The organism is Vibrio penaeicida, from assembly GCF_030689305.1.
Classification (GTDB): Bacteria; Pseudomonadota; Gammaproteobacteria; order Enterobacterales; family Vibrionaceae; genus Vibrio; species Vibrio penaeicida_B.
Genome location: NZ_JAUYVM010000005.1, coordinates 115,343 through 173,013 on the forward strand (window position 1 = coordinate 115,343; position 57,671 = coordinate 173,013).

Here is a 57,671-nt window from a genome sequence, read left to right on the forward strand (position 1 = left end):
TAACTCTACCGCTTTCGCAAATTTTTCGAAAATAGAAAAGCTCGTTTGATCCAAGCGAATATGAATGAAAACTTGGACATCTAGCCCTAATCGTTCAGGACATAGCTCCGCGTGATACCCTTTTATGTACCCCTCTTTTTCCAGTCTTTTTACTCGGTCTGAACATGGGGAGGTTGTAAGGTGCACTTGTTTAGCAAGCTCCACCATGGAGATACGCCCCTTAAGATGAAGGATACGCAGTATTTCGAGATCAATTTTATCCAATGACGAGTGAGGCATAACAACTTCCTAGCAATAATTACAATCCATTAACAGTAAGTATCACTGAGTTTTTAGCCATATCCAAGTGGAATTCACTTTATGACACCAAAATCACCATACGGTATCACTTTTTGACGTTTTTATTACTAAGGTTGGATTTATAGAGAAAAGGATAAAAAAAAGCCAACCGCAAAACTGTGCGATTGGCTGATAGATAGTGTGAACAAATAATATTCACTAACAACGTCAGTTGGCTAGGTGACCCTCGGCTTTAAAAGGGTCACGGTTAATAGAGCAAAACTGATGCCAACTTTTTTCAGTATAAAATCGAGTGATTTTGGATAAAAAACTATCGTTTTTGATTTTTTCAATGAAATTGATTTGCAAATTGCGAAATATCGATTGCATAGTGAGAATGAAACGTCTCTAATAACGGTAGATTAACAGCGTAAAACCAGCCTTTAAGCGTATTTTTCCAGAAAACATTTAACGTATTGAATCCTCTAAAGAATTGAAATTCACTTAAACGTTTTATAAATCTCACATACTCTACTCGCAAGTGTGACTACCTTCTCAAAGTTTGATCTGTATTTAAGGAATCGCTGAATTTAACGGGCAGAGTTGCATAGTCACTATGGTTCGTATTGTCACAACCGATTACAATCAGCTAACTTTTGAATTAAGATCACAATACCTTCCTTAATGAGCCGTACTACGTATCATTTTTTCGCTTACCTTACCGCTGTGGTGTGCTCACTCAGCTCAACGGAAATAGCCGCCTCACCGCAAACCATTAACGTGGGTTTACGTTGGGTTCACCAATTTCAGTTTGCTGGGTATTACGCAGCAATCGATCAGGGCTACTACGCAGAAAAAGGGCTTCACATTAATTTGGTTGAAGGCTCACCTACATTGAATGTCACTGAAGAAGTACTTTCCGGTACATTGGATTTTGGTGTAGGGAATGGTGAACTTGTTCTTCAGCGTTTGAAAGGAAAGCCGCTGGTTGCTATTGCCGCGACTTTTCAATATTCGCCATCTGTATTACTGACTCTTGAGTCTTCGGGTATAAGAACCCCCAAAGACTTGGAAGGCAAACGAATCATGACCTTAAATGGTCAAATGTACCCTTCCTATCTATCAATGTTAACGTCTGAAGGTACGGATGTTTCTACCATAAGGATTCAAAAATCCTCGTTTGACGTACAAGACCTCATTGACGGTAAAGTCGATGCCTTTAACGCCTATTTACCCAATGAACCCTATCTGCTTAAAAAACAAAACATTCGCTTCAATATTCTCAACCCTAGAGCTTATGGCGTCGATTTTTATAGTGACTTTATTTTTACACGCGACTCACTCATCCAGCAAAATCCACAATTGGTAGACCAATTTCGGGAAGCAACACTTCGAGGGTGGCGATACGCTCTCGATAACCCCGAAGAAATCATTCAGATAATTCAAAGCAAATACAACAACGAAAAGACACTCGACGAATTACGCTACGAAGCACTCGCCATTTCCAATCTCGTGCGTTCCGATCTGGTGGATATTGGCTACATCAATGAAAGCCGAATTGAAAAAATGGCCGCTATATTGATTCAAGAGAATTTGATAGATGATCTCTACCACTTAGATGGATTGGTGTATCACGCTGAAAAGGAACAAATTGCTGACGCCCAGAAAAAGGTGTTCTGGTTATCACTGGTACTCATTTCACTTACTGGTGTATGTACCATCCTGATGCTTCTAATGCGACGCTTAAAGCAAGAAATGGCCAGCAGAAAAAAAGTCGAAGAGCAGCTCCGCCACCTCGCTTCGGTAGATCCTCTCACTAGCCTATACAATCGAAGGATGTTTGCGAACTTGATGGAAAAAGCCACAAACATCGCTCGTAGAACACAAATACCTTATAGCTTGGTGATTCTCGATATTGACCTATTCAAAGCAATCAATGATCAACACGGTCATAACACAGGTGATAAAGTGATCGTGGGTGTTGCCGATACGATAAAAAACGTGGCGAGGAGCTGTGACGTATGTGCCCGCTTCGGTGGCGAAGAGTTTATTATCCTGTTGCCTGACACCGATTTGCGTGGCGCGACCTCTTTTGCTTCAAGATTACGAGAAAGAGTCAATCATCAGCCCTTTTATTCTGAAGAAGATCATACCTTTAAAGTTACGTGCTCGTTTGGTGTCGTAGAGTGGAACCTTACGATGAGCCTTGATGAACTTATATCAAGAGCTGACGACGCCCTCTACGATGCGAAAAGAAGTGGAAGAGATAAAATTTGTACCTTTCGCGATAATACCGAGAAAACGCTAGAGCCCATTGAAGCCTAGCTTGTTCATTTCATAACTTAAACAAGCAGGCGACAATGAAAACCCAGCAAATCTAAGCAATGCTGGTTTCTTTTATTTCCGTATTTACCGGACTGCAATATTCTTGATTGCATACTCGGCAGTAAAGCCTTTGTTCCATTTTATGGTCGTTATCACCATTAAAAATTTGGAACATCATTTGATTAGCCTTTTCCAACAGCGTTGTACATTGCGGTGTGGTTTTGCACATAATGGCTTTATGGTGGGTCTTCTTCTCACACGCTTCACAATATACCTTAGGCATTACTGGATTCCTTTTAGCACTTTTGAACTAAGTAGACCTAATTAGAACAAACATGTTCGCTATTATTAATTCTGAAACTAATATTTGTGGTGGACATAACATATTTGCCGAACTTAACACTCAACGAACACTATTATTGTGCTTAGTGTCATAATAAAAATGTTTTGTTTCAGGAAAATACGATATCTAGTACTTTATTTATAGCTAATTAAGACAACGACAATTAAAAGCTCAAAAGTTCTTGTCCAATCACTGAAACTCAATAAAAAAACGCCCTCGGATGAACGAGAGCGTTTTGTTCTTTAAGCATTTGCGATTGATAAGAAAAAGCTTGTTCCTAAGAACTATCGGTCTTAGTCAAGTTCCTGCAATTGCTTTTCAAACTTGGCATGTTGCGCTTTCACTTCATCAGAAGGCTCTCCTGTTGCAATACTGACCGCAACAATAGAGATAGTCGACAATATGATCCCAGGTACAATTTCGTACACGTCGAACCAACCACCTGAAAGCTGTTTCCATACCACAATTGTGATACCACCGACCAAAATACCCGCAAGAGCACCGTTACGATTCATACCTACCCAGAAAAGGCTCAATACGATTGCAGGTCCAAACGCGGCACCAAAGCCAGCCCACGCGTAAGAAACTAGCCCAAGAACAGAACTGTCTGGGTTCATCGCGAGGAACAGAGCAACAAGTGATAGCAAGACAACCGCAATTCGACCAACGGTGACAACTTGCTCAGGTGATGCTTCGTTATTAAATACCTGCTTGTAGAAGTCTTCAGCTAAAGCTGATGAAGATACAAGTAACTGCGAATCCGCTGTACTCATGATCGCCGCTAGAATGGCAGCCAAAAGAATGCCTGCAATCACAGGATGGAAAATAGCATTAACAAGCAGCATGAAGATTTTCTCACCATCTGCTAAATCATTGCCTTGCCCATTTAGGTAAACTAAACCAACCAAGCCCACTAACATGGCACCAACCATTGATAATGCCGACCAAATAACCGCGATACGACGAGCTGTGTCGAGATCTTTGTTGCTTCTTGATGCTTTGAAACGAGCCAAAATATGCGGCTGACCAAAGTAACCCAAACCCCAAGCGGCCAAGGAAATGATCGCAATGGCAGTCAGTGGTTCACCTTTAGAGTCATTCCACAAAGTCAAAAGCTCAGGGTTGATGTTTTTCAGATCTTCAGTCAGTTGACCAAGCCCTCCATCCATTGCGGCAATCGGCACAATCAGAAGCGCAGCTGCCATTAGCAAACCCTGAACTAAGTCCGTCCAAGAAACCGCTAAGAATCCGCCAAACAATGTATAAGACACCACACAAACAGTGCCAATGATCACCGCTGTGGTGTAATCCAATCCGAATACCGTTTCAAACAACTTACCTCCCGCAACCAAGCCTGAGCTGGTATAAAAAAGGAAGAACAAAAGGATAAAGAAAGCAGAGATTGTCTGAATCAATTTCGAATTATCTTGGAATCGACGCGATAAGAATTCAGGTAACGTTAACGCATCGGTCGTAATGCTGTAAGTACGCAGACGCTTGGCGTTAATAAGCCAGTTAGCCCAGGTTCCTAGTAGCAGACCACCAGCAAGCCAAAATGCTTCAATACCTGCAGCATAGGCATAACCTGGTAGACCAAGAAGCAACCATCCACTCATATCTGACGCACCTGCAGAAAGTGCAGCTGGCCAAGGGCCTAGTGAACGACCACCCAAAAAGTAATCACTTGAATTTGAAGTACGCTTATAAGCAATAACACCGATTGCAAGCATCAAAATAAGATACGCAATAAAGGTACCGGTAATAGCAAAGCTATTCTCGATCATATAAAACTCCTCGTTTTATTATTTTTATTCCATGTAGCTTCCCCCTAATTGAATACACAATTAAGGGAGAAGCGGGCATGAACTGGCTAGTGGCCGTCGCTCCCAAGCTCAAGCAAGGTCGCGTTTCCACCGACTGCCGTTATATTGATGGTGCGCGTTCGCTCAGTCACGAAGCGCAAAGCAAGGAATGGATCTAATGCTGTCGGAAGACCGACAAGATCCGTTTCACTAATAAACGAAACGATGGCACCGCTTCGATTGGATAAACTTCGGTTAAGAAGAATTTCTTGTTCTGGAGAACCAACAAAACCTAAAGCGCGAACATCGCACTCTAGAATTTCCTGAGCGGATTCTCGCGGAATAATCTGTAAAACATGAGCGGGTAATGAAGTATTCGATATTGCTTGTGCAATAGCCTGCGTGAATACAGAATCATCCGAGCTCAAAATAACGGTATTACCCGCTAATAAAGCACAGATTAACTGCGCCGTAACAGCCTGTCGCCCGGTGTCGGACGATTCATCTTGAAGCAACAAACAAACGCCTCTGCCAGCAGTGTAAAGCTCGTTTGTTTCACCTGTAGGCCCTGGCATCAAATGGGTTTTAGCCACTAATGCTTCGCTTTTCTCTAGGTGATACGAACTTACCGCACTGGTCGCAGATTCCTTTTGACTAAGTGCCTTAGTGAAAGAGGTAATTGCGGCGCTACGCTGTTCGTAGCCAGTTAGGTTCCAATTTTCCCATGCTGAGTATGCATCTGAAAAACAAGTGACTTGATGTGCCATAACGGTTCTCCTTATGCGTAAACGGCTTGAGTGAATCGGATAAGATAATGTGGACCACCTGCTTTAGGGCCTGTGCCCGACAGCCCTTGACCACCAAATGGCTGAACGCCAACGACCGCGCCAACTTGGTCACGATTGATGTAACAGTTGCCGACTCGAATGTGTTTCTCAATCCAGCGGTAGGTGGTTTCATTCCTACTGTGGACACCCATGGTCAAGCCAAAACCTGTGTTGTTAATTTGTTTAACCACATCAGCAATTTGGTTCGCTTTAAAGCGCACAATGTGAAGAATCGGACCAAAATGCTCTTTTTCTAACACAGAAATATCGTCAATTTCGAATGCCGAAGGGGTGACGTAATCACCATTTGCACAGGCGTGAGAGAGCTCTGCCTGCGCGACCAGTTTTTGCGTACTCGACATTCTTTCAATGTGAGCAAGCAAATTGGTTTTAGCAGTCTGGTCAATTACCGGACCTACGTCGGTTTTATGTAAGTAAGGTAAACCCACATCCAATTGAGCCATTGCGCCCTGAATGAGTGACGTAATTCGATCGGCAATATCTTCTTGAACAAACAAAACGCGAAGAGCGGAGCAGCGTTGTCCAGCAGAGGCAAAAGCCGAACGCATAACATCACGAACAACTTGCTCGGGTAAGGCGGTACTGTCGACGATCATGGCATTCTGACCACCTGTTTCCGCAATAAACGGAACGGGAGCAGCTTCGCGGCTTGCCAACGTTGCGTTGATTCGCTGAGCTGTTTCCGTCGATCCGGTAAACGCAACACCCGCGATGGCTGGATGAGAGGCTAACGCGCTACCGATTTCACGGCCAATACCTGGAAGCAACTGAATAACACCCGCTGGCACGCCGGCTTCTAGCATCAATTCAATCGCTTTAACTGCAATAAGGCTGGTTTGCTCTGCGGGTTTTGCCACAACGGTGTTACCTGCGACTAATGCCGCTGTAACTTGACCAAGGAAAATAGCTAATGGGAAGTTCCATGGGCTAATACAAACAAACACGCCACGCCCTTCACGCGTCACCTGCTTAGTTGAACCATCAAATGCGGTGATGTGCTGCGCTTTCAAGAGATTTGCCTGGTTTGCGTAGAAGCGACAGAAATCGACCGCTTCACGTACCTCGTCGATACAGTCGTGAATCGTTTTTCCTGCCTCGTGATGACACAAAGCCACCAACTCAGCCAAATCACGCTCCATAAAATCGGCAAGCGTATTGAGATATGCGCCGCGAGACTCGGTGGTCTGACTGCGCCATTCATCCACATTGGCAGCAGCGCTGTTCAAAGCTTCGGAAACATGATCAAGGTTTGCAAAGGCCAAATTACCGACGTGTTTATTTCGATCATAAGGAGCGGTAACCGCAGTTGGTTGTACTCTATCCTTGATCATGCTTTCGAAAAGGTTCACACCATTAATGATTGGCGCACCTTTCCATTGACGCTCATTAAAGGCATGAACAGCCTTCTCAAACTCTTCGGCTTCGCTGTCAATATCCACATTGACGCCGATCGAGTTTTTGCGATCATCAAAAATATCACCTGGCAGAGGTATCTTAGTGTTATTCAGCGTATCAAATGCCAATAGCGAATCGACAGGGTGATGAGTCAGCGTGTCGACAGGGCAACGAGCATCAACCAGACGATGGACAAACGAACTGTTTGCACCATTCTCAAGGAGTCGACGAACGAGGTATGGAAGCAAATCTTTATGGCTTCCAACTGGCGCGTAGATACGAACAGATTGCCCAAAAGCGGACATTGCATGCTCGTATAACGCATCACCCATGCCATGCAATCGCTGGAATTCGTAGTCGCCGTGATCTGCCATCACTGCGATTGCGGTAACGGTATGCGCATTATGGCTTGCGAATTGTGGGAAAATGTTGCCGCGTACCTCTGCACTCAATAAAAAGCGTGCACACGCAAGGTAAGCAACATCTGTCGCTTCTTTACGGGTATAAACCGGGTAATTATCGTATCCACCTTGCTGCGACCACTTAATTTCGCTATCCCAGTACGCGCCTTTCACTAAGCGTAATGGAATTAAGTCACCTTGTTCTTTTGCCAGACCATTTAACCAAACCAGTACAGGCAACGCGCGTTTCGAGTAGGCTTGAACGACCAGTCCAAATTTACCCCACCCCTTAACGCTTTCGCTTTGGTAAAGCTTTTCAAAGAGCTTAAGTGAGAGCTCTAAACGATCCGCTTCTTCCGCATCAATCGTTATCGCGACATCTAGCTCACGGGCTTTTTCAAGTAATTTAAGAACGGTGGAATACATCTCATCCATCACACGTTCGTAATTCGCAACTTCGTAGCGTGGATGCAATGCAGATAGCTTAATGGAAACAGACGGTGCAGGGCTCGTGTCTAATCCATACCCGTCACGTCCGACGGCTTCAATAGCCATGATGTAGTCTTTAAAATATTTGCCTGCATCTGTGTCTGTCAGCGCTGCTTCACCCAACATATCAAAAGAGTAGGTATAACCTTTATCGCGCATCTTTTTGCCGTTCTTTTGTGCCTCAGAAATCGAGCGTCCAAGAACGAATTGATGACCCATGATCTTCATCGCCTGATGCATCGCCTTGCGAATAACGGGCTCAGAGAGCTTATTCACTAAGCTGTTAACAGCTTGAGATGGGGATTTGGATTCCGTTTCTTTAAGTCCAACCACTTTACCCGTCAGCATTAAGCCCCAAGTGGATGCGTTAACAAAAACCGAATCTGAACTTTTAAGGTGGGACTTCCAATCAGCAACACTTAACTTGTCACGAATCAGCGCGTCTGCCGTTGCAGAGTCTGGAATACGCATTAATGCTTCAGCCAAACACATCAAAAGGATACCTTCTTGAGTGTCTAAACTGTATTCCAATAGAAGTGCATCGATCATCTGCACAGCATTTTTGTCGGCACGGATAGCATTAATCAGTGCTGTGGTTTTTTCCTTTGTAGCACGCTTTTCATTATCAGAAGGCTTAGCTAATGGAATTAGTTGTTCTAACCATTGGGTCTCTTCGACCATATACAATGGCGAGATCAGTGACCAAAGTTGATCAAGCGGTTGCTCAACAAACTGTTTCGTCAACACATCTGTTGCTGTAAACATGCGTTTTCCTCAATCTCAGTACCGAATAAAATATCGGGTTCATCCACAATGGGTAGCAGTGTATTTTGAGCTTGAGCGAGATACTTGTCAAAAACTCCGGCTTTTTTGGCAAAAAGTCGGATTTTTAACAAAGTAAAAACATGATCACAGGAATTTCGCGACAGTTTATGCAATATAGTGCAAACAAATTCGCGCAGATTTAACGTATTAGAGTTCTATTTTTTCCGCAGTTTGAATAGGGAAGGCATGGAGTTAGTGTTTGTTCAAAAGACGCTTCTTATAGACAGATGGGGAGATTCCCTGAAGGCGTGAAAAAGTATGGGTAAATGTACTTTGCCCAGAAAACCCAGTCAGCTCAGCGATATGACCTAAACTTAGATTTCCTTGTTCAATGAGTTTTTTTGCCATGTCGACACGTCGTCCAAGTACATATTGATGTGGTGTAACACCGGTTTGCTCTTTGAAAAGCATGTGAAACTGGCTTTCTCCCAAGAAGACACTACCAGCAAGCTGGATAACGGTAATTCTATGGCTCAGGTGCTGCTCGATATAGCGATCCACAGCATCCATATCTAGTCGACCGTCTTTCTGTAAAGCTTGGAAGGACTTCAGGTGTCGTTGCAAGAGAGCAACCACTGTATCATTACATGCTCGGCTCAATAATTCATCAGCAGGGCTATTGCGCATTTCACTTACAAGCATTGCAATCAATTGCTGTATCTGGTTATCGAGCTGAAAATAGATATCTTTCTTTCCTAGCTCATTCAATTTTTGCAATACCAGAGGATCGTACTCACTCATCATAGGCATATTGAGCACCAGAATGTCCGACTTACCGATTCCTCCAAAAGCATGTTGTGAAGAAGCCGTTACCACACAACCTTGACCAGGACCGATAAAATTCCCAACCCCAGCAACGTCAAATTCTGCCTGCCCATTCAACCCAATCACGATCTGAGTATATTCATGATCATGGTTGTTCATTTCACTGGGAAGCGTCATCACTTGAGCAGGCATAAGCCCAATAAGACCGTTATTATTTTTCATGGCAACACCGGAAATTCATAGGCTTGTGTGCACTATGACGACTAAAAATATGAAGCAAGATCACAAAGGTTGAAATAGTATCATCGAGCAGTGTACCTGCGGGCTTCAACTTGAGTCAAAAAAGGTTACATTTCACGGAACAATGATCAAGTGCACATAAATTACGGTCAATGCTTACTCAATCCACTTTAATCGCATTTTTTTATATCAAAACTAAGAAAATTGTGAAATTCTCAAAGACAGAGTAGACTTTTTAGAGTTCAATAAGTTGGGCGACTTGATTCTTTACTCATTAGCTCAAAAAACTAAGAGATTGAATGTGCTTAATTTCATACTTAATTTAAGTTCAATTCAGTCAAAATTATGACCTTATCAGAGCAGTAAGGTTACTTACGAAATGAATATCATGCAGGGAATTATGATCAAACGTCGACTCCCAGCGCTTTTGCTTGCGCTTACCCCAGTTTGGCTACCTTCCTCTTTACAGGCTGAAGAGATACAAAGCGTTGATTTAGTGGCAGCTATCGATGAAAAAATCACTCAAAATCAAGAGAAAATTGATTCTGTCGATGATGAACACTTCGAAGAAGCCAAAACGCACTCTCAACTCAAGCAACAATCAGAGCAACTGCAACGCGAGTATGCTGAATTAGTTGCTAAACGGAATCGAGCAAAAAGTGCTCTGGATAAGCAATTCACCCGTTTGGTAGAAGAGCCTGATATCGACCTCTCCAGCTTCCAAAAGCAGTACCAAGAGTCTTGGGTCGCGGTTAAAGGAAATCAAAAAGAGCAACTCAGCCAACAACACCTTGTCAGTGAAAGCGAGATGCGCCTTTCTCAGCTTAAGCAGCAGCAAGCTCACTTGAACGCAGCGCAACAAAATCTGCAAGAATCCCGTGTCGAAGCGCGAGTAAAGAGGCTCGCAGCCGAATTACGTGAGAGTGCCGTTCTTGAAACCAGTTACAAGACAACGTGTTCAGCAAGCATGACTCTGCGTGACTGTGCGAACCGAGGCAAGCATTTAACCAAACAAAAAGCCGTCAATACATTTAAGTCTCGATTGATAGGTCAGCTAACTGAAGCGAACGTGGCAAAGCAACACTTACAAGATGTACAACTTAATATTCACGTTCAAGATAGCCAAATCATTAAAAGTGGCTTTTCTGGTGACAACAGTTACGCAACAAAAATGCAAGCTCAACTGCAAGCCAAACCTGAATCGCTTGCTGCATGTAAACTGCTAGGGGTTGCAAACCGCTATTGTTACACCGAATCGAATGTTGTTACTACATCCAAAATCGATAAGGCATGGGTAAACATTACGGTACGCTCCGATCAATACGAAGATGACGTTACCGTCAACGGAGTGAGATATGGAAGCACTCCTGTTGAGTTAGTGCTTCCAGCGGGTCGTCACCAGATTACTGTTTCCAAAGAAGGTTTTGAAACATACAGCCGACAGATTACTATTAACGGTAATGACACTATTTGGGTTAAACTGAGACCTGAAAAGCATGGGTAGAGCCCAAGTTCGGCACGAAATATCGCCGATTTACACGTAATTTCTTATCGCCATTTTGTTTATATCAATCTTCATTGATCGTGACAAAATGGCGCTTTAGTTAAGCAAACAACACGAATTAGAACTGAACATGAGACAAGGATTACCAGCGCTTTTGTTGGCTCTTTCACCGAGCCTGATATCAGTAACAGCATATGCTGAGGCTTTGGATATCACGAATGTTTCAAAAGCTATGAGTTCGAAGGAGGCTGAAATCCAGTCTGTCGGTACTCAGGAAACGGACATTCAGGCAGCCATTCGAAAGCTCCAAGCAGAGTTGCTGCAGGTGGAACAAGATGAAAACCGCCTTGATAACAAAAGGCTGAAAGCCAAACAAGCACTGGAAAGACAGTATGCTCGAATGCTGGATGACCCTGAGCTAGACCTTGCCTCGAGCCAAAAAGCTTATCAGGATGCGTGGGCAAAACTGAAGCAAAATCAACAGCAGCAACTTGATGTCGAGCACCAAATTCAAGAGCAGAAAATTTCCTTATCAAGTTCAAAAGCCAAAAGTGCACAACTCAACGCTGAACTTCAAGAATTAGAAGAGAGCCACTTTCGCTTGCGTGCAGATCTACTGCAAAACGAGTTAACGGTTCAAACTTCCCAAACGGTCTCTTACCTCCATAACTGTGCTCAGGATGCTACTCTGGCGCAATGTAAGGAACAAACCACAGGGTTAGCGCTTCAAAAAGCCGTTAATCAATTCCAGTCTGCATTAGTTAATAACACAACGGAAAGTGATGTAGTTAAACAGCACCTTCAGCAAACCGCATTAAATATTCATGTTGTAAGCCATCAACCGGTCAAAACAGGTTTTGTAAACGGTGGTCAGTACCAAGCAAAAATTGATGTTGCCATCGAATCGCGTCCTTCGTTAAACGCAGCCTGTCGATTACTTAATATTGATTCAGCTTACTGCTTTGACCCGAGCGAAAAGCTCGAAAAATCAAGTACGCAGAAAGAAGTAAGATGGGTAACGTTAACGGTTCGTTCGAATCAATACGACGATAGTGTGTTGATTAATGAGGTGAGCTACGGTTCAACGCCTGTCGATATAATGCTACCAACAGGTGCTCACACTGTGAGCGTCAAAAAAGAGGGCTTCAGTTCATTTAGCCGTGAAATGACGCTCAAGCAAGACGGTAACCTACGAGCGGTATTAGTTGAGAATGCTAACCTTCCCCGTTCTGGGAAAGCCTTTGCAGACCAAGTTGGTGAACCCACAGCTGCGCCACAAATGATTGTTGTTGGAGCAGGTAATTACTATGTGGGCAAGAATGGCTCTCAGCAAGTCGAGTTAACACGCGCATATTCAATTTCATCAACACCCATCACTGTTATGCAATTTGCTGCATTTGTAAACGACACGGGTTACAAAACAGTCGCAGAACAAAACAAAACCTGCTCCACAATGGAAAATAGTGTAGACGTGGAGGTTGATGGTAATTATTGGCGTCAACCCGGCTTCAAACAAAGTGATCAGTCCCCTGTTGTGTGCCTCAGTAGAAGCGATGCCCGTGCGTATGCAAAATGGCTAAGTAATAAAACAGGCTACCAATACCGCCTCCCTACGGAACAAGAATGGGAAATTGCCGCTCGTGCAGGCACGTCCAGTAATTATTGGTGGGGCGATGAGTTTGGTACTGGTAAAGCGAATACAGGTTGGGCTGGCACTAAGTGGTCAAATGTGAGCAGTTCCCCTGTCAAAGCATTCCGCCCAAATGCACTTGGTTTGTACGACATGGTGGGCAATGTTTGGGAATGGACAAATAATCGATACGGTAGCGCAAAAGGCGGTGCTTGGAGCTTTGCCCCTGCAAAAGCTTCAGCACATGAATCCTTGGAAGTCGCTCCAGAATCAACAACGAACTACATCGGGTTCCGAGTTGTTCGAATGCTCACAAAGGGTTAAGAATTTTTCTTTATCTTCACTCAGTAAAAAGGGCTTCCAAACGGAAGCCCTTTTTATATAACTGTCTGAACGAAAATAGCTAGTCTCAGCTTTGAATATACATATTCAATTAGCTGGCAACTGCATTTTAATTCCTTATTATTCGTTGCACTCCGTGCGTACTGCTAGCGGTTTCGCTTTGCCAAGGTAAGTTCGAAACTTGGCGAACGACAACGCAACAATGAAGCAGAACGCTTGAACGAGAACAATACACGCACTGGTTGCGCCATCAATATGGAAACTGATCAATGTACCCGCTAATGTCGAACCGATTGACACGGACAGCGCTATTGTCAGCATGTTGGTAAACTTTTTGGTCAATACAAAGGCTGTGATACCAGGAGAAACCAGCATTGCAACGACCATAATGACGCCTACAGCCTGAATGGTCGCGACTATGGTTAATGCCAGCATAATAAGCAAACCATAGTGTAAGAGCGTTACAGGTAAGCCAGCAACACGTGCGTGGCTCTTATCAAAGCAGTAAAGCAAGAAATCATGTCGAAATACAACCATCACACAAAAAACAATGACGGAAATAACAACCGTTTGCCAAAACTCAAAATCACTAATGCCTAGCATGTTACCAAACAAGATGTGTAACAAGTGCTGATCGGTTTCTATCTTAGCGAACATTACCAATCCAAGAGCAAACATGCCCGAGAATACAATGCCCATTACAGTATCTTCTTTCACCCGACTATTTTCTTTTATATAACCAGTCAGAAGTGCACAAGCGAGTCCAGAGACAAACGCACCAATCGGTAGCGCAATACCCACAACATAAGCCACCACAATACCAGGTAAGACTGCGTGAGAAATCGCATCGCCCATCAAAGACCAGCCTTTAAGCACCAAATAACACGATAGGATGGCACACACGCTGCCCACGGCTAAGCCAGCCCATAGCGCACGCATCATAAATGGGTATTGGAACGGCTCGATAATCCAGCTAAACAACGCTTCCATTACGCTCTCCTAGCCAATTTGCTGGCGCTGCTCAGCCGACCCAAAGCAGCAATGCGATCAGAAAATAAGCCGTACTTAGGCGCAAACAAAAACGCAAGCATGAACAATATGGTTTGAATCAAAACAATAATGCCGCCTGTCGTACCATCTAAGAAATAGCTGATATACGCACCCAGTCCACTACTCAATAGTCCAATAGTTGTGGCAATAACGAGCAACCAACCAAATCGGTCGGTCAACAGATACGCCGTAGCACCAGGAGTGATAACCATTGCAATAACAAGTACCGCCCCTACCGTTTGCAATGATGCAACTGTACAAGCGCTTAAAAGAGTGAAGAAAAGTATCTTCAATTTAACAGGAGAAAGACCAACCGATGAAGCTTGGGTTTCATCAAAAAAAACAAGCATGAGGTCTTTCCATAGCAGCCCTAGAATCACCAAAGATACGCCTGAAATAATGACAATTTGATAAAGGTCTTCGGGTCCAATACTCAGGATATTGCCGAAAATAATTGCTTGGACGTTTATGGAGGTTGGGTTAAGCGAGATCAGCAACAATCCGGCAGCAAAAAAGGTCGTAAAAATAAACCCTATAATGGCGTCTTCTTTCAAATGTGATAGTGATTTCAGCGCCGCAATACTCAAAGATGCAAGGAACCCAGAAAAGAATGCACCAACCGCGTAAGGCAACCCCAGAGCATAAGCGCCTGCTACACCAGGGACAACAGAGTGCGAAAGAGCATCACCAATAAGGGACCAACCTTTCAACATAAGAAAGGCTGAAAGAAACGCGCACACGGCCCCCACAATCGCACTCGCAAATATCGCGTTAAGCATGTATTCGTAGCTTAGGGGCTCCAATAAATATTCCAACATTACTGATCCACCTGGCTTTTTTGATCGCGATTAGGTTCGCCACTATTGGATTCATCGCGATGTTGAGCTTCGCTGATTAGAGTAGAGTCATTTCTGTTGGTTCCATAGAAAACCGCGGGTTTCTCGTGATCGGAAATGATCGTAACAGCACGGCGATCCGCATCGTTGTGCAGTTCTTCACCAGGAATGCCAACGTGTTTGAGAACCCCACCAAATGTCGCCTCTAGGTTTTGCTGAGTAAACGTTACATCTAAGGAGCCTGCAGCAATAACCGTTCTGTTTATAAACACCACTTCATTGCAATAATCTGGAATACTTCCCAAATTATGAGTGGACACTAAAATCAGATGTCCTTCAGCCCGAAGTTCTCTAAATAACTGCATAATGGCACTTTCTGTGGTGAAATCGACACCAGTAAAAGGCTCATCAAGTAATATTGTTTTGCTTTCTTGAGCCAGAGCTCTTGCCAAAAAAACACGTTTTTTCTGTCCACCGGAAAGTTCGCCAATTTGTCGTTCAGCTAACTGGCTAATTCCCATTCGGTCCATCGCTGAAGCGACTTTCGCCTTATCTGTTTTACTCGGTCGGCGAAGAAAATTCATAAACCCAAAACGACCTTGCATCACTACATCTTTAACTAGGATGGGAAAATCCCAGTCGATATCCTCACTTTGAGGTACGTAAGCCACTAAATTACTTTTTAGAGCTTTACGTATGGTCATCCCAGAGACACAAATGTCACCAGACGAGAGCTTCACAAGCCCCATGATGCTTTTAAAAAGCGTCGATTTACCACCGCCATTGATCCCAACGAGGGCACATATCGTGCCCCCGCTAAGAGAGAAATTAACGTGATTAATAGCTGTGAAGCCGTTGTTGTATGTCACACCAACGTTGGATACTTCTAAGCTGGCCGACACCGAACTCATAATTCAAATCCATCCGCTACAGTTTGTGTAGTTACTTTCAGTAAATCTAGATAGGTAGGAACAGGACCATTTTGAGTAGACAGAGAATCAACGTATAGCACACCGCCATATTTAGCATTAGTTTCTCTTACAACCTGTTTTGCAGGCTTGTCCGAAATGGTGCTTTCACTAAACACTACCGGAATTTGGTTGTCACGAATCTTATCGATAAGTGATTTAACCTGTTTTGGCGTGCCTTGCTGGTCAGCATTGATCGGCCACAAGTACGCTTCTTTTAAATCATAATCTTTCGCTAAGTAACTAAACGCACCTTCGCTGGTTACTAACCAACGTTTATCTTTTGGAATCGCACTCAATTGCTTGCGAATTGGCGCATCGAGATTCTTAACCTTTTCAGAATACGCTGCTGCATTACTATTATAGGTCGAAGCATTTACTGGGTCATGTTTTACGAGCGCTTTACGGATGTTTTCAATGTAAACAAGAGCGTTGCTTGTAGACATCCACGCATGAGGGTTGGGTTTACCTTGATAAGGACCGTCGTAAATGGAAAGTGGCGCAATTCCTTCTGTTAGCGTTACAGATGGAACACCTTCAATATTACTAAAAAAACGCTCGAACCAGCGTTCAAGGTTCATTCCGTTCCACATAACCAAGTCAGCTGATTGAGCTTTTACAATGTCTTTTGGAGTAGGCTGATAGTCATGAATTTCTGCTCCAGGTTTAGTAATAGAAACGACTTCAGCAGCATCACCAGCTACATTCTGCGCTATATCTTGAATAATGGTAAACGTAGTAACAACTTTGAAATTAGCAGTAGCCATACCTGGTACCAATATAAGGCCACACAACCCCAGCTGGGCTAAAATCTTCTTCATTTTTTCATCCTGAATCCATTAGATGCTGCAATCGTAAATGATAACTATTATCACTTCAACAAAAACACGAGTATTTAAAGCCTAAGTATCCCCTAATTACGTGCTTCAGGTGAACAATAATACGATATTTATCGTATTTAGACCGTTTTTTCCTTAAAAGGGGGGAATTCCCCCCTTTTTCAAAAAAAAATACTGTTTTATCTTAAGTGTCATAGAGTTAGATACAGTCCAGTGTATTTAACTCTCGGTATCATATTGATACCAGTTATGATCGCTTAGACCCTGAAGCCGATCATAACCTCTTCTACACGTCGACAAGATGTATCTTGTATTTTGCCAGCTCCCTCAAGCTGGCTTTTTTTTAAACAAGCCCGCTTGAACGTATAACATACGCTGTAATCTCTATTTTGAGACTGATATGATTATTAACAAGTGGCGCACTACAACAGAGCGAATATTCGTGCCTAATTCAACTCTTTTGTCTGTCCTCAATCAATTTCCGGGTTGCTGGGGCTGCAAAGATACAAACTCTAACTACGTATACGCGAGTGAATCGTTCAGTCAACTCGTAGGGTTAAACAACCATTCGGAGTGCATAGGGCTTTCGGACTTTGATATCCCTTGCCCATCAACTATCTGCGCTCTCGATTTTCAGCGGCAAGACAAGCACGTCATGGAGACTCGACAGACCTTAAAGATCTTAGACATCCATCCATATCCAGACGGAAAATGGCGGGCCCATATCTTTACCAAATCTCCATGGATAAACGAAAACGGGGAAGTCCAAGGCGTTATTTTTCACGGTCAAGAACTGGAAGATACCGCCATACTGGAAATTGGGCATTGGATTTGCCGGGCCACAGGGCAAAGCCTTAAAAGAGATGTCTACGTCAGTACCATTTGCAGTACGCCCAAAAAAATTAACCAGCGAGAATCTCAAGTTCTTTTCTTTTTGTTATACGGGAAGAAACCTCAATTCATTTCAAACGCTATGAACATTTCGGTGAAAACAGTAGAAGGACACGTTGCTCGGTTAAGGAACAAATTTGGAGCGAGAACAAAAAGTGAACTTATAGACCTAGCTTTAGATGAGGGGTTTGGCTCCATTATTCCTGAAAGCTTGTTGAATACGCAGATATCCGTTGTGCTTAGCCAAGTTACATAGGCAACGCTTCGCTTCAAACCGTTAGATCCATCTTGGCAATTTGTATTTTTAGCCAAATAGAAAAGATATCGAAATCCATTCAAAATACGAATAATTATTAAATAACAATAACTTAATAAAATAATACCTATTAAGAAGTATCATCCGATAAATAAGTAGGACTTTTAAGGAAATCTGCAGCGTACGATGTATTAAAAATGTAAACAGTTCTACACATTTAAAAATAACACCCCTAAAAGCTCGTTGACCTGTATATTTAGCTCAGACCACATTAGCCCACCACATTTTCCCTACACAAACATTTACAAACACAAAACAAAATTGAAGCACAATTCGATACCTTAATTGATTAATAATGGTCAATTAGCGTCTTTTTCTACTCGAAACCCTTAAATGTAATATTTATTTACACTTAGAAGTTAAAGTTCCAAAAAACTCACCTAACCCTTTATTAAACATACTAATACCCATTCTTATTGAGCTAATTGAAAAACAATAAGATTCACTATTAATTCACATAAAACATATGATTTGAGCTATATATTAAACTTTGACCCTTTAGAATAATAAATATAAGGCAAATCCAATATAAACATTAAATATCAATAAATTAAACAACAAAAACACATCAATAATCATGATGTATTTGCTTTATTTTACTCTAGTAAATTATTTTATGGAATGAAGATCAAATCTTTGTTTTTGATTTTGTACAAATATCATTGTGAGCCTTTTAGAAATTTTTCTATGCAAAAATAAACTTTATTATTCTCGTTGTGGACAAGAGAGGAACGAGACAGTAGTTCCGAACTTAATGTAATAACTTATTTGATGTACTTAAAAATTGGATTGTTATCGCTACATATAAAAGCCAAAAAATAGTTAGTTTTTAAAATCAATAAACATTAACCATTTAATATTATTGATTTTAACTTACAAAAACACAGAATTTTAATGTTAGAAATCTGTTTTATCTATTAAACATTTATTTCTCTTTGAGAAATAAGCGGGCTCTCTATGTCGCAATTACTTGAAAATTAAATTTATTTCTTTTTACGAGTGGGTGAATAATGATGAAAACTTTAACTTTATTATTAGTTGGAAGTGTATTTTCGGTAAGTGCGCAAGCGGCAAACATGTGGAAAACTGTATACGAACAGCTTGATTTAGGTGGACTAAAGACACCAAATGAAAAAGTTCATATAGAATGTCATTTCGACCTGCTCTCGGTGAACCTAACCAAAGATCATGACGTTACAAAATTAAAAATGAACAAAGCTCCAAACCGCAAACGTTGTGAGTTTGCAATAAAGGATGTCGTTAAGCGTGATACCCCGTTTAAATTCTCTTTTGATTTCAAGACTAACGACAACTTTGCTCACTATAGCCAATGGCACAGCTACTTCCAGCTACATTCAGTACCAGATCAAGGTGAAGCGTGGCGCTGTCCAATCATGGCTCTTGAGTCTATAAACGGCACTTTGAGAATGTTCAACCGTTGGGATGAAAACCAAATATCAGTGACGAAGAATGGGACATGTGGCGGTACTGGTAACTCAATCGAATACAGAAAGCTATTCAGCGATTACTACTACGAAGCAGACAGTTGGTATAATGTAGAAATCAGTGGTGAACTTTCTCATAACAAAGATGCATGCTTAACTGTAAAAATTAACGATGAGGTGCTATCCGATGTATGCGGTCCAAACACATTCAACGATATTCAAAAGCCTTACATCAAGTTCGGTATCTACAAACCAACTTCATGGGAAGTGGATAACGAAGAAATTGAATTAAGTGTTAAAAACATTCGTTATCACGAGCTAGCCAACTAAAAAGACATTTAAAAACACAACGCCGCACTGACTTACAGTGCGGCGTTTTTTTATGTTTTATACTCAAACGACATTTTTAAGCAGCATGAGTATATTGAAACTCATTATGGCGCAAGTCGGTCTATCGACCACTCATCATCATCGCGTGAAAATAAGAAGCGATCATGAAGGCGGTGTTCGCCACCTTGCCAAAACTCCATGCTTTCCGGCTTCACTCGAAAACCACCCCAAAACGTTGGAACGGGAATTTCACCATTCTCAAACTGTTTTTTCACTTCCATATACTTGCTTATCAGCATGCTACGGGCAGATAATCGGCTACTTTGTTTACTGGCAATGGCGGCAATTTGGCTCTCTTTAGGCCTGGAACTGAAATATTTCATGTTCTCCATTGCTGTTAGCTTTTGAGCGACACCTGTCACATGCACTTGTCGTTCTAATGGGTGCCAAGGGAAGTGAAGACTGATCTTACTGTGATTATCGAGGTGTTGCGCCTTACGGCTACCTAAGTTGGTGTAAAATACAAATCCCTCTTTATCGACACTTTTCAACAACACAATTCTTTGGAAAGGCATGCCGTTTTCATCAACGGTCGCTACTGTCATCGCCGTCGGATCGGTCAATCCGGCGTCTACTGCTTGCTGAAGCCATAAATTAAATTGATCAATCGGATCAGATTTCAAATCTCGACGCCTTAAGCCGTCTTTTGTGTATTCACGGCGAATATCTGAAAGTTCCATTTCGACTCCTTCTGGTTTCCGATGATTTTGCGCCTAAGGATATGGGAACTCAAGTCATTTTTCTTTCTGTTTTTCTATCCGCTATACGAATCCATCGAATTTAAAAACAAGCATTTTGAGGTAACTATCTGCCGCCTTGATATGTGAATATATTTAGCTGAGGTATAATTAAATGAACAACTTAACAATTTATTCATCAAATCCGAAGATTCACAAGCGTTAGCATGAAAATTGCTTCAAGATAAAACACACAAATTTTTGTTGACCGTCTGATTTGTTGCAAGGGAAATACATGGACACCAAGAGCCTGAAAAAGCTGGACTCGAAAGAACTAGACTACGTGGATGATAAAACAGCCGCTTTACTTCTGAATACGCCAAGTAGTGCTAGAATTCTTCTTTGGGTGGTAGTGCTGTTTTTTGCTATTGCCATTGGGTGGGCTGCTTGGGCACAAATTGATAAAGTAACCGTTGGTCAAGGTAAGGTGATCCCCTCTTCACAACTACAGGTGGTTCAAAACCTTGAAGGGGGATTGGTTAAGAAAATCCTTGTTCATGAAGGTGAGATGGTAGAAAAAGGGCAACAGCTTCTTCTGATTGATGACACGAGGTTTCGTTCTGATTTTCGCGAAAGAGAACAGCAAGTTACTAACCTGACTGCCAATGTACTGCAATTATCCGCATCCATCGCGAGTATTAAAATCCGTGAAGATTTAGACTCAGATAACTGGCAAGGCAGTGTTGTTATCGAAAACGATAAACTGATCTTCCCAGAACAGCTGGCTGAAAACGATCCTCAATTGGTTGCGCGCCAATTTGCAGAATATCGTCAAGACCTCAATAATCTTAAAAATCAGGTATCCGTTCTTGATCAACAAGTAGAACAGAAACTTCAAGACCTCGTTGAAATCAAAGCTCGAGTGACCAACCTTCAGCGTAGCTACGATTTTGCTAAAAAAGAACTCGATATTACGAAGCCATTGGCAACAGAAGGCATCGTTCCTCGAATCGAGTTGCTAAAATTGGAACGACAACTCAACGATACGGGGCGAGAGCTCACATCTACTGAACTTAAAGTACCCGTGTTAACCTCCGCCATCCGCGAAGCTATTTTAAGCCGAATAGATGCCGCCCTAAAATTTCGTTCCGAACAACAAGAAAAACTCAACCAAGCACAAGACAAATTGTCATCGCTGACCGAATCAACGGTTGGGCTTGAAGACCGAGTGAACCGAACCATTGTCGTATCCCCTGTTACTGGCACAATTAAAAAAATGCACACAAATACCGTAGGTGGCGTTATTCAACCTGGTATGGATTTAGTGGAAATTGTCCCAACCGAGGACACTCTGCTGGTCGAAGCAAAGATTGCCCCACAAGATATTGCCTTTTTAAGACCCGGTCTGCCTGCTATCGTTAAATTCAGTGCTTATGACTTTACTCGATACGGAGGGCTTGAAGGCATTTTGGAACACATCAGTGCTGATACCATCCAAGATGAAGAAGGCAACAGCTTTTACCTTGTTCGTGTACGGACTTTACAAGACAGTTTTGGTCATTCAGAACAGCTCCCAATCATTCCGGGGATGACGACCTCGGTCGATATAATAACGGGCAAACGTTCTGTTCTGGATTATCTATTGAAGCCTATTTCACGCGCCCAACAAACGGCTTTGCGTGAATAAACCGGGGATTACATTGAATGCGATTCGGAGGAAACCATTGTCCTTTACCAACAATTTGGCTCGTAACATTACCTCAAACACTCAGTGAACCGTCCTGATTTTGATGGCGATTAACCGAATAAAAACAGGCGCATTATTGATGTGCCTGTTGTCACTTCCATTCACGTCAGTAGCTCTAAATACGAAAGAGCAGCGCTGGGTAGAGGCTGTTCGAGGCACATACGGTGATCGCGCAGCGAAGCGTGTTACTGCTTGGCGTAATGGCATTGCCGACTACCACAATTTGAAAGAAAAAGATCAACTTGAAGCCGTCAACAATTTCTTTAATCAGATGAATTTTGTCGACGACATAAACCTGTGGGGACGGAAAGACTATTGGGCAACACCCCTAGAATTTCTAGGAAGCGCTGGTGGGGACTGTGAAGATTTCACAATTGCGAAGTATTTCTCATTGCTTGAGCTCGGCGTCCCAGATAAGAAGCTCCGCTTAGTGTACGTTAAAGCGATTGAATTAAATCAATTTCACATGGTTCTGGCCTATTACCGAACGCCAAGTTCGCAGCCTCTGATTTTGGATAACTTAATTGCAGACATTAAACCAGCATCGAAGCGCAGAGACTTACTGCCTATCTACAGTTTTAACGGTAAAAACCTATGGCTAATGAAAGAAAAAGCCAGTGGTAAGTTAGCAGGAAAATCCTCTCGCTTGAGCTTATGGAACGATTTACGCTCACGCGAACAAAAATTGAAATTAAATAAACCCATTATTAATTATGATGAGTAAGCACCATGACACTATATAGACAGCTAGTCGCTTGGATGTTGGCAGTATTTCTACTGTTAATAACCTCGGTCTTTGCGATTGAGTTTAACACCACACGGAATTTCTTAGAGCAAGCGCAACGCTCTGAGGTGAACAACACCATCAACACCGTCGGTCTCGCGTTAGCGCCTTATCTTGAAAACCAGGATGAAGTTGCCGTGGAGTCGGTTATAAACGCCTTGTTTGATGGCAGCTCATATTCCGCAGTCAGGCTCATCTTCCTTAGTAACGACAAGGAAATAGTTCGAACCTACCCTATTAAGAATCACGACATTCCTGACTGGTTCACGAATTTGGATTTGTTTAGAACAATTCACGATCGTCGAGTCGTGACCAGCGGGTGGCTCCAATTGGCAGAAGTGGAAATCATCAGCCATCCGGGCGATGCCTACTTCCAACTTTGGCAGGCTCTTACCAGCTTAGTCACACTATTTACAGGAATATTCATCATTGGTGCGGTGGTGATTTCTGCGGTAGTGAGACGCGCATTAACCCCGCTAACACTCATCATTCAGAAAATGAAAGAAGTCGCCAACAATCACTTTGGTGAACCACTTGAGCGCCCACAAACTCGAGACTTGATTGCCGTCGTCGATGGTATTAATGCCATGTCTGCCCAAGTTGAAAAAAGCTTTAAAGCGCAAGCAAGAGAAGCCCAACAGTTACGTGAAAGAGCGTACATGGATCCTGTATCACATCTGGGTAACCGTTCATTCTTCATTGGTCAGCTAAACACATGGTTAAGCGAATCCGCAATAGGCGGTGTGGCTATCTTGCAAGCAACCTTTATAAAAGAAGCGTACGACGATGAAGGCTACGAAATTGGTGACAGCCTCGTTAAAGAGTTGGCAGACTTGCTTAGAGCGACGACCTCGTCTCCAGATGTCACCATAGCACGTATCAATACCGCAGAATTTGGTTTCATCCTCCCTAACTTAGAGGAAAGTGAATTGCGCATGGTGTCGGAAAGCATCATGAACTATACCCAAGATATTCGACCAGATCCGACAGGTACCGCGCCATCCGCCGCTTTCTTAGGCGTGGTGTACAATGAAAACCGCAAGAATACGACTGAGATTCTGTCACTCGTCGATAACGCATTGTCGAAAGCACACGCGCATCCAGAGAAAACATACGGTCTCGTTACTGATGAACAAAACCATGTCCTACTTGGTAAACAGCAGTGGCGTACTTTGGTTGAAGAAGCCATCAGTAATCAATGGGTTGAATTTAAGTTACAGACTGCAAATACGACAACAGGAGCAACGTATCACCGAGAGGTTTTCTCTGCTATTGAGAAAAATGGTGAGCGCTTCACCGCCAACCAATATCTTTTTGCTTTAGAGCAGTTAAATGCCGGTCACATCTTTGACCAATACGTTATCGTAGCCATGCTAGATAAGCTTCGTAGCCGAGAGGTCACGGATACATTAGCAATTAACTTAACCATCAGCAGTGTGACCGAGCCAAGCTTTATTCGTTGGTTAACTCAAACGCTGACTAAGAACGGTGCGCTCGCAAGTAAACTGCATTTTGAGATTCCTGAATCCTGCTTCATCAACCACCAGCACCACACCGCTTTAATTTGTCATGCTATTCGCAGCGCTGGAGCGGATTTTGGTGTGGATAATTACGGTCGTCATTTCCACTCTTTGGAATACATCAATGAATTTAGACCAGCTTACGTCAAGCTGGATTACCTTTACACCCACCAAATTGATGATGAGAAGCAGAAGTACACACTTACTTCAATTTCTCGAACTGCGCATAACCTTGGTATAAAAACCATCGCTTCGCGTGTAGAAACACAAGCACAGCTGGATTTTCTTTCTGAGCACTTTATTGAAGCATTCCAAGGCTTCATTGTTGATAAATAAGTTTTAAGGTCTATCAAGGATGCAAGATCCGTTGTTGAACTCGCTGGTGTACATTAGCCGTTACTATGGCATGTCGAATTCACCAGAAGCACTCGTAAGTGGCCTACCGTTAGCAGACGGTAAGCTGACACCGTTCCTCTTTCCCCGCTCAGCAGAAAGAGCGGGGTTAGTTGCCCGTGAAAATCGCACTGAATTTGAAGGAATACCAGAACTTATTCTGCCAGCAGTCTTGCTTCTTAAAGGGGGAGACGCTTGTGTACTGGTGAGCATTAACCGCGAAACACAAGAAGCGGAAGTGGTGACATCAGATTCCCACCTAATGCCAATTTCGCTGCCTCTTGAGGAATTGAAGCAGCTGTATACAGGGCGCTACTTTCTAGTTAAAAAGCAATTTCGCTACGACGAACGCTCTCCAGAAGTACTGAAACCACGTGATGGTCATTGGTTTTGGAGCACCTTGCTGGAATCCAAACACATCTACCGCGATGTATTAATTGCTTCCATTCTGATCAACCTGTTTGCCATTGCCGCCCCTATGTTTACGCGATTGGTATACGACAAAGTGGTGCCTAACCTTGCGTTCGAATCCCTGTGGGTATTAGCGTCTGGTATTTTTGTTGTCTTCCTTTTCGACTTTCTTCTTAAGCTGCTGCGAAGTTACTTCATTGATGTTGCGGGAAAGAAATCCGATATTCTGATTTCATCGAAATTATTCAGCAAAGTCATGGGTATTCGAATGGAGTCACGCCCAGCCTCTGTGGGCGCATTTGCAAGACACTTACAAGAATTTGAATCGATCCGAGAGTTTTTTACCTCTGCGACTGTCTCTTCATTGATCGACCTCCCATTTGCTTTGCTGTTTTTGGTAGTCATTTGGTTAGTGGCTGGGAACTTGGTGATCGTGCCTATAGTCGGAATCCTTATTCTGATCATTCATTCAATGCTTATCCAAGGCCCTTTGAGAAAGAGCATCGAAGAAGGATCGCGTTTAGCTTCACAAAAATACGCCAACCTTATCGAAAGCCTTGCAGGGCTAGAAACCGTCAAAGTTTTTGGTGCGCAAAGCCAATTCCAATACCGCTGGGAAGAAGCGGTAGCGCATATGGCAAACTGGAATATCAAAAGCCGTCGTATTACCGATTCGATTCAAAACGCGGCGGGTTTTATTCAGCAAACGGCAAATGTCGGCATGATCATTGTGGGTGTATACCTGATTGCGGAAGGTGAGCTGAGTATGGGTGGGTTAATCGCCGCCACTATGCTGAGCGGACGTGCTGTCGGTCCTCTCGTGCAACTTTCGCTGCTTTCTACCCGATACAACCAAGCCAAATCTTCTATGACCATCATCGAACAAGTGATGTCTATGCCCGAGGAGCAAGAGGAAGGAAAGCGTTATATCCATCGGCCAATCATTCAAGGAAAGATTGAGCTCGACCGCGTGACATTTCACTATCCAGACTCCGATCTCGCTTCAGTTCGAGACGTGAGTATCTGCATCAATCCGGGTGAAAAAGTGGCGATCATTGGTCGTATTGGTTCTGGTAAAACAACGATAGAGCGCCTCATTATGGGACTCTACCAGCCCACTGAAGGCAATGTCCGAATAGACGATACGGATATCGCGCAGCTGCACCACGCTGATGTACGCCGCAACATTGGTTGTGTACCGCAAGATATCACTCTGTTCTTTGGCTCAATTAGAGACAACATTACACTTGGTCAACCTTTAGTGGATGACAGAGAAGTACTGGATGCGGCAAACCGAGGTGGTGTCACCGTATTTACTCAACAAGACCCAGCTGGGCTCGAAAGGCAGGTAGGTGAAGGTGGCCTTCTACTGTCTGGCGGTCAGCGTCAATCCGTTGCCATATCGCGAGCGTTCCTTGGCAGACCTCCGGTTCTACTCATGGATGAACCAACCAGTTCTATGGATAACCGTTCCGAAATGCACATCAAACATCAGCTTGTTAATCTGAAAAAGAGCGAGACACTGATTTTGATTACGCACAAAACCTCAATGCTCGATGTCGTAGATCGTGTGATTGTAATGGAAAAAGGGGCAGTAATCGCCGACGGACCGAAAGAGCAAGTTCTCAACAGCTTAAAACAAGGTCGTGTGAAAGCATCATAGTGCTGAGCCTACAGCATATACTGATGCCAACATCTATTTGTGAATTCAGCCCTCTCTAACCGAGAGGGCTTTTTTAATTTAATCTATACCCTGCATCATCACAATTTAACAACCACACTTCCTGCTTTGCGCCCTTCTTCCACACGACGATGAGCTTCCACCAACTTGTCGAATTCGAAAATCGAATCAATAACTGGGTTTAATTTATCGGTCTCAATCAGCGTTTTTATCTGATTCATGTCACTCTTTGTTTCGATAGCTAAACCACACACAACTTTTCTTCGCCCCCATATTCTCGTAGTCAGCATGCGATAAAAGTCAGTAAGACCACCTGATGCAGCAAGCCAAATTCCATCATTAGTGAGCAGATGCTTACAAGCTGAAAAATTAAGATTACCAACCGTATCATATATAATGTCGAATTCGCCGGATCTATCTTCAACCGCCCTTTCCGTGTAATCCCAAACATCGTGAGCACCAAGGGATTGGACGAGCGCTTTCTTTGCTAACTGGCATACGGCGGTCACTTCCATGCCTTTGTTTACCGCAATCTGAATACCGTAGCTACCCAGCGCGCCACCAGCACCATTAATAAGAATGCGCAAGTTCGGTCTTGCTGAAACCCGATGATGCAAAAAATACCAGGAAGCGGTCGCTCCAAAGGGAATGGATGCCGCTTGTTCAAAGGTTAAACTTGAAGGCATATGCGTTACGGCAGCCGATTCATCGAGCAGTAAATACTCGGCATGTGCCCCCATTTCTGTTCCAGTGCCACCAAATACGCAGTCTCCAGTATTAAATTGGGTCACTGACTCCCCGATCGCCGCTATCTCCCCAGAAAACTCCGTTCCGAGTACTTGTTTCTTGGGTGTGAAAATGCCATTAAACAAGCGCACAGCCCATGGGTCAGCTTTACGCATCCGAACATCAGCCGATGACACCGTTGTTGCCCGTACTTTAATCAAAATCTGATGTTTTTCTACAACGGGAATATCCAAATCCTTTGTTTGTAATACATCTGCATCACCGTACCGCTCATATACCATAGCTTTCATTATCTATCTTCCTAGCTCATTCACTCGCCTCACTTTAAAACGACAAAGAATCCTTAACTTGATAGTTTGTGCGGTACTGGTTACTTTTTTACTGGAGTCACAACTTGGCTCTGGTCAGGGTTTGGCTTAAATCACGATTCAACTCCATCGCTTTGGAAGGACGGCATGTCACATTTAATCTCGCAGCTTCAAGAGTTGGTTGAACATATTGAATCTCACCTGGATGAAGACATCGACATCGCCCTGTTAGCCAAGCGATTTAGTATGTCACCGTGGCATTTTCAGCGAATGTTCAAAGGGTTAATTGGCGATACTTTAGGGGGATACATTCGTGGTCGACGGCTGACGCGAGCTGCGCAGCAATTGATTCATACCGAACTGGGAATCATTGATATAGCGCTGAATGTAGGCTTTAGCTCCCACGAGGCATTTACACGTTCGTTCAAGCACTATTTTGCAATCACTCCGAAAAAGTTTCGCCAGCAAAGCCCTGTTGTAAACTTGAGAGAAAAGCCCGTTCTTACTCAATCACTTTTCTCTCACCTAAATAATGGCATGAAGCTTAAGCCAGAAATCATTCATCAGCCAGAATTGCTGCTGGTCGGTTTTGAAACCACCATTCCCTCTCCATTTACCTTTGAAGAGAGTTTTTGCGATTTACTCGAAGCGCCGTGGATGCAATTATTGGGGAGGCGAGAAGAACTCAAACATGCAAAAGTCGACACCTACTACGGGCTGACTATTAGCCCTTCTGGCACTTTTTTAGAAGATGAAGTGACGTACCTTTCTGCGATGGAAGTATCCGATCGACAACTTATCCCTAGTGACATGAAGACTCATAGGCTCCCTCAGCAACATATTGCCGTATTTGAAGTAGAAGAGGTAAATGAGGACTCCGTTGGTAAAACCATGGATTACATTTATGGATACTGTCTGCCCAATTCAGAATACGAACGTGGCACAGGGCAAGATTACGAGTTGTTTGAAAACCTGAAAAACTTTACGTTACCTGAAATGAAATCCAAGTACATTATTCCCATTCGCTCCAAAACTAGATCTTGATTAAAAGCAATACAAAACGAAAAACCCCGCCACAAGGGCGGGGTCAAAACTCTCAAAGTAGAAAAGGCAGTGGTAACTTTTAGAATTTAACTTCTAGACCTGCGGCATAACCCAGCTCAGTCTTAACCTTGTCACCGTTTGCTTCTTTAACATCAGCGTGACCTAGTTCTGCGTAAACTTTCACATTGCTGTGGAACTTGTGAGTTACGTTTGCGTAGAAGTTGTGTACTTTTGCAGCATCTTTTGCATCACCGTAGTCGTAACCACCAGCAATCGACGTTTTCTCATCAAGAGCATACGCTGCAGAAAGCTTAGCAATGTTGATCTTGCCATCAACCGTTACTTTGTCGCCGCCGCTTAGCTTAGTTGTTGCGTAAGAAGCACCAACAGTAATCGCATCAAACGTACCTTTAACCTGCGCTAGTGCAGAGTTAGATTTTACGTTTTTCGCCGTTACTTTGCCGAAAGTAGCTGTATCCAACTTCACCTGCTGAAGGTAAACAGCCGCTTCTACGTTACCGAACTTGTAGCCACCAGCAACATCGTAAGCAAACTTGTGCTCACCTTTAGTTTCTTTAACTTCAGCGTAAGAACCACCAACCCAAGCATTACCAAAAGTACCTGCGTACTTAGCAACTGAATCGCCAGAACCTACTGCTAACGTTTCAACTTCATCATCAAAGAACTTAATACCGAACTCGATGTCGTTAGAGATACCAGCACCGTCGAAAGTCGTTGATTGACGACCAGCTGTAAATGTACCGAATTTGCTGTGCTGTAGACCAACGTATAGCTCGTCGTTCTCAACGTCTGTTTTTTCGAATTTAAACGCCGCTTTACCGATAGCCGTTAGCTCGTCGTCTAGTTTAACGGTTGTTGTTGCGAACAAATCACCGTCATCTAGGCGGAATTTGTTTTCTGCGTTCTCGCCACGTTCTTTTTTGTACTGAACTTCAGCGGCACCACCAAGATCTAGCTTAACGCCATCCTTGTTGTAAATTTCTGCTGCGTTTACTGATGTTGCTGCAAGAGTTACTGCAACAGCTAGAATTGTCTTTTTCATTATCATTCATCCACTGCTAATTATATTTAATTGCAAAAGAATTCATTTGCGCAATGGATATTAGACATAAGACGTTAGTTATCAATAGCTCCTTACTCACGCTTACACCATACAAACCAATCACTTACAACACCTTACGTTTCTCATCTTTCATTACACAGAGACGCAAATGTTTACAATTGACGAAGTAAAAAAGGTTGCGATGATAAGAGATAAGCTTTAGGAGTTTGGCGCACGGACTCGTTAGGTTATCGGGATTACCTCCCCCAGTATTTACGCTAAAGCAACGTAAACAAAGAGAGCGGTAAACGCACAGTGTAATGCCGAGACAGAATAAAGGATGAGATAAAATGGACGCTTTTGCGTTTTATGGCGAAACACTTCTCTACCAATAAGTGCACCAGGCCAGCCTCCCAACATCGCCAAGCCGTGCAATGTGGCTTCTTTCACTCGACGATTCCCTTTGATCGCTTGCCGTTTATCCCACCAGTAGAAAAAGAGCGTGAATAAACTCAAAAGCTGTGACACCAATAACCAATAAATTGGGAGGTGGCTATAAAATAGAGAGATAAACAAGAATAACCAGTAGAAGACGGACAACTTCACGGCACCTCCTCGGTTTTAAAGGGAATGTAATATGACAAGTGGAACCTGCCATTGTGGCAATATCACGCTGCAAGTAAAGACACTTCCAGATACTTTAACTCAATGCAACTGCTCTCACTGCTTTAGAGCAGCCCCTTTATACGGCTACTACACATCGCGTGAAGTAGACGTGATCGTGACTTCTGGTGTAACCGATGGATACGAGTGGGGCGATCGAATGATTCATTTCCACCATTGCCCGATATGTAAAGTACATACCCATTACACGGCAACAGATAAAGCGGGAATGGATAGAGTGGGCGTGAATTTCCGATTGTTTGATAGAGAAATGGTTGAATCTATTCGTGTGCGGCGTTTTGATGGCGCGGATACATGGACGTTTCTGGATTAAGGCGTTCCTAGGGTCTGTTGACGCGTTAATCTGCGTGACACAGATTAACTCTTCATCATCGCTTCAAAGCTAATTTCATAGTGATTGTAAGACAGTATGGAAGGACCATGTTCACGACGTGTGACTACCGTGTCCTCACCAAATCTAACCGTTACACGGGAATACACTTTGTTTTTTACGGTGATGGTATTCGCCGAAAGCATTTGCTCAAATTCAAGTTCAACCGCATCGAGCTTTTTCTTGGTTCGAGTGAGTAGATCGTTGTTTTTTTCTTTTAAAGACGCAACGTTATCCACCATATCTTGAGTCCGCTCGGATTTAGGTGTTTTGGAAAGCTCCAATTCCGCCCGAACCACCTTCATGGTTTCTTCTTGAACTTTTTTATAGTTCTCTTTCAGCTTTTCAATACCCGCTTTGTACTTTTTATAGCGGGCACAAGCTTCCACATTGGTGACAGAATCACCTTCAACGCCCAAGTTCACGCAGGTAATCTTTCCACCGACTTGGGTGTTGCCTCCACTCAGCGTTCCCTGTTTGCCATTCGCATCGCAGACGCTTAAATCGCCGCCACAACGGACTTCGTTTTGCAGGCTATGGATAGCAAGGGTAATGTCATCGTGAGCTTGTACCGTTGTATACTGAGCATATTTACTCGTAATGGAGCCGCCAGAACGGACAACACAGGCATTCTCTTCACCTTCTGCAACTGGGCGACCAATAATACCTTTTGCCGCGGTAATATCTCCGTGAGCCTGAACATCTGCCGATTCAATAAAACCGCCCACAGTGATAGAGCCAGTAGCAAGTACCTTCATACCGGGTTCAATATCACCCGTAATCACGACACAACCTTTGAATTTAATATGACCTGTCGATACATCGACCTTGCTTAAACACAACGCATTATCGACTTCAACACTTGAGCCTTTTTTCATGACCGGCATTCCAGACACAGATGCTCGTAGTAAGTTGGGGTTCTTCTTGCATATGTAGGTGCCCTTCCCTTCTCGCAATAATTTGTCGGTTCCGGGTTTAGGGGGGATAGCTTTGCCACAGACAGTAAAACCAGGCGTGCCTTTCGTCGCCGGCTTACGCCGCAAAAGCTCTTCATTTTCGGCAACCGTAATGGTTTCGCCGAGATTACGCATATCAACACGGTGAGTAACCGTATTAATTTCTTGTGGTCTGAGTACGCGGCTGTTGATATCGGGGAATAGAGAAATGAATTCCGCATCTTTTCCGTCTACAGGTCGCTTACCAATGGCAACAGCCTGAGAAAACTCTTGCCCAGGTGGTACTTTATGGCTCATCGCCAACACCTTTTTAAGCGCGAGTTTATTGATGCCTTTGGTGACATGTGCCGCGGATAGCGCTTCTACAATTTCGCTACCTCGAAGTGCTCGACCTCCTTGGGCACCTTGCACAATCATGCGCGCGATCATATCGTCATCTTCAAGCTCAACAGTCACTCTCGCATTTTTACGATACGCAACCTTGATACCCTGAAACGCTTCTTTTTTTGCCTTACGGGCAGCACTAACAAACGTCTTTACGGCACCATCGTCTAAGAAGAAAGAAGCAGCACCCAAATTTTCGATGGCGTGATCAAGTCCCAGCTCACCGAAGTCAGACTCTACAGCCATATCGGTGGGCATCTGTGCTATGACACTTTGATCATCATCTGAAAGTCGGATGAACTCTTTCCACATAGTCCGTCACTCAAAAATAAGACACCATTTCTGGAATGAGTGTAACGAATTTGCCCAGAGATTTAACAAAAACATGCGCGTTTTCCGGCTGTGGTCACTAATACAAGCACATCAACTCCACCACAGTGAGAATATTCAATATTTAGCTCACGACATTTTCATCTCTAAATGTTGATTATTAAAATTCCAGCTACATATTCTTTAAATCACACTAATAAAGCAAACATTCGACTACACCATCAATGCCAGTAATTATATAAGTAGCTCAAATAAAACGCTAATATTGGCTAAATTGATACACGGCTTTCACTTTTTTGCCGCAGTTGGAATACTCGAGTGATTCGCACAACTCCGAAACCAACACAATCCCCCGACCATAGCTGTTTTCATCAGAAACCATACTTACGTTATGGTAATTGAAACCTTCACCAGTATGCTCAATTGTCATACCCAACTGATTGATCTCAGGCAAATATTCAAGTTCCAGTGTTAGCATGGCATCCTCGTTGAGGTCTTGTAGCCTTTCTTCTCGTAACTGGTAATACGTAAAAAACCCTTCCTCATCATTTTTGAGTTTTGAGTCTAACCCTAATAAGCCGTGTTCAATGGCATTAGCAAAGAGCTCTGACAAGACTGAGCAAACTAAATCAAGGTTGGGACCTCCGCTCACAATGCCAGAAATGTAATGACGAACCTCCGCCATGACCGTCACACCACTTAGCACGTCTTTCGGGAAGCTTAACCGAGTATTCAATGGCACTTTGCCAACAAAGGGCAATTCAGCGTCAGGGGTTTGCCCAGCTTCATTGTGAATAGGGAATGTCATGGTAAGAATAGAAAGATCATCATCCTTGCTTTTGTTAGAAAAAACGTTCACTGCTTCATACAAAGAAGGGATTATTGCGGCGGGCTCACACTCATTAAGTACATGTTTGAGCCTATCTTCACCGAACTGCTCTCCAGAGGGACTCGCCGCTTCGGTCACACCGTCGGTATAACAAACTATTTGTTGTCCTGGTTCTAGGCGAAGGTGCACGAGATTGGTTTCAAATTCTTCACCGCTCAATACGCCAAGCGGCATATGAGTGGATGTGAGGTTATTGATTATTTTTCCAGAAGAATCGAGAATATAGCTGTCTGGCAGACCGCCTCCCCACCACGTGACATCAAGCCCGTTTGCACTGATTTCAAATACGTTTGCTGCAACCATCATCCCTAAGGGTAGAAAGCGCACTAAAGACGTGTTGATTTCTTCTAAAATCTCACCAAGAGACATGCCTTTGGAAGCCATTGAGAAAAAGGCTCTCGTGGCAGGAATTGTCGAAATAGCCGCGGGTAAACCATGACCAGTCGCATCAGCGATCATCACGTAAACCCCACCTTGAGGGCGATTAGCCACAACAATCAAATCCCCATTAAACACGGTAGAGGGGTTAGATATGTATTCGATGCCGTCGATATTTTTATACATATCTTCAGCAAGATTGGTGAAAATGGATTCAGAAATGGCGTAATCGTACTTCACCTGCTCCCGGAATTTACTCAATTCATCTCGTTGCTTACTCACTTCGCTATGCATTTTCGCCACGCGATAGTGCGCCTGCACTTTTGCAAGGAGTGTACTTCTTCCTACAGGTTTAAGAATGAAATCATCCCCATAAAAAAGACAGCGACCGAACGAATCACGATCATCCAAAACGGTTAAGAAGATGATGGGCATGTGTACGTCGGGGAATTCTTCGCGAATCTCTTTGGCCGTCGTAAAGCCGTCTTTCACTGGCATCATAACGTCCATAAGGATCACATCGGGAAGGCTTTCTGCTTCTTTTAATGCGTCTACTACACCTTCGCCATTCTCAAATAGGATAATCTCTTCTGCAATGCTGGTCAGCATGTAGCGAAACATTTCCCGATTGGTTTTTTGATCATCAACAATCAGCACTCTCATAACCTAGCCCTCCTGAATTCGTTATTCGATTGAGAATTTCTTATCAAATCTCGATATCAGTAGAATCTTTTTCACTTGAGGCATGCTGTTGGTAATGACGATATCACCATCTTGCTGTTGTAAGAATTTATGCATATTGAGTAGCATGCCTAGACCGGCACTGTCGATGTAATCGACTTTTCGGAAGTCGACCACAAAACGATACCCTTTTTGCTGGCTGTAACTTTGGCGAAATTCGTGAACCAAATTAAACCCAAATGCCCCTTCAACCGAAATGACGACGCGTCTTTGGTTGTTATCTATTTCAGCGGATACTGACATAGTTCTTCTCCCTAGAATAATTCCACTTCACCTTCATCAATACCGGATTGCTGTGCTGCTGCTTCTCCGCGGTTTTGAGCATGACCCATTAGGTCTTCAATACCTTGTATCAACTCTGAAAGCTCTATTTCTCGCCTGTTAAACTTGCCCATTAGAACCGTCATTTCTTCCAAAGCATGGGCACTGCGCTCTGCATGTTGACCTTGTTGGGCGACAATATCGGCGAATTGCAGTGCGCGAATCCCGTTGCTCACCTGCTCAGCAAGTTCACTTCCCATTGCTCGCAATTTGTCGACTTCTTCCTTAATCTCAACGTTTACCTGTTGCACGCCTTGCAACATATCTTCCACTTGATCTTTCGAGTCGATCGCGACAGTCATATCAATTGAGGCGATCTCACCAACCGTTTCATTCGCTTCATTGATCGTGCCTTGGGCGATCGTGATCTCTTTTTGTATCTGCCCGTTCAAATCTTCTGCTTTAAGAGACAAATTCCTCACCTCTTGGGCGACAACAGCAAACCCTCTCCCTGCGTCTCCTGCTCGCGCGGCTTCAATAGCGGCATTCAGTGCCAACAAATTGGTTTGCTCTGATAACCCTTGGACTTGGTCCAATAGGCGAAATACGTTGTCCAATTTTGATGACATGTCATGAATGCTGTGTACAGCGGTGATGCTTTTTTCCGAAACACTGACAAGAATCTCAATGTATTGAGCGAATATTTTTTCTGTTTTAGGGAGTACTTGCGTCAGGCTGTATTTGCTGTCTTGATTGGCTAAAAGGTTATTCACCAAAGTCTCTGAGACGAGGCTTTGACGCTGCGAGACTTCTTGCAAGCCGAAGAAGCTATCATTGAGTGTCACAACAGATTCATCTATCACTCCACGCTGCTTATCTAAACTCTCTTTTATGTGAGGAAGTTCTTCTTCCATCAGATGCTTAATTTCATCAAGCTGAACTCGTCGATCTGAAATCGGTTCAACGCTGTTTTCTGACCCCGCATCAAATGACTTGATCTCCTTTTGTGGTGACTTAATAAGCACCCAAGGTGTGGCTGCGATCACCACAGAGAGCGCAACCACCCACACTGAAGATACTTCCATAGCAACGAAACTGAGCCCCAACACCTGTAAGCCTAATATGAGCCACCACTTCGTCACGAAATTTGTTATTTTTTGCATTGTTATAGACCCCTTAAATTCAGAAGTATTTAGGAAGAAAACAACGTGTCACATATCAGTTTTGGGATTTTATTCAGTGACACTACTTTTTCTACTGCTCCTACTTCTACCGCGACACGCGGCATTCCCCATACCACAGAGGACTGCTCATCCTGCGCTATCGTAAATGCACCTGCATTGTTCATGTTCAGCATTCCTGCAGCTCCATCCTGTCCCATTCCCGTAAGAATCACTCCGATGGCTCTGTCTTTTAGTGTTTCCGCTATTGCATCAAACATGACATCAACAGACGGCTTGTGACGGTTAACGGGAGGGCGATCATCCAGTTCGCAATACAAGCATCCACCTCTCTTCACAATTACCATGTGCTGATCGCCAGGCGCAACATACGCACAACCGTTCACAAGTGGAGCTGAGTCCACAGCAAGGTCTCGCACCGTCATTTCACTTGCATCATCAAGCCGCTGGGCAAACGAAGGTGTAAACAACGCACTAATATGCTGAGTGATGACGATGGGTGGTAGGTTCGATGGCAAAGACGACAATACCGATCGGACGGCTTCCGTCCCTCCTGTCGAGGCACCAATGGCAATCAAATCGAACCGCTTGCTTTTGTGTTTTACTTTTTCTTGCTTTTCAGCCTGATGATTATTGTGCTGCTGTTTTACGTTCGCCCCTGCCGCCATTTTGACTTTGGCATTGACCATTTGTTTGTAGTGAATCATCTCTGCCGTGTTTTCTACGGCAGGTTTAGGAAAGTAATCGACGGCACCTATTTCTAAGGCTTCAAGTGTGATGTCGGCACCATGCTGAGTTAGAGTAGAAATCATGACGACGGGCATAGGGCGCAGTCGCATGAGGTTTTTAAGAAATTGCACGCCATTCATCTTCGGCATTTCAATATCTAAGGTCAGCACATCAGGGTTATGCTGCTTAATAAGATCTCGAGCTTCATAAGGGTTTTCTGCTGCCGCCACAACGGTCAACTGAGGATCGGATTCAATGATCTCCGTTAGCAGCGCTCTGAATACAGGGGAGTCATCAACGATCATTACTTTTAGTTTTTTATTCATCAAAATAGCTCCGCATCATTATCGTGAGAACGATGACTCTCTATATCCAACTCTTTGGCGTATTTCGCTTCATTTCGTTTCACCTTATCAACTTCAGAGAGTCGGATGCGTTTAACCCAAGCTTGGCCACTCAGCGGATCAAACATCACTTTTCTAGGGATCATCCCCCCTAAATCTTGCGCTTCAATCTCAAACTTTTCTTCACGCGCATAATTCAGAGCAAATTCAATATTCTTGTCACCAATCAGCGCACTCTTTCCCATCAATTGCGCACCACCAAACAATTTCAAGCGGATCCTTTCTCTTACGGCGCCACCAGCAAGCAATTGGTTTATCAACATTTCCATGGCATTGTTACCATATCTGGAAGCCGTCGAAACAATTTCGGTTGGATGCCAGTGCTCTATTTCAGCGTTACTGTCGAATGGCAGCAAAAAATGGTTCATCCCCCCAATGTAAGCCTGCGGATCCCACATACACGCGGCAATGCAAGAACCTAACCCTGTACAAATCACTTCAGGCTCGCGGCTGGTATAAACTCCTCCGGGCATCACTTTCACCATGTGCACTTTCTTTTGTTGGTGATAAAAGCGGCTGAATTGTGACGTTTGGATAGGTAAATTCGCCTGCAGTCCTTTCATTCTTGCCTCACTGTTTAACGTAAATGGTGTGTCCGAGGTGACGGAATATGTCAGTACAATTTCCAACACTCTCTGAGTGACCGATAAACAACACACCATCGTCGGCAAGAAGTTCGTAAAATCTTCGAATGAGTGTCTCTTGCGTTGGCTTATCAAAATAAATCATGACGTTGCGACAAGAGATAACATCAAATTGCTGATCCATGGGCCAATCAGCTAATAAGTTGAGCTGGTTAAAAGTAAGATGTTGCTGTAACTGACGTTTTATTTTTATTTTTCCGGCCATTTGGCCTTTTCCTTTTACGAACGCCCCTTTCAAGTATTCGCTGGGTATACTTTCTATTGCTTCTTCGCTGTAAACACCTTGCTTTGCTCGGACTAATACATTGGTGTCTAAGTCGGTTGCAAGCATTCGCACATCATTTATCCGCTCGAATACTTGCGCTTTTTTTAACATAGCAAGATAACTGTAGGGCTCCTCTCCCGTTGAACACCCTGCCGACCAAAACCTTAGTTGTTTTTTCCCCTCATTGAACCACTTGGGAATCATCACGCCTTCTAGATATTCAAAATGATGAAATTCACGGAAAAAGTGGGTTTTATTAGTAGTCAGGTTATTAATAAAATTTACTTTTTCGGCATCACTTGTTTCTAGCAACTCCCGATATTCAGAAAAACGCCTAAGACCCTGCTCTCGTAAGATACGACTGATGCGACCGTAAACCATGGCCTTCTTTTTATCCGACAAAAAAATTCCGACACTTTTGTGGACAAAATATTGTATGTATTTAAAGTCCTGTTCTGTTACTTCAAACTCTCTACCAGCCAGTGGACTCTCTACCTCTGCTCGGCTTAGAACTCTTCCCATTCGTCTCCTTCCTCACTCAACTGTATCCCCGAGTTTACCGCTCGGCTCGCTGGTTTGGATGCGGGGACATTTCGAATCTCTGCAACATTGCTAGACGGTGGTCTTACTGCTCCAGCCGCTCCCCTTGAAGATAAGGTTTTCACATCATTATCGGTGGAGAAGAAGTTCATTAGGTTAAGTAATTCTTTGCCTTCATCTTTCAGGGATTGGCTGGCTGCAGACGTTTCTTCCACCAAGGAAGCGTTCTGTTGCGTCATTTCATCCATAGTGGCAACAGCACGGCTAATCTCGTCGATACCTGTAGCTTGTTCTTGACTGGATTGTGCAATCTGGGTAATGAGCTCCGACACTTTTGCAACAGCATCGACTATCTCGTTGAGTGTTTCGCCGGACTCGTCGACCAACCTCGAACCTTCATCTACCTTATCGACACTGTCGTTGATTAGACCTTTGATTTCTTTCGCTGCGGCGGCACTGCGCTGAGCCAAATTTCGAACTTCACCAGCAACAACCGCAAAGCCGCGCCCTTGCTCTCCAGCCCTTGCCGCCTCAACGGCTGCATTCAATGCAAGCAAGTTAGTTTGGAAGGCAATTTCATCAATCACGCCAATGATGTCAGAGATTTTTTTGCTGGCGCTGTTGATTTCCGCCATGGCTGCAATAGCTTGCCCGACAACCTCACCACCTTTACCCGCCTTCTTAGCGGCATCATCCGATAGATCATTTGCACCTCTGGCGTTTTCAGCGTTCTGCCTGACGGTAGACGTCATCTCTTCCATACTGGCAGCCGTTTCTTCTAGGTTGGAAGCCTGTGCTTCAACACGCTGACTTAAATCGTTATTGCCTTCTGCTATTTCTGTGGATGCGGTTGCAACTCTTGCCGACGATGTGGTGATTTGGTCAACCATGTTGCGAAGATTGACGATTGAAGTATTCACCGCGTTAGATAACCGACCGAATTCACCTTCATTGTCGTCAGACATATTATTGTTAAGGTTACCGTCTGCGACCTCACTCATTACATCGATACACTGCCCAAGTGGAGCGACAATCGCGTCCAACAAGTTATTCACTCCACTCCCCAATTCAGACATGAATCCACTGTAAGCACTGGTATCAATTCTGTTTGAGAGTTCACCCTTTATTGCATTTTGAATCAGGTTTTCGACTTGTCGTTGACCATCTTGTTGCTCGGTGATGTCTTCCCATTGCAGAGCCGGTCCCATGTAATTACCTTCCGCGTCACGCATGGCGATACACGTTAAGTTAAATTCAAGCCCACCGACGGCAATATTCGAAGAGAAAGGCAAGTTATCTGGGTTGGAAATAATGCCCCTTTGATGCGCTGGGTTTTTATGGAAAATATCAATGTTCTGTCCGACAAGCTTACTTGCATTAAAGCTCGGCAACGCTTTTTTAAGTTCGCTTTCACGACTGGTCAGTAGTTTAGTCAGAGACGGGTTTAAGTATTGGATAATGCCATTGTCATCCGCCATCATTAGGTTCGTTGTCATGCCAGCAACAGCAGAAGCTAAGCGACCTATTTCGGCCTCTTTCGCCCTTTCTTCTGTAACGTCTTTCCACTCCAATGTGTTACCTACGTAGTTCCCTTCGGCATCGGTAATTGCAGCGACGTTTAGCTCAATTTTTAGATCCGCGATGACAATATCCGTTTTAATTGGCAAATTGTTCGGGTTATCCAGTAGCTTTCGCTGGTGGGCGGGGTTTTGGTGGAATTCATCAATACAGCGACCTATCAACCAGTCTTCGCTTGCGGTGAAATCACGCCAAACGGTTCTCAGTGTGTTCTCGTGCTTTTTAAATAAATTAATGGTTTCGAGATTGGTATAGGTAATTAAGAAATCACGGTCGATCATGACCATCGCAGTTTGTGCTTGGTGCACGGCGGCACTCAAACGCGCGATCTCTGATGCTTGCTTGCGTTGTTCAGTAACGTCACTCCATTCGAGTGTATTGCCAATATAATTGCCATGCGCATCCATGATGGCAGCCACATTGAGTTCTATTTTAAGATCGGCAATTTCAATGTCGGTGCTGTATGGCATGTTAGAAGGGTTATCGAGCAGCTTTCTTTGATGAGATGGATCTTTGTGGAAGCCATCAATACACCGCCCCATTAGCCAATCTTCTGTTGCGCTAAAATCGGACCACACACTGCGAAATTTCGCTTCGTGTTTTTTAAATAAAGAGACCGTTTCGTGGTTGATGTACGTGATTTCAAAATCACGGTCAATCATTACCATGGCTGTTTGTGCCTGATCCACAGCCGACTGTAACCGCAGAATATTGGATTCTTGTTGCCTAAGCTCTGTAACATCTTCCCATTCGAGAGTGTTACCACTGTAGTTACCTTGAGCATCGATGATGGCACCAACATTAAGCTCTAGGAGTACGTCTTTGACTTGAATTGTCGCAGTATGAGGCATGTTGTTGGGGTTGGAGAGTAGCTGACGCTGGTGTGCTGGGTTGGTATGGAAACCATCAATGCAATTCCCTATCAGAAATTCTTCATCTGCACTGAATCCTGGCCACACCGATTGAAAAAGTAGTTCGTGTTGTTTTAACAAGTCCAAAGAACGCCTGTTAACGTAAGTTATGTTGAAATCCCGATCAATCATCATCAACGCGGTTTGTGCCGTGTTCAATGCGGAAAGTAATTGCTCGTTACTGACCGTTCCAGAGGCACTATTGGTCTCTCCCATTAGGTTGTCTTGAGATGGAGCAACAAACTGTCTTTCTGCTCTTTCTTTTTTTCGGTTCCAAAATGACATAACTTTACCTCTTACATGAGCGCTTTTTCTTCTGATAGGTTGTTGAGCTCTGCGACATTAAATAGAGCTTCCAAGTTAATTAAGATCACATGTCCTTCTTTTGCCGGAACAATGCCGACTATGAAGTTTTTATCGACCGTTAACGACATATTGGGAGCAGGTTTAATATCGTCTGTGTCCAATGCGTACACTTCAGATACTGCATCCACAATGATGCCTAATGGTTGCCCATGCGTATCGTTTAAAACAATCACCACCGTTGTTGCATTAATGACTGCAGGTTCAAGGTTGAAGCGTTTTCTCAAGTCAACGATGGGGACATATTCCCCTCGAATTTCTAACACACCATTTAAATAACTAGGTGAATTCGGAACCGAACGTACGTTGCTCCAACCTCTGACTTCTCTTACATCCAAAATGGGTACTGCATATTCTTCTTCATCTAAGATGAAACTCAGGAATTCTCGTATTGCCATCATTCACCCTGCCTTGAGTATGGTTTCCATGTTGAGCAATTCATCGGTGTCTAACAGAGACATCACTTGCTCGTCCACGTTGAGTAGCCCAATCGTAAATGGGGTAACAGCAGAATCCCCCAGAGCAGGAGTTAATTCTTTATCACCTTGGCTCACAACATCAGACACCGCATCAACAACCAGCCCCATCAATCGCTCTGTATCCGTACTTACACAACGAAGAACAAGGACCACAGTCGTCGGAAGATAAGCGCAATCACCAATGCCAAAACGAACACGAAGATCAACCACTGGCACAATCATGCCTCGTAGATTGATGACGCCTTTTACAAAATCAGGAGAGCGAGGAATGGGCGTTGGGCGCTCCCAGACTCGGATTTCTTCCACATCTCGAATGTCGATTCCATACAGTTCGCCAGCCAAACAAAAACTCAAAAAGTCTGCATTTTCACTGATCTCACTATCGGAAATGGTGTCACCATCGACAACCTGAAGTGCTTCGTTCACTGTGGCTCCCTAGGCTGCAATGCCGCCTTTGCTGTCTGACTGACGGTTCAAAAATGAAGTGATTAATCCTTGGATATCCAAGATCAAAGAAACTGAACCGTCACCAAGAATGGTTGCACCTGAAATACCCGCAACTTTGCTGTAGTTTGACTCGAGGCTTTTAATCACAACTTGTTGTTGATCCAGCAACTCATCTATCAGTAACCCGACTCGATTGCCTGCCGCTTCAACCAAACAAAGAATTCGTCCTTCGAGCTCTCCGCTCTCTCCCATTTCAAACTCTTCATGCAAACGCAGCACAGGGATATTTTCCTCTCGGAGACGATATAACTCGACACCACCTGCCGCGTGTTTCACACACTGTGTATCAATTTGAATCGACTCAATGATGGTCAGTAACGGAATAACGTAAACTTCACCAGCAACCTTAACCAGTTGCCCGTCCAATATGGCTAATGTAAGTGGCAAGCTAATAGTGAATGTACTCCCGGTGCCAAGGCGGGATTCAACTTCAATATGCCCACCAAGCTCTTCAATATTTCTCTTAACTACGTCCATGCCCACGCCACGACCAGAAATATCCGACACTTCATCTGCAGTAGAGAAACCAGGGGCAAATATCAGATTCACCACTTGTTTGTCGGTCATTTCTTCACGTCGGGATTCTGGAGGTAACACGCCCTTATCAACCGCTTTCTGCCAAAGTTTGTCGCAATTGATACCAGCGCCATCATCTTTCACTTCGATAATGATAGAGCCACCTTGATGGAAGGCGTTCAGCTCTATAACGCCCATGTCTGGCTTTCCTTGCTCTTGCCTTTGCTCAGGAAGTTCTAAGCCGTGGTCGATTCCATTTCTCACTAGGTGAACTAACGGATCCACAATGCGTTCCAACACGGTTTTGTCTAACTCGGTATTTTCACCTTTGATCTGCAAGTCCACTTGCTTACCTAAACGACCGGATAAGTCTCGTACCAATCTTGGGAAGCGACTAAAAGCAAAGCTCATTGGCAGCATTCGAATATTAAGAACGTTTTCTTGAAGGTCTTTACTGTTTTGCAGAAGCTGGTCTAACCCTGATTTCAACTTTTCCAATTTATCGACAGTGAAATCATTACCAATTTCAGTCAACATTGATTGGGTGATCACCAACTCTCCAACGAGATTGATTAAGCTATCCACTTTGTCAATATCTACGCGAATGGAACTCACGCTAGACTCGGATTTGGCAGGTTTGCTCGCTGGCTTTTGGGTATCTTTAGGTTTTGCTGCGGGAGCGTTATCGACCACTTGTGGCTCTTCCGTTGCAGCCTCTGTTTTTGCCGTCTCAGGTGCTAGTGGGGCAACGTCTTCTTTAATCGCACTTTCACGTTGTACATCCAAGTCACATTGGTCTTCTACCCATTCAAATATTTCTCGGATGTCATCTTCGGCAACGCTACCTGCAATTGTTATTCGCCAACTCAAATAGCAGAGCTCGGCTTCGAGTTCACTTAAATCCGGTAATTCAGATGTGTTACACACAATGTCGCAACCTGGGTCCAATTCAATAATTTCACCCAGAATTCTAAGTGGATCATTACCACTAAAGAATAAATCGGAATGCGGAGTAAAAGAAACATACCAAGGAGCGCATTCAGATGTGTTTTCAGTATGATCAGATGACTCTGCCTCACCCTCCTTGTTAGAAGAAGATGTTTGAGAAGCATCATTAGGTTGATTTTCCGCTGGAGATTCCAGTAATGTCGATAAAGCTTGATTAACTTCTTCTTTTAACGCCGACTCTACTGGAGTATCGGTTTCATAACCTTCCAGCATTTCAGTTATGCAATCGCCACTTTTCAGCAGGATGTCGACACTGTGCCGAGTAAGGCTCATTTGTCCGTTTCGGACTTCATCTAGGTAAGCTTCGACGTTGTGTGTGAATTCACTAATATCGAGCAAGTTAAAAGTCGCTGCGCCCCCCTTAATGGAGTGGGCGGCACGAAATATAGTATTGATGGTTTCAAGGTCGACACTCTCGGGATCGAGATCCAACAATACCGTTTCAAGCACTTCTAAGTTTTCGCGACATTCCTCGTAAAACATTTTACGAAGTTGATTCATGTCTAAAGCCATGGGTCACCTACCTAAATCTTGCATCACGTTCTCGTTACAAACGTTGTTTTTATATAACGCGCTTTAAGGTTTTTAGGAGAGTTTCCGGATTGAATGGCTTGACCAACCACCCCGTTGCTCCTGCCGATTTGCCTTGTTGCTTTTTCTCCATGCTGGTTTCTGTCGTCAGCATCAAGATCGGAATGAATTTGTATTGAGGGTTTCCGCGAATGGCTTTTACCAACTCAAACCCTCCCATAATTGGCATATTGACGTCTGATATCACCACATCAAACTTGGTCATTTTTGCTTTTTTGAGTGCATCACTACCATCGTTCGCGGTTTCTACATCGTAACCCGCGTCCTTTAAAGTGTGACTAACCATTTGACGGATCGATACAGAGTCATCGACAGCGAGAATCTTAGTCATAAAAATCCCTCTCAATTCCTTAATTTTCAAACACACTTTGTAAGTCGAGTAACTTGATACTTTCTTGTAAGTCATCAGGAACATTGACAAGTTGTATGTCGGTATTTGCCTGCTTAGCACTAAAGAAAAGAGATGCCAACGCTTGCAATCCTGCAGCATCAACTCTGACAACGGAGGACGCATCAATAATTAGCTCTTCATTACAATCGAGCCATTGTTGATACTCATTTTTGATGTTTAGGACGTTACCAATCTCTAAGGATTCTTCTAGTTGACGTTCCATGTGCCCATCCCTTCGACCTAGCCATTATCGGAGTTGACGTTTATCTTGAGTGTAGGAGGGATTCTTTGTTTATCAACAATAAAAGTACGTAATTGGCTCAATTAGCACTTATGTACAAATGGAATTGCATATCGAGTTCGCAATCACTTATTTGCAATTTCACTTAAAAATATTGCTGATAAACAAATATATACATAGACTTTCATCAATAAAAAAGTTGTACTCGAAAACTATTTTTAAGGCTCAATTTCATCGTTGAAATAATTTATTTTTCACGCTAAAAGAAGTGATATGTTGACAGTGGATTTGGAACAAATATTGAAATTTACAGTGTAAATTTCAGAATGTTAGCGTTTTGCATTGTTGTATGAGCTTGACTACAAAAGAGCATATATAGCAGTCTACGTACATCAAAATCCGCAAGACTATGAAAATAGAAATTTACTCTTTACGATTTACACTGTAAATCATTGAGTGCAATCGACACTTGCTCACGTAAGTATGCGTCTAGCGCTTTCCTTCCAGTGAAACCGTACAGGTTCGAAGCCTTAGTCCAAGTTTGACGTTGCAAAAATAGAGTGATCAGCGGATAAAGCGATACTTGGTGAGATTGAGACAACGTAGAAACCAGCCATTCACTTAAGATGTGACTGATAGATTCCTCACCATTTCCACCATCAGCGTAGCGAGACAGCATTCGAAATTGATGATCAGATAATACCTGAGTCTCCGATTGCCATTGCATAAAGAACTGAGAAATCAATTCCGGCTCAAGTGTGTTTAATTCTTTAGACAGCTGCGAAACAAAGTTTTGTTGCCAATATTGAATGGCATTTCTAAACCAAGACAACTGAGCAATTGGGCGCACCATAATGACAGAGTGGCAACCACTGGCTTGATCTCTTGTATTTCCAATTCGAACGACTTGATATTGATTTTCTTGCCAGAAGCGGAGCAATTCATCCGTTGCGCCAAAGCTGGTGGACAAGTACTGAATGTCATCTAAACGAGCATGTAGCTCAGACAGCATCTTTGCGCCAACCCCTTGTCTTTGAATTTCAGGATGAACCGCGATTCTCATCACCCTCGCGCTCTTCTGCTGTGCCGCTTCATCGAACCCTAAATGGTTAGCAATACTTGCCGGAACTAAATGCCCTTTTGGTCGTCTCTTACCACTCACAATACCGGAAATCACCTCCAAAGAAAGATTGCCCTCCCTTATGACGGTGATAACGCCAACCAACTTGTCGTCTGCCACCGTGAGCCACAATTCGACATTGCTGTCATTGAGTATCTGAAATAAATCATTAGGGGTCGTTTGATAATGAGCATTAACCAAAAGACCAAAACAACGTTTAAGAAGGGCTTTGTCTTTAACAAGATCGTTTTTATTCTGGCGAGAAAAAGTGAAATGCTTATTATCCATCTCCGATGGCATACTGATTTTTTCAAGATCAGCATCCAATAAAAAGGCATCAAAAAGCCAAGATTCAACTGGGTCATCTTCCGCCCATCGAATCGGCTGATTCAAAGATATGGAACGCCACCCAGCACGATGTTGCTGTAGCCATTGAGTAAACTTAAGTGTAAAACCTCGCCCGCATCCTTCATACCCATGCACGGTGGTCGAGAAGACCATTCGGTAGTAGCGCTCAGTCATACGAATAAGAAGAGGAATAGGAACTGCCGATGCTTCATCCACAATCAGTAAATCGCAATCTGGTAACGTCGATAGCAATTCATCTGGAGCAATAAAACGTATACTGCTCCCGTTTGCCTCTTCTACAATATGCTTGGTAGTGTGAGTTTCGAGACCAAGTTGTCGTTGAGCATGTTCAAATATAGGCGCGATAGCGCTCGTCGAAGGTGCCGTAACAAGGATCTCAACTTTACGGATCAGCATCATTTTTGCCGCCGCAATACCAATTGCAGAAGACTTCCCTCTCCCTCTGTCCGCCGTCATAACAAGTGGTCTTTTACGCTTTCCTGTGAGTACCTTTTGAATGGCATCAACCGCCATTAGTTGGTCTTCATATTGGATAGCACTCGCTTTTTGCCGTTTCTCTGGAAGCGTAGGTATCTCGACTGATGGATCTATTTTAATGGCACTTGCTAGGTGGGCTCTCAGCCAACGCGTTCCTAAATTATTCTCCAATCTATGAAGGTTAATCAAGAAAACAACTCCGCCACCAACAACAGCACCGCAAGCTGCGGTAAAACTATTGGCATCGAATCCGTCTGTACAATCGTAGATGAGCGCCCTCATTTCTGAGCCGAGTAATTTCGTTCCATGCTTAAACGGCTTTGTAGTGGCTCCGCACAGCGGTTTCCCTCCTAGCTTATACACATTTTCTTGGCTTGAGATTATGTCTTGGCTAGAGAGTATGTTTTTAATCGCTGGATTTAGTATTGTCTCGACCCACTCCTCATCCCCTGACACCTCCACCAAATAGCGATGTCTATTATGAACGGCAATGTCAAAAAGCTGGGTAATGTAGTCCGAATGGGTCACGTAAAACCTGCATCAAATAATCTAAGATTGGGGGCATGTTATCAGTGATCCGACGACAAGCTCAAGGAGGCAAATGTGGAAAGAGCTCCCTATTACGCGTTCCTCATTACAAAAGAAAAAAGCCGCTTAACAAAGCGGCTTTTCGAAACAAGAATGGACGACGGTTCTCTAAGAGAGTTTTTCCTGCAAAAAGGCTAATATTTCGTCCATCGTTTGGCTATCGACCTTTTTCATATTCAAAGAAAGCGCATTGCCTTTTCTCGTGTAGCTTACGCGACCTTTCACTAAATCCACTTTTTCAGAACTTGCTGCTTTCTTACTTGGAGACAGTTCTTCGATCCAAGCTTCAAGCTGCTCTGTCACTTCTTTAGTAATACGGCTAACCCCTTGGGTTTGCGAACTTTGCCATACATAACCGCTTTTTCCGTGACACTTTTTCAATAACGATTTCTGCTGATCTACCGTGAGCTGGAAAAATTGTTTATGCAGTTTAACAATGGTTGGGCGACCTAAATCCCCAACATTTGGGTAAGCACGAAGTAATTCAAGCGGGAGAGCAGCAGCCTTCAAAGCGCCACTCACTAAAGCTTCACTGCATTGAAATAACGCTGCCAATGCTTTTTGATCTGCCGCTTCTTTGCTGTCCAATTTCGCCTGCATTTCACGGCCACGCTCATACAACGATAACGGCTTATGGGCATTCGCTACATCAGATAGAAACTTAGCGTGCTCTGTTTCAATATTTTCAGCAACGTAAATTAAGAAGTCTCGTTTGGCCAAAATACACGACATACGACGTCGGCTACCATCAAGAACTTCAATCTTTCCATCACGAGTACGACGACCAACAGCGGGGTATTGCTGCCCTCTTTCTTCCAAGGTTGTTAAGATATCGGAAAGCGCGTGCTGGTTGAGGAAAGACTGCTCACGGGCATTTTGCTCAAATACCAGCGTGTCTGATTCCACTTTATCTGCAGGAATTTTCACAAGTTCAAACGAAACCAAATCCTGACCCGCAACGGCAAGTTCGATAAACTGCGCCTTTTCTTTGGCAGCAGTTTGAGCTTCTTGTGGAGATGTTGCTCGGCGCTTATTCGCTTTACCAAACAACTTTGCATTCAATTCGGATGTTTTCAGTGCCATAAATTAAGACTCCTGATTGAGTGATGACCAGTGACTGTGCATTACGCGCTCTAATTCCAATGCGCTTTTTTGGACGGCATCTTGCGCCGTAGAAAGGGTTTTCTTACCCCCTTCAAAGTCTCCGACCGTTAAGTCAAATACTGTGCTGTAGGTATCAGCACAAGTTTCAAAAGCACGGCTACGAGGAATCGTCGCCATCATCACTTGTTCACCTAAAAGATAATTCATTTCTGTAAGTACAGAGACTTGTTTTTTGTTGTCATCTTCAAACATAGTAGGCATTAAGCGAACAAACTCAAGCCCCTTCCAATCGTCTGGGAACATTTCGTAAACCGTTGGAAGATGTTGGAAAAAGTTAACAGTAGATGCCCAATCCAACCTCTTCGCTGCACAAGGGATCAAAAGTGCGTTAGATGCGTACATCGCATTCCAAACTAATGGATCGACATGTGGACCGGTATCAATCATGACGATATCAAACTCGTCCGCAATTTTGTCTATCAGTTTCTCTTTTAGCAAGCGGACAATATCCAAAGACGCATCTTGAGATAAGCTCTGCCATGCTTCTGCATTAAACATGGCATCTTCTGGGAACGCTGAAATCGTCTTCAAATTAGGATACTGGGTAGAGAGCAAAACGTTCTTTTGTAGAAACTCCGTATCGACCTCTACACCGTCAGGAACGTTATCAAGCATAATATCGACAGCAGAATAAATGTTGACATGCTCTGTCACGCTAATTTGAGGGTTAAGAAATAGTCGTAACGAACCTTGGGGATCAAGGTCAATCAAGCAAATACGGTACCGCTTATCCAAATTCAGAGCTAAACAAGCAGCTAGGTGAACGGCAGACATAGACTTACCTGTACCACCTTTCTGATTTTGTACGTTAACAATCCATGGTTTGTTATCGCCATTCTTCTTGCGTTCATGGAACTTAGGAATACCCGCTGCATCCATCAACATATGTGCTTCTTGAAGAGAGATCGAATAGTGATTAGCATTATTCTTTGTGAACTGATGCCCGTTCTCTTCTAGCTTCCCGATAGCATCGTCCAGTTTGCGCCTTGTTAAACCCGAACGAGTCTCCATCAACGCTTTCGACATAGGAGGAAAATGATCGTCACTGCGTTCTTCTAATACTATTTCAATTCGGTCGGCTTGAACTTGTTGAGTCTGTTCAGCCAACTCGATGAGATTTTCTATTGTTTTTTCTCGTTTCATCTTTAAGCATCCAAACGAATTAACTATTTTGCATTGTACAGCATTACCTAACTTAAACAATAAAAAGGTGAACACGTACTTTTGAGCGAAATCACATTAAATAAAGCTATTTAGACGAATTCCCTGAAAAAATCAAAAATTCATGATTAAAAAGACACGTAACTAAACTTACATACAGGGTCAGATTTAAAATGTTACAGCATCACTTATTTACACTGTAAACGAAATCTAATGTAATAAAACTGCAAAACAAAAATAAATGCCATAGAAATACTGACGGGAAATTTTCAAACAAAGAAAAATACCAGAGTGGAAAAGCCGAAGCCCAGGATTTAATTTTGTTAGAAAGCTCCTATTCTTCACACGCTAACACCTTCGAATTGGCTGTCGATACAAAAAAGCGAACTATTTCTGAGAAAGTATGATTTTCAATACAGCCGTATCAATCAGTTCAACAAATCCCCGACAAAGGTGATTGCAACCTATTGGATTTCAAAAATATTCTCTCACAGAGAACGGGAAAGATAGAAACCAAACCTATATTTGTACCCAAGCTACCTCAAAACGCAGGATTCAGATGTCTATCGTCCGTTTCAATTTAAGTGTCTCTAGTCAAAAAGAAGTTGGTATCACAAGCCCTTTCCAATCTCTTTGCCGAAGAAATAGGACAAAAGATAAGCTCCGAGGGGCAAGTTTTCTTGAGTCTAAAGGAGTAACAAGACCTTTTGACCCCATGAAAATCAACGGAACGATTATTGAGCGCCCACAAATTACGGGGGGTGTAAATTGAATTTACGGTGAGAGATGTCATGACTTATTCTAAGCAGATATCAAGATAGGTCCGTGATTACAGATGCATGATCAAGGGAGCACTTCTTGATCATGCTTTCAGGCATAAATAGCCATTTAGGAAGCATGATCATGGAAAATATTGGTGTAAATACCAATTCATTGCTAACCACCTCACACAGATCCATTTCGGATCAATGATCAAGTTGTATTCTTCCCTCGGAAGCATGAAAATTATCGACCAACTTACAAAGAGTGTAGATTCAATAAGGCATCGCTTATTTCTACTAGTGGTAGAATCGTAAAAATAGTGTAATCCAATGGACACAAACGTTTAGCGATAAAACCTTGATCATGCTTCGGAGAGAGTGGGTTGTGGAAAAGTTGCGGTGCTTTGTTGTTTACAGTGCCATTTCAATCGAATTACAAAACAAATGCGGCTGTTCTTGAAATTCATACTTGATCATTGATCCGTATCATCGGTTATTTTAATGACCGAACGAGATGCCAAGTGTGGATAACTTGTTAAAGCTCTTTGATCATCGTTTCATGAAGTACTTGATCATGGGTTCGATCTATTGATGATCATCGTTTCTAATTTTTTTGATCATGCTTTCAATAACTTAATGATCATCGTTTCGAGGTTTACATGATCATGCTTCTGAAAGCCAAAAAATAAACACATTTCTTTTCAATGACTTATGGACATATTTACGCCCAGATCATATGATCACTTAATCAATTTAGATCAATTAAATCATAAAGATCAGTTTTTTAAAGAGCAGTAATTTTTTCTTTATTTATGAATAATTTTTCTTTACTCTTTCGGAAAGATAGCAGAATTACGGTCAAGCGGCCATGGATAACAAATGACGTCTGAAGAGAAGATCTTAATCAAGCATCCCAGGAATCATAAAGATGGGCATCTGTTTTTAGTTAGCGAGCAAGTCGTTGATTGGATTGAACAGTACCAACACTTCAAAGGCGTCACGAAAAGCATTGTCGAACTGTTGAACTTAATTTCGCTTCGCGGCTTTTCCAGTAAAGATGGATATGTCTCTACAACGGAGTTAGTGGAAGCCACTGATGGAAAACTCACACGAGCAGCCATCCAACAGCGCTTAAGAGCCGCAGTGAGCATCGGCTTGTTTACCCAAACCCCTGTTCGTTTTGAAGAAGGGCTGGCTGGAAAAACCATGCTCCATGCCTTTGTAAACCCAAGCCAATTGATTTCCGTTCTAGGCGCGACCAGTTTAATGACTGAGTCAAGCAAGCAGAATGAAAAGCAGAAACGTTCGAAGGCATTGGCTCAAACACAAGTCAATCGCCGTTTGCTCAATGAACACGGTTTGAATATCCCCCCAGCGATGAAAGACGAGTCAGAGCAGTTTGTCGTATCACCCACAAACTGGGCTGGAATCATCGATCAGGCGCTCGCGCCACCACGCACTCGCAAGAGTTACCAAAAATCGATGGTTTCGATCTCGGGGAGTCGAGCGGTGATCGAGACACGATCATCAAAAAACATCATGACCGTAGACGATCTGATGACCTTGTTTGCCTTGTTCACGCTTACCGTTCAATATCACGAGCATCATCAGGAAGATTATCAGATGAATGCGCGTCAGGTGCCGAACAAAACGCCTTTGTACATCACGGATATTTTGGCGCTGCGAGGCAAGAAAGACAGTGGACCTGCGCGTGATTCGATCCGCGAAAGTATTGATAGGATCGAATACACCGACTTTCAGCTTCATGAGCTGACCGGTCGCTGGATGAGCGAGAACATGCCAGAAGGCTTTAAGAGCGATCGTTTTCGTTTTTTGGCCAGAACTATCACTGCATCGGAAGAAGCACCTTCAGAGGACGCTGCGGGCGAAATACGCATTAAACCGAACCTATACATCCTGGTTTGGGAGCCATCGTTCTATGAAGAGCTCCTCACTCGAGACTATTTCTTCTTGTTCCCACCAGAAATTCTTCGCCAACATACGCTTGTTTTCCAGTTGTATTCGTTCTTCCGTAGCCGCATGTCACGCCGGTTTACCGATACCATGCTACTGAGTGAATTAAACCTGAAACTGGCCAGAAACATCGAGTGGCGCCGATTCTCTATGGATCTCTTGCGTGAACTTAAGCGCCTGTCAGAAGGGAAAGGCACCGAAGACATGTTTGTGGTAAACCTTTGGGGTTATCACATCACCGTGACCAACATCGAAGAGAAGTCTAAGGTGGTGGATTACCAACTTGATATTAAATGCGATGTCGAAGAAGTGCTTCGTTACTCTAGAGCGCGCACCACAAATGCCGGTAAGCGAAATATGGCACCGACGTTGCCCAACCCACTGCGCCACGAAATGGTGTCCAAACAAAAATTAGAAGAACTTGCCGAGATCATCGATGGTGAGTTTGAACCGATCCAGCGCAAGCCCTCATCGCCAAAGGGAAGGTTAGGGCGCAGAGTGAAGCTACGAAAACACCTTGTAGAGATCAATGCGGATGAATTGACGATCACTCTATCTAAATATACCTCTCCAGAGGCTCTAGAACGCAGCATAACGGCTCTTTCCGCTATGACCGGGCATTCTCCCGGATCTATCCGTGAAGAGTGTCAGGAGCTTATAGAGAAGCTTGATTGGCTTCGAGTGGGTGAAGATGTCATCCCATACGAGGTTTTGAGCAAAACCATCGAATTGTTCAACGGTCAGCGTGAGGTTAATCACCTGTCGATTGAAAAGCTCATCAGAGGATTGGCAGTGCGCAAGAAAGTGTGCAAGCAAGTTTTCGAAGGGCACATCGATGAGTTGGTGATGCGCACCTTGGATGAAGTCGCCACAGGTGGCTAACCCGTTCGCGTCAAATGAATTCATTAAGGTTTTGATAAGTTTGACAATACTCTGACAAGACGACGTACTGATCGGTTTATTCTCCCTCTCGAAATGACAATACTTGTTGTTCTTTCCAATGGATTAATAAATGGCTCAATTGTTCATTCAAACAATGAATTACTTTAGCAGGTTGAAAAACCTGCTATTTTTTTGCCTAAAATTTGAGAGTGACCAAGCGTTGAGCTGCGTTGAAACGAAGGATAAAAATGAATTTCTAGGAAAGAAAATGAACTTAATAAATTGAAAAATATGAATTTATTTCGGTTGGTTTTCGAGTTTCGGGAAGAATGATCAAGGAAATGGATTGATCATATTTCTATGCTTGATCATCGTTCCGAAGAACCGATGGTAATCTCTATTCATCCTTGATCATGCTTTCGAATTTATGATCCATTTCCGACGGCTAGATTTAAGTTCTGCTGCTGTTGAGACATAAACTCCACATGACATTGGATCTGCTTTTGAGATTCTTCAGTCCAGCCTAATTGATTGCACTGTTCCAGCATAACGACGATTAAGTGGTCGAGCCTTTTCAAACACCAATGCTTTAAATCTATCTCTGCTTCTGGGTTGCAAGAGACTGCTTGAAGCTTGGCATAAGCAAAGTTTAGGTACTCGTAGCTTTTTGTTGGTGACTCTTCTCTTTTGTAGTGCTGAAATATTCTTAAGCATCCATCCAACCAGCAGGCTATTGCCTTACTTTGCTCGTCTGTGATCAAAGGACCCCAAATGGCTTCCGGTGGCTGGAGGATCAGTGGAACCAGCGGCTCCACTTGATCATGTTTCCCAGATTGATACCAATCAGAGACTTCGGCTTGCCAAGCCTCTAGGGAGATCATGCAGCGCTAGTCCACTGTCTTACAAAGTGGTTATCGCCAACTTGATCGTATAAAGGTTGTAAAATACCACTAGTTGCACGGATCTTGTCGGCATCTTGAGAGTAGTTCGGCTCAGATTCAACCAAGTTGCCAAACGGAAGATCAGGATCTGGCACCGCAGAGATAAGCAGCTTGGTGTACGGGTGCTGAGGGTTAGTTAGGATTGAGTTAGTGTCGCCCCACTCAACAATCTGACCTTTGTACATTACCGCGGTCTCTTCCGCGATATAATGCGCTGTCGCCAAATCGTGCGTGATGTACAAGAAACCAATGCCAAGCTCTTCTTTCATTCGTTTCATCAAATTCAACACACCAAGACGAATTGATACGTCGAGCATTGAAGTAGGCTCATCAGCCAAAATCATTTCCGCGCCAACAGCGAGTGCTCGCGCCAAGTTAACACGCTGTCTTTGACCGCCGCTCAGTTCGTGTGGGAACTTTTTAAGCGTTTCAGCCGGCAACTCGACCAAATCTAGCAGTTCTTGCAGCCTTGCTGGAATCTTAGATTTGTCGGCAATTTGCTTGTGAATCTTAATTGGGCGAGTGAGGTGGTGCTCAATAGTGTGTGTTGGGTTTAACGAACCAAACGGGTCTTGGAAAACCATTTGTACTTTACTGCGGTAATCGAGCACGTCTTTTCGGCTCTTAATATCGTTGATATTTTTACCGCGATAAAGGATTTCACCTTCGGTAGCTGGGTACACTTTGGTCATCAAACGAGCACAAGTACTCTTACCACAGCCAGACTCGCCGACCAGCGCTAAGGTTTTGCCTTTGTACAGGTTAAAGCTAACACCTTGCAACGCTTTAAAGGATTCGACTTTTGCAAAGCCGCCGCCAATATTGAACTCTTTAGTCACGTTGTTCAATTGGATGATTGGTTCGCTGCTCATACTGGCTCTCCTTGCTCATTCTTATTACGCGCTTCGTGAATGTTCGGGAACGACGCCCAAAGTTTTTGAGTGTATGGGTGCTGTGGATTGTTGCGGATTTCCTTCGACGTATTCACTTCCACCAGCTCACCATGGCGCATAACGGCTATGCGGTCGCACAGTTGACTCATTAAGGCCAAATCGTGGGTGATGAAGAGCACAGAGAATCCAAACTCTTCACGAAGCTGATAAATCTGCTGTAGGATTTCGCGCTGTACTACCACATCCAATGCGGTGGTTGGCTCGTCCATAACAATCATTTCTGGGTTGAGAGAGAGCGCGATAGCAATAACCAAACGCTGACGCATGCCGCCACTGAATTGGTGAGGGAATTCCGTTAGACGTTCACGTGGAATGTTCACCAGATCAAGTAACTTTTCAGCGCGTTCTTTCGCTTCTGCGTCGCTAAAGCCTTTGTGATGACGCAAAACGTCTGCAAATTGCTCTTGAACCGTCAAAACTGGGTTGAGTGAGTTCATTGCACTTTGGAAAACCATCGCGATTTCGCTCCAGCGAAGCACTCTTAACTCTTCATCCGATAAACGAATGATATCTTTGCCTTTAAACCAAATTTGTCCACCTGAAATATAGGCAGGCGCTTTGTGAAGACGGTTTATAGCAAAAGCAATCGTACTCTTACCACAACCGGATTCACCAGCTAGACCAAAAATCTCGCCTTTACCGATATCAAAGCTGACAGACTTAACCGCATTAAAGTCGCCGTTGTCGGTAATGTAATCGACACACAAATCGCGTATCTGAAGAATGGGTTCAGGGTGAAACGCCTGAGGGTGTTTTGACTCACTCATAACAGCTTTTCCAGGGTAGAAATGATATTGATTATCATCGCCCATAATTTCGCATTAAAAAATAAGTCAGATAGAAAAGGGTGATAAAGGTCATGTATATCTAGGGGTTAACTTTTACAAAATGCGAGCTACTTCAGTTTATTGATTTTATAAAAATATCAATGAGTCCATTGTTATAAAGGTCAGCAAGAAGTTGTTCACTTTACGAGAACAAGAAAAGAATGTGTGGGAAGGGCAGAGCAAAAATTGCAGCGAATAGTTCTTCAAATCTAATACTACATAGGCAAATTATCAAAAAATTAATTGTAAATGCAGAGACATATTTCAGGAAATTTTGTATCTGTCACATTCTGTATTTAATTGTCTTAACAAGCTCAATTGCCTTTGTTAAAGATTAGGCGTCCCTGATATAGAAGGTGTTTTGGAGGCAATTATGTCTATAAATTCTATTGACCACTCTGAGATTTCAACAATAGCTGAAAAGTGGGACTTTAAGGATGAAGTCACTGAAGCGAAATCTGACCACAAACGCAAATCGGCAGAAGCGCGCCGTCGGATTGAAATGCTTCGCGAAATTAAGGAAAGCGGCTTAACGTTGGAAGAGGCAGAAGAACTTGGCTTGCTTCACTAGCATATAAGGTCTTCATTAGGTTTCAAACCAAACGAAGCCGGAGCGCTTTTATCAAAAAGTGTTTTCCTGTGTTTGTACCCAAGTAACCACCTCTGCGTTACTTGGGTATTGTTCTATGGCTTGGGTGCTGTTCCAATACCGTTATTTACACTGTAAACTTTAATCAAGCTAGTGTAAGAGCCTCAGGCTCACTAATCGCTTAAGTGTTAGTATTCTGCGCATTGCAGTGGTCTTTGATGATGCA

The 57,671-nt window shown here is 43.4% G+C and carries 47 protein-coding genes and 1 pseudogene (2 of these 48 running past the window's edge); 13 read left to right on the top strand and 35 right to left on the bottom strand.

Annotated elements, in window-relative coordinates; genetic code table 11:
• Positions 1-279, bottom strand: partial view of an Lrp/AsnC family transcriptional regulator gene (locus Q8W40_RS10195; protein WP_101111857.1) — the 5' portion only. It extends 207 nt beyond the left edge of the window; only the first 279 of its 486 coding nucleotides appear in the window; its start codon is at positions 277-279; its stop codon lies beyond the left edge, outside the window.
• 684 nt (positions 280-963) lie between these two features.
• On the opposite strand from Q8W40_RS10195, the gene Q8W40_RS10200 reads away from it, so the two are divergent.
• Positions 964-2,604: a GGDEF domain-containing protein gene (locus tag Q8W40_RS10200; RefSeq protein WP_305397056.1), complete on the top strand. Its 1,641-nt coding sequence runs from the start codon at positions 964-966 to the stop codon at positions 2,602-2,604.
• A gap of 52 nt (positions 2,605-2,656) precedes the next feature.
• Here Q8W40_RS10200 and Q8W40_RS10205 read toward each other — a convergent pair whose 3' ends face one another.
• The 5 genes from Q8W40_RS10205 to Q8W40_RS10225 form a co-directional block, all read right to left on the bottom strand.
• The gene (locus Q8W40_RS10205) at positions 2,657-2,887 is read right to left on the bottom strand and encodes a hypothetical protein (protein ID WP_305397057.1); all 231 of its coding nucleotides are present in this window, start codon (positions 2,885-2,887) and stop codon (positions 2,657-2,659) included.
• A gap of 353 nt (positions 2,888-3,240) precedes the next feature.
• On the bottom strand, positions 3,241-4,728 hold the full coding sequence (gene putP, locus Q8W40_RS10210) for a sodium/proline symporter PutP (protein ID WP_305397216.1): 1,488 nt from the start codon (positions 4,726-4,728) through the stop codon (positions 3,241-3,243).
• Between the two features lie 89 nt (positions 4,729-4,817).
• On the bottom strand, positions 4,818-5,516 hold the full coding sequence (locus Q8W40_RS10215; RefSeq protein WP_305397058.1) for an aldehyde dehydrogenase family protein: 699 nt from the start codon (positions 5,514-5,516) through the stop codon (positions 4,818-4,820).
• Positions 5,517-5,527: 11 nt separating this feature from the next.
• The gene (gene putA / locus Q8W40_RS10220) at positions 5,528-8,647 is read right to left on the bottom strand and encodes a bifunctional proline dehydrogenase/L-glutamate gamma-semialdehyde dehydrogenase PutA (protein WP_305397059.1); all 3,120 of its coding nucleotides are present in this window, start codon (positions 8,645-8,647) and stop codon (positions 5,528-5,530) included.
• Positions 8,648-8,899: 252 nt separating this feature from the next.
• On the bottom strand, positions 8,900-9,694 hold the full coding sequence (locus tag Q8W40_RS10225; protein ID WP_305397060.1) for an AraC family transcriptional regulator: 795 nt from the start codon (positions 9,692-9,694) through the stop codon (positions 8,900-8,902).
• Positions 9,695-10,112: 418 nt separating this feature from the next.
• Here Q8W40_RS10225 and Q8W40_RS10230 point away from each other — a divergent pair, with 418 nt between their 5' ends.
• Together Q8W40_RS10230 and Q8W40_RS10235 are read left to right on the top strand one after the other, a co-directional pair.
• Positions 10,113-11,216: a PEGA domain-containing protein gene (locus Q8W40_RS10230; protein ID WP_305397217.1), complete on the top strand. Its 1,104-nt coding sequence runs from the start codon at positions 10,113-10,115 to the stop codon at positions 11,214-11,216.
• Between the two features lie 130 nt (positions 11,217-11,346).
• Positions 11,347-13,170 (top strand): formylglycine-generating enzyme family protein, encoded by a 1,824-nt coding sequence (locus Q8W40_RS10235; protein ID WP_305397061.1) that lies wholly within the window; start codon positions 11,347-11,349, stop codon positions 13,168-13,170.
• A 138-nt stretch (positions 13,171-13,308) separates the two neighbouring features.
• Here Q8W40_RS10235 and Q8W40_RS10240 read toward each other — a convergent pair whose 3' ends face one another.
• From Q8W40_RS10240 to Q8W40_RS10255, 4 genes are read right to left on the bottom strand one after another with little or no spacing between them, the layout of a single operon-like run.
• Complete coding sequence (locus tag Q8W40_RS10240) at positions 13,309-14,178, bottom strand: metal ABC transporter permease (RefSeq protein WP_305397062.1); 870 nt, start codon at positions 14,176-14,178, stop codon at positions 13,309-13,311.
• Complete coding sequence (locus Q8W40_RS10245) at positions 14,178-15,056, bottom strand: metal ABC transporter permease (protein ID WP_370693378.1); 879 nt, start codon at positions 15,054-15,056, stop codon at positions 14,178-14,180. Before Q8W40_RS10245 ends, Q8W40_RS10240 begins: the two co-directional genes overlap by 1 nt.
• Positions 15,056-15,985: a metal ABC transporter ATP-binding protein gene (locus tag Q8W40_RS10250; protein WP_305397063.1), complete on the bottom strand. Its 930-nt coding sequence runs from the start codon at positions 15,983-15,985 to the stop codon at positions 15,056-15,058. The genes Q8W40_RS10245 and Q8W40_RS10250 overlap by 1 nt, the downstream gene beginning before the upstream one ends.
• The gene (locus Q8W40_RS10255; protein ID WP_370693379.1) at positions 15,982-16,863 is read right to left on the bottom strand and encodes a metal ABC transporter substrate-binding protein; all 882 of its coding nucleotides are present in this window, start codon (positions 16,861-16,863) and stop codon (positions 15,982-15,984) included. Before Q8W40_RS10255 ends, Q8W40_RS10250 begins: the two co-directional genes overlap by 4 nt.
• Before the next feature lie 418 nt (positions 16,864-17,281).
• Here Q8W40_RS10255 and Q8W40_RS10260 point away from each other — a divergent pair, with 418 nt between their 5' ends.
• Both Q8W40_RS10260 and Q8W40_RS10265 read left to right on the top strand, forming a co-directional pair.
• Positions 17,282-18,028, top strand: a complete 747-nt coding sequence (locus tag Q8W40_RS10260; RefSeq protein WP_305397064.1) for a helix-turn-helix transcriptional regulator — start codon at positions 17,282-17,284, stop codon at positions 18,026-18,028.
• Positions 18,029-19,098: 1,070 nt separating this feature from the next.
• Positions 19,099-19,863 (top strand): heparin lyase I family protein, encoded by a 765-nt coding sequence (locus tag Q8W40_RS10265; protein ID WP_305397065.1) that lies wholly within the window; start codon positions 19,099-19,101, stop codon positions 19,861-19,863.
• 104 nt (positions 19,864-19,967) lie between these two features.
• Here the strand turns inward: Q8W40_RS10265 and pdxH are convergent, their stop codons facing one another.
• Entirely contained in the window at positions 19,968-20,603 is a 636-nt protein-coding gene (pdxH, locus tag Q8W40_RS10270) for a pyridoxamine 5'-phosphate oxidase (RefSeq protein ID WP_305397066.1), read from the bottom strand.
• 292 nt (positions 20,604-20,895) lie between these two features.
• Between pdxH and Q8W40_RS10275 the strand changes: the two genes are divergently transcribed.
• From Q8W40_RS10275 to Q8W40_RS10290, 4 genes are all read left to right on the top strand, one after another.
• Positions 20,896-22,287, top strand: a complete 1,392-nt coding sequence (locus tag Q8W40_RS10275; protein ID WP_305397067.1) for an HlyD family type I secretion periplasmic adaptor subunit — start codon at positions 20,896-20,898, stop codon at positions 22,285-22,287.
• Positions 22,288-22,390: 103 nt separating this feature from the next.
• The gene (locus Q8W40_RS10280) at positions 22,391-23,071 is read left to right on the top strand and encodes a transglutaminase-like cysteine peptidase (protein ID WP_101111873.1); all 681 of its coding nucleotides are present in this window, start codon (positions 22,391-22,393) and stop codon (positions 23,069-23,071) included.
• A gap of 5 nt (positions 23,072-23,076) precedes the next feature.
• Positions 23,077-24,987 (top strand): bifunctional diguanylate cyclase/phosphodiesterase, encoded by a 1,911-nt coding sequence (locus tag Q8W40_RS10285; protein ID WP_305397068.1) that lies wholly within the window; start codon positions 23,077-23,079, stop codon positions 24,985-24,987.
• Between the two features lie 19 nt (positions 24,988-25,006).
• Positions 25,007-27,118, top strand: coding sequence for a type I secretion system permease/ATPase (locus tag Q8W40_RS10290; protein WP_104400844.1), 2,112 nt, complete (start codon positions 25,007-25,009; stop codon positions 27,116-27,118).
• A gap of 98 nt (positions 27,119-27,216) precedes the next feature.
• Here Q8W40_RS10290 and Q8W40_RS10295 read toward each other — a convergent pair whose 3' ends face one another.
• Positions 27,217-28,173 carry an NAD(P)-dependent alcohol dehydrogenase gene (locus tag Q8W40_RS10295; protein ID WP_305397069.1) on the bottom strand — a complete coding sequence of 319 codons (957 nt, stop codon included), beginning with the start codon at positions 28,171-28,173 and terminating at the stop codon, positions 27,217-27,219.
• Positions 28,174-28,338: 165 nt separating this feature from the next.
• Between Q8W40_RS10295 and Q8W40_RS10300 the strand changes: the two genes are divergently transcribed.
• Entirely contained in the window at positions 28,339-29,235 is an 897-nt protein-coding gene (locus tag Q8W40_RS10300) for a helix-turn-helix domain-containing protein (RefSeq protein WP_305397070.1), read from the top strand.
• A gap of 79 nt (positions 29,236-29,314) precedes the next feature.
• Here Q8W40_RS10300 and Q8W40_RS10305 read toward each other — a convergent pair whose 3' ends face one another.
• On the bottom strand, positions 29,315-30,298 hold the full coding sequence (locus tag Q8W40_RS10305) for a porin (protein WP_180958373.1): 984 nt from the start codon (positions 30,296-30,298) through the stop codon (positions 29,315-29,317).
• Between the two features lie 273 nt (positions 30,299-30,571).
• Positions 30,572-30,904 carry a DUF1294 domain-containing protein gene (locus Q8W40_RS10310; RefSeq protein ID WP_201797001.1) on the bottom strand — a complete coding sequence of 111 codons (333 nt, stop codon included), beginning with the start codon at positions 30,902-30,904 and terminating at the stop codon, positions 30,572-30,574.
• Between the two features lie 31 nt (positions 30,905-30,935).
• On the opposite strand from Q8W40_RS10310, the gene Q8W40_RS10315 reads away from it, so the two are divergent.
• Positions 30,936-31,295 (top strand): GFA family protein, encoded by a 360-nt coding sequence (locus tag Q8W40_RS10315; RefSeq protein WP_101111879.1) that lies wholly within the window; start codon positions 30,936-30,938, stop codon positions 31,293-31,295.
• 44 nt (positions 31,296-31,339) lie between these two features.
• Here the strand turns inward: Q8W40_RS10315 and Q8W40_RS10320 are convergent, their stop codons facing one another.
• The 17 genes and pseudogenes from Q8W40_RS10320 to Q8W40_RS10400 form a co-directional block, all read right to left on the bottom strand.
• Positions 31,340-33,004 carry a DUF342 domain-containing protein gene (locus tag Q8W40_RS10320; protein ID WP_305397071.1) on the bottom strand — a complete coding sequence of 555 codons (1,665 nt, stop codon included), beginning with the start codon at positions 33,002-33,004 and terminating at the stop codon, positions 31,340-31,342.
• 277 nt (positions 33,005-33,281) lie between these two features.
• The gene (locus Q8W40_RS10325) at positions 33,282-34,952 is read right to left on the bottom strand and encodes an ATP-binding SpoIIE family protein phosphatase (protein ID WP_305397072.1); all 1,671 of its coding nucleotides are present in this window, start codon (positions 34,950-34,952) and stop codon (positions 33,282-33,284) included.
• A 21-nt stretch (positions 34,953-34,973) separates the two neighbouring features.
• Complete coding sequence (locus tag Q8W40_RS10330; RefSeq protein WP_101111882.1) at positions 34,974-35,273, bottom strand: STAS domain-containing protein; 300 nt, start codon at positions 35,271-35,273, stop codon at positions 34,974-34,976.
• A gap of 11 nt (positions 35,274-35,284) precedes the next feature.
• Positions 35,285-36,454 (bottom strand): methyl-accepting chemotaxis protein, encoded by a 1,170-nt coding sequence (locus Q8W40_RS10335; RefSeq protein WP_305397073.1) that lies wholly within the window; start codon positions 36,452-36,454, stop codon positions 35,285-35,287.
• Between the two features lie 29 nt (positions 36,455-36,483).
• On the bottom strand, positions 36,484-37,527 hold the full coding sequence (locus tag Q8W40_RS10340; RefSeq protein WP_101111884.1) for a protein-glutamate methylesterase/protein-glutamine glutaminase: 1,044 nt from the start codon (positions 37,525-37,527) through the stop codon (positions 36,484-36,486).
• Complete coding sequence (locus tag Q8W40_RS10345) at positions 37,527-38,168, bottom strand: chemotaxis protein CheD (protein ID WP_305397074.1); 642 nt, start codon at positions 38,166-38,168, stop codon at positions 37,527-37,529. Before Q8W40_RS10345 ends, Q8W40_RS10340 begins: the two co-directional genes overlap by 1 nt.
• A 7-nt stretch (positions 38,169-38,175) precedes the next feature.
• Positions 38,176-39,036: a CheR family methyltransferase gene (locus Q8W40_RS10350; protein ID WP_305397075.1), complete on the bottom strand. Its 861-nt coding sequence runs from the start codon at positions 39,034-39,036 to the stop codon at positions 38,176-38,178.
• Complete coding sequence (gene aer2, locus Q8W40_RS10355) at positions 39,021-41,342, bottom strand: aerotaxis transducer Aer2 (protein WP_370693380.1); 2,322 nt, start codon at positions 41,340-41,342, stop codon at positions 39,021-39,023. Before aer2 ends, Q8W40_RS10350 begins: the two co-directional genes overlap by 16 nt.
• Before the next feature lie 225 nt (positions 41,343-41,567).
• Positions 41,568-41,828 (bottom strand): annotated as a pseudogene (locus Q8W40_RS10360) (PAS domain-containing protein); the annotation flags it as partial.
• Positions 41,829-41,839: 11 nt separating this feature from the next.
• Positions 41,840-42,304, bottom strand: a complete 465-nt coding sequence (locus Q8W40_RS10365; RefSeq protein WP_305397221.1) for a chemotaxis protein CheW — start codon at positions 42,302-42,304, stop codon at positions 41,840-41,842.
• Between the two features lie 3 nt (positions 42,305-42,307).
• A complete protein-coding gene (locus tag Q8W40_RS10370; RefSeq protein ID WP_305397076.1) occupies positions 42,308-42,811 on the bottom strand; it encodes a chemotaxis protein CheW in 504 nt (167 codons plus the stop codon).
• 9 nt (positions 42,812-42,820) lie between these two features.
• Positions 42,821-44,929, bottom strand: coding sequence for a chemotaxis protein CheA (locus tag Q8W40_RS10375; RefSeq protein ID WP_305397077.1), 2,109 nt, complete (start codon positions 44,927-44,929; stop codon positions 42,821-42,823).
• A 49-nt stretch (positions 44,930-44,978) separates the two neighbouring features.
• Positions 44,979-45,338 carry a response regulator gene (locus Q8W40_RS10380; RefSeq protein WP_104400856.1) on the bottom strand — a complete coding sequence of 120 codons (360 nt, stop codon included), beginning with the start codon at positions 45,336-45,338 and terminating at the stop codon, positions 44,979-44,981.
• A 19-nt stretch (positions 45,339-45,357) separates the two neighbouring features.
• Positions 45,358-45,621: an STAS domain-containing protein gene (locus tag Q8W40_RS10385; RefSeq protein WP_305397078.1), complete on the bottom strand. Its 264-nt coding sequence runs from the start codon at positions 45,619-45,621 to the stop codon at positions 45,358-45,360.
• 448 nt (positions 45,622-46,069) lie between these two features.
• Entirely contained in the window at positions 46,070-48,133 is a 2,064-nt protein-coding gene (locus Q8W40_RS10390) for a tRNA(Met) cytidine acetyltransferase TmcA (RefSeq protein WP_305397079.1), read from the bottom strand.
• 168 nt (positions 48,134-48,301) lie between these two features.
• Positions 48,302-49,276, bottom strand: coding sequence for a ParB/RepB/Spo0J family partition protein (locus Q8W40_RS10395; protein WP_305397080.1), 975 nt, complete (start codon positions 49,274-49,276; stop codon positions 48,302-48,304).
• A gap of 3 nt (positions 49,277-49,279) precedes the next feature.
• On the bottom strand, positions 49,280-50,500 hold the full coding sequence (locus Q8W40_RS10400; protein WP_305397081.1) for a ParA family protein: 1,221 nt from the start codon (positions 50,498-50,500) through the stop codon (positions 49,280-49,282).
• A 1,658-nt stretch (positions 50,501-52,158) separates the two neighbouring features.
• Here Q8W40_RS10400 and Q8W40_RS10405 point away from each other — a divergent pair.
• The gene (locus Q8W40_RS10405) at positions 52,159-54,135 is read left to right on the top strand and encodes a replication initiator protein RctB domain-containing protein (protein WP_305397082.1); all 1,977 of its coding nucleotides are present in this window, start codon (positions 52,159-52,161) and stop codon (positions 54,133-54,135) included.
• A 425-nt stretch (positions 54,136-54,560) separates the two neighbouring features.
• On the opposite strand, the gene Q8W40_RS10410 is transcribed toward Q8W40_RS10405, so the two are convergent.
• From Q8W40_RS10410 to Q8W40_RS10420, 3 genes are read right to left on the bottom strand one after another with little or no spacing between them, the layout of a single operon-like run.
• Positions 54,561-55,016, bottom strand: coding sequence for a transcriptional regulator (locus Q8W40_RS10410; RefSeq protein ID WP_305397083.1), 456 nt, complete (start codon positions 55,014-55,016; stop codon positions 54,561-54,563).
• Positions 55,013-55,948, bottom strand: a complete 936-nt coding sequence (locus tag Q8W40_RS10415; protein WP_101111896.1) for an ATP-binding cassette domain-containing protein — start codon at positions 55,946-55,948, stop codon at positions 55,013-55,015. The genes Q8W40_RS10410 and Q8W40_RS10415 overlap by 4 nt, the downstream gene beginning before the upstream one ends.
• Complete coding sequence (locus Q8W40_RS10420) at positions 55,945-56,796, bottom strand: ABC transporter ATP-binding protein (RefSeq protein WP_101112004.1); 852 nt, start codon at positions 56,794-56,796, stop codon at positions 55,945-55,947. The genes Q8W40_RS10415 and Q8W40_RS10420 overlap by 4 nt, the downstream gene beginning before the upstream one ends.
• Positions 56,797-57,229: 433 nt before the next feature.
• Here Q8W40_RS10420 and Q8W40_RS10425 point away from each other — a divergent pair, with 433 nt between their 5' ends.
• Entirely contained in the window at positions 57,230-57,427 is a 198-nt protein-coding gene (locus tag Q8W40_RS10425; RefSeq protein WP_101111897.1) for a PA3496 family putative envelope integrity protein, read from the top strand.
• Between the two features lie 168 nt (positions 57,428-57,595).
• On the opposite strand, the gene Q8W40_RS10430 is transcribed toward Q8W40_RS10425, so the two are convergent.
• On the bottom strand, positions 57,596-57,671 hold the 3' end of the coding sequence (locus Q8W40_RS10430) for a hypothetical protein (protein ID WP_305397084.1). It continues 176 nt past the right edge of the window; only the last 76 of its 252 coding nucleotides appear in the window; its start codon lies off the right edge, out of view — the gene reads right to left on this strand; the stop codon is at positions 57,596-57,598.

Coding starts and splice junctions, on each gene's coding strand:
- Q8W40_RS10200 (WP_305397056.1), top strand. CDS start 964: ATGAGCCGTACTACGTATCATTTTTTCGCTTACCTTACCGCTGTGGTG.
- Q8W40_RS10205 (WP_305397057.1), bottom strand. CDS start 2,887: ATGCCTAAGGTATATTGTGAAGCGTGTGAGAAGAAGACCCACCATAAA.
- Q8W40_RS10215 (WP_305397058.1), bottom strand. CDS start 5,516: ATGGCACATCAAGTCACTTGTTTTTCAGATGCATACTCAGCATGGGAA.
- putA (WP_305397059.1), bottom strand. CDS start 8,647: ATGTTTACAGCAACAGATGTGTTGACGAAACAGTTTGTTGAGCAACCG.
- Q8W40_RS10225 (WP_305397060.1), bottom strand. CDS start 9,694: ATGAAAAATAATAACGGTCTTATTGGGCTTATGCCTGCTCAAGTGATG.
- Q8W40_RS10230 (WP_305397217.1), top strand. CDS start 10,113: ATGATCAAACGTCGACTCCCAGCGCTTTTGCTTGCGCTTACCCCAGTT.
- Q8W40_RS10235 (WP_305397061.1), top strand. CDS start 11,347: ATGAGACAAGGATTACCAGCGCTTTTGTTGGCTCTTTCACCGAGCCTG.
- Q8W40_RS10240 (WP_305397062.1), bottom strand. CDS start 14,178: ATGGAAGCGTTGTTTAGCTGGATTATCGAGCCGTTCCAATACCCATTT.
- Q8W40_RS10245 (WP_370693378.1), bottom strand. CDS start 15,056: ATGTTGGAATATTTATTGGAGCCCCTAAGCTACGAATACATGCTTAAC.
- Q8W40_RS10250 (WP_305397063.1), bottom strand. CDS start 15,985: ATGAGTTCGGTGTCGGCCAGCTTAGAAGTATCCAACGTTGGTGTGACA.
- Q8W40_RS10255 (WP_370693379.1), bottom strand. CDS start 16,863: ATGAAGAAGATTTTAGCCCAGCTGGGGTTGTGTGGCCTTATATTGGTA.
- Q8W40_RS10260 (WP_305397064.1), top strand. CDS start 17,282: ATGATTATTAACAAGTGGCGCACTACAACAGAGCGAATATTCGTGCCT.
- Q8W40_RS10265 (WP_305397065.1), top strand. CDS start 19,099: ATGATGAAAACTTTAACTTTATTATTAGTTGGAAGTGTATTTTCGGTA.
- pdxH (WP_305397066.1), bottom strand. CDS start 20,603: ATGGAACTTTCAGATATTCGCCGTGAATACACAAAAGACGGCTTAAGG.
- Q8W40_RS10275 (WP_305397067.1), top strand. CDS start 20,896: ATGGACACCAAGAGCCTGAAAAAGCTGGACTCGAAAGAACTAGACTAC.
- Q8W40_RS10280 (WP_101111873.1), top strand. CDS start 22,391: ATGGCGATTAACCGAATAAAAACAGGCGCATTATTGATGTGCCTGTTG.
- Q8W40_RS10285 (WP_305397068.1), top strand. CDS start 23,077: ATGACACTATATAGACAGCTAGTCGCTTGGATGTTGGCAGTATTTCTA.
- Q8W40_RS10290 (WP_104400844.1), top strand. CDS start 25,007: ATGCAAGATCCGTTGTTGAACTCGCTGGTGTACATTAGCCGTTACTAT.
- Q8W40_RS10295 (WP_305397069.1), bottom strand. CDS start 28,173: ATGAAAGCTATGGTATATGAGCGGTACGGTGATGCAGATGTATTACAA.
- Q8W40_RS10300 (WP_305397070.1), top strand. CDS start 28,339: ATGTCACATTTAATCTCGCAGCTTCAAGAGTTGGTTGAACATATTGAA.
- Q8W40_RS10305 (WP_180958373.1), bottom strand. CDS start 30,298: ATGAAAAAGACAATTCTAGCTGTTGCAGTAACTCTTGCAGCAACATCA.
- Q8W40_RS10315 (WP_101111879.1), top strand. CDS start 30,936: ATGACAAGTGGAACCTGCCATTGTGGCAATATCACGCTGCAAGTAAAG.
- Q8W40_RS10320 (WP_305397071.1), bottom strand. CDS start 33,004: ATGTGGAAAGAGTTCATCCGACTTTCAGATGATGATCAAAGTGTCATA.
- Q8W40_RS10325 (WP_305397072.1), bottom strand. CDS start 34,952: ATGAGAGTGCTGATTGTTGATGATCAAAAAACCAATCGGGAAATGTTT.
- Q8W40_RS10330 (WP_101111882.1), bottom strand. CDS start 35,273: ATGTCAGTATCCGCTGAAATAGATAACAACCAAAGACGCGTCGTCATT.
- Q8W40_RS10335 (WP_305397073.1), bottom strand. CDS start 36,454: ATGCAAAAAATAACAAATTTCGTGACGAAGTGGTGGCTCATATTAGGC.
- Q8W40_RS10340 (WP_101111884.1), bottom strand. CDS start 37,527: ATGAATAAAAAACTAAAAGTAATGATCGTTGATGACTCCCCTGTATTC.
- Q8W40_RS10345 (WP_305397074.1), bottom strand. CDS start 38,168: ATGAAAGGACTGCAGGCGAATTTACCTATCCAAACGTCACAATTCAGC.
- Q8W40_RS10350 (WP_305397075.1), bottom strand. CDS start 39,036: ATGGGAAGAGTTCTAAGCCGAGCAGAGGTAGAGAGTCCACTGGCTGGT.
- Q8W40_RS10365 (WP_305397221.1), bottom strand. CDS start 42,304: ATGGCAATACGAGAATTCCTGAGTTTCATCTTAGATGAAGAAGAATAT.
- Q8W40_RS10375 (WP_305397077.1), bottom strand. CDS start 44,929: ATGGCTTTAGACATGAATCAACTTCGTAAAATGTTTTACGAGGAATGT.
- Q8W40_RS10380 (WP_104400856.1), bottom strand. CDS start 45,338: ATGACTAAGATTCTCGCTGTCGATGACTCTGTATCGATCCGTCAAATG.
- Q8W40_RS10385 (WP_305397078.1), bottom strand. CDS start 45,621: ATGGAACGTCAACTAGAAGAATCCTTAGAGATTGGTAACGTCCTAAAC.
- Q8W40_RS10395 (WP_305397080.1), bottom strand. CDS start 49,276: ATGGCACTGAAAACATCCGAATTGAATGCAAAGTTGTTTGGTAAAGCG.
- Q8W40_RS10400 (WP_305397081.1), bottom strand. CDS start 50,500: ATGAAACGAGAAAAAACAATAGAAAATCTCATCGAGTTGGCTGAACAG.
- Q8W40_RS10405 (WP_305397082.1), top strand. CDS start 52,159: ATGACGTCTGAAGAGAAGATCTTAATCAAGCATCCCAGGAATCATAAA.
- Q8W40_RS10410 (WP_305397083.1), bottom strand. CDS start 55,016: ATGATCTCCCTAGAGGCTTGGCAAGCCGAAGTCTCTGATTGGTATCAA.
- Q8W40_RS10415 (WP_101111896.1), bottom strand. CDS start 55,948: ATGAGCAGCGAACCAATCATCCAATTGAACAACGTGACTAAAGAGTTC.
- Q8W40_RS10420 (WP_101112004.1), bottom strand. CDS start 56,796: ATGAGTGAGTCAAAACACCCTCAGGCGTTTCACCCTGAACCCATTCTT.
- Q8W40_RS10425 (WP_101111897.1), top strand. CDS start 57,230: ATGTCTATAAATTCTATTGACCACTCTGAGATTTCAACAATAGCTGAA.